The sequence below is a fragment of the Crossiella cryophila genome (assembly GCF_014204915.1).
GTDB classification, from domain to species: Bacteria; Actinomycetota; Actinomycetes; order Mycobacteriales; family Pseudonocardiaceae; genus Crossiella; species Crossiella cryophila.
This window is the reverse complement of the sequence record NZ_JACHMH010000001.1, coordinates 4665753-4722806: the sequence shown is the minus strand read 5'-3', so window position 1 is coordinate 4722806 and position 57054 is coordinate 4665753. Positions and strand designations below refer to the sequence as shown.

The 57054-nt window shown below is 70.5% G+C and carries 51 protein-coding genes and 1 riboswitch (2 of these 52 running past the window's edge); of the genes, 32 read left to right on the top strand and 19 right to left on the bottom strand.

The window, feature by feature from the left end; all coding sequences use genetic code 11:
- Positions 1–1040 carry the 5' portion of a GDSL-type esterase/lipase family protein gene (locus HNR67_RS21155; RefSeq protein WP_185003974.1) on the bottom strand. 415 nt of this gene lie to the left of the window's left edge, so 1040 of the gene's 1455 nt are visible here — the first part of the coding sequence; it begins with the start codon at positions 1038–1040; the stop codon falls past the left edge of the window.
- On the bottom strand, positions 1040–1513 hold the full coding sequence (locus HNR67_RS21150) for a DUF4334 domain-containing protein (protein ID WP_185003973.1): 474 nt from the start codon (positions 1511–1513) through the stop codon (positions 1040–1042). The genes HNR67_RS21155 and HNR67_RS21150 overlap by 1 nt, the downstream gene beginning before the upstream one ends.
- 75 nt (positions 1514–1588) lie before the next feature.
- Between HNR67_RS21150 and HNR67_RS45750 the strand changes: the two genes are divergently transcribed.
- From HNR67_RS45750 to HNR67_RS21125, 5 genes are all read left to right on the top strand, one after another.
- Positions 1589–3034, top strand: a complete 1446-nt coding sequence (locus tag HNR67_RS45750) for a helix-turn-helix transcriptional regulator (RefSeq protein WP_185003972.1) — start codon at positions 1589–1591, stop codon at positions 3032–3034.
- A 99-nt stretch (positions 3035–3133) separates the two neighbouring features.
- The gene (locus tag HNR67_RS21140; protein ID WP_185003971.1) at positions 3134–3727 is read left to right on the top strand and encodes an NADPH-dependent FMN reductase; all 594 of its coding nucleotides are present in this window, start codon (positions 3134–3136) and stop codon (positions 3725–3727) included.
- Positions 3728–3765: 38 nt separating this feature from the next.
- Positions 3766–4251, top strand: a complete 486-nt coding sequence (locus HNR67_RS21135) for a hypothetical protein (RefSeq protein WP_185003970.1) — start codon at positions 3766–3768, stop codon at positions 4249–4251.
- A gap of 34 nt (positions 4252–4285) precedes the next feature.
- Positions 4286–5590, top strand: coding sequence for a LuxR C-terminal-related transcriptional regulator (locus HNR67_RS21130; RefSeq protein ID WP_185003969.1), 1305 nt, complete (start codon positions 4286–4288; stop codon positions 5588–5590).
- A 31-nt stretch (positions 5591–5621) separates the two neighbouring features.
- Entirely contained in the window at positions 5622–6176 is a 555-nt protein-coding gene (locus tag HNR67_RS21125) for a dihydrofolate reductase family protein (protein ID WP_185003968.1), read from the top strand.
- Positions 6177–6197: 21 nt separating this feature from the next.
- Here the strand turns inward: HNR67_RS21125 and HNR67_RS21120 are convergent, their stop codons facing one another.
- Positions 6198–7790 (bottom strand): cation:proton antiporter, encoded by a 1593-nt coding sequence (locus tag HNR67_RS21120; RefSeq protein WP_185003967.1) that lies wholly within the window; start codon positions 7788–7790, stop codon positions 6198–6200.
- 216 nt (positions 7791–8006) lie between these two features.
- Here HNR67_RS21120 and HNR67_RS21115 point away from each other — a divergent pair, with 216 nt between their 5' ends.
- On the top strand, positions 8007–9809 hold the full coding sequence (locus tag HNR67_RS21115; RefSeq protein ID WP_185003966.1) for a S8 family peptidase: 1803 nt from the start codon (positions 8007–8009) through the stop codon (positions 9807–9809).
- A 66-nt stretch (positions 9810–9875) separates the two neighbouring features.
- On the opposite strand, the gene HNR67_RS21110 is transcribed toward HNR67_RS21115, so the two are convergent.
- Both HNR67_RS21110 and HNR67_RS21105 read right to left on the bottom strand, forming a co-directional pair.
- Complete coding sequence (locus tag HNR67_RS21110) at positions 9876–10505, bottom strand: MBL fold metallo-hydrolase (protein WP_185003965.1); 630 nt, start codon at positions 10503–10505, stop codon at positions 9876–9878.
- Entirely contained in the window at positions 10505–11590 is a 1086-nt protein-coding gene (locus tag HNR67_RS21105) for an S-(hydroxymethyl)mycothiol dehydrogenase (RefSeq protein ID WP_185003964.1), read from the bottom strand. Before HNR67_RS21105 ends, HNR67_RS21110 begins: the two co-directional genes overlap by 1 nt.
- 209 nt (positions 11591–11799) lie before the next feature.
- On the opposite strand from HNR67_RS21105, the gene HNR67_RS21100 reads away from it, so the two are divergent.
- Positions 11800–12798: a LacI family DNA-binding transcriptional regulator gene (locus HNR67_RS21100; protein ID WP_185003963.1), complete on the top strand. Its 999-nt coding sequence runs from the start codon at positions 11800–11802 to the stop codon at positions 12796–12798.
- Here HNR67_RS21100 and HNR67_RS45745 read toward each other — a convergent pair whose 3' ends face one another.
- On the bottom strand, positions 12799–14637 hold the full coding sequence (locus HNR67_RS45745) for a glycoside hydrolase (RefSeq protein WP_221489991.1): 1839 nt from the start codon (positions 14635–14637) through the stop codon (positions 12799–12801).
- A gap of 65 nt (positions 14638–14702) precedes the next feature.
- Here HNR67_RS45745 and HNR67_RS21090 point away from each other — a divergent pair, with 65 nt between their 5' ends.
- The 3 genes from HNR67_RS21090 (at position 14703) to HNR67_RS21080 (ending at position 18834) form a co-directional block, all read left to right on the top strand.
- Positions 14703–15371, top strand: a complete 669-nt coding sequence (locus HNR67_RS21090) for a response regulator transcription factor (RefSeq protein ID WP_185003962.1) — start codon at positions 14703–14705, stop codon at positions 15369–15371.
- Complete coding sequence (locus tag HNR67_RS21085) at positions 15368–16678, top strand: HAMP domain-containing sensor histidine kinase (protein ID WP_312987735.1); 1311 nt, start codon at positions 15368–15370, stop codon at positions 16676–16678. Before HNR67_RS21090 ends, HNR67_RS21085 begins: the two co-directional genes overlap by 4 nt.
- A gap of 224 nt (positions 16679–16902) precedes the next feature.
- A complete protein-coding gene (locus HNR67_RS21080) occupies positions 16903–18834 on the top strand; it encodes an N-acetylmuramoyl-L-alanine amidase (protein ID WP_185003961.1) in 1932 nt (643 codons plus the stop codon).
- A gap of 71 nt (positions 18835–18905) precedes the next feature.
- On the opposite strand, the gene HNR67_RS21075 is transcribed toward HNR67_RS21080, so the two are convergent.
- Together HNR67_RS21075 and HNR67_RS21070 are read right to left on the bottom strand one after the other, a co-directional pair.
- A complete protein-coding gene (locus HNR67_RS21075; RefSeq protein WP_185003960.1) occupies positions 18906–19637 on the bottom strand; it encodes a DUF4097 family beta strand repeat-containing protein in 732 nt (243 codons plus the stop codon).
- Between the two features lie 89 nt (positions 19638–19726).
- Positions 19727–21112 (bottom strand): polysaccharide lyase 6 family protein, encoded by a 1386-nt coding sequence (locus HNR67_RS21070; RefSeq protein ID WP_246492561.1) that lies wholly within the window; start codon positions 21110–21112, stop codon positions 19727–19729.
- Between the two features lie 56 nt (positions 21113–21168).
- Here HNR67_RS21070 and HNR67_RS21065 point away from each other — a divergent pair, with 56 nt between their 5' ends.
- The 9 genes from HNR67_RS21065 to HNR67_RS21025 all read left to right on the top strand — a co-directional run bounded on the left by HNR67_RS21065 (position 21169) and on the right by HNR67_RS21025 (position 26488).
- Entirely contained in the window at positions 21169–21954 is a 786-nt protein-coding gene (locus tag HNR67_RS21065) for a MerR family transcriptional regulator (protein ID WP_312987733.1), read from the top strand.
- Between the two features lie 32 nt (positions 21955–21986).
- Entirely contained in the window at positions 21987–22148 is a 162-nt protein-coding gene (locus HNR67_RS21060) for a hypothetical protein (RefSeq protein WP_185003958.1), read from the top strand.
- Between the two features lie 19 nt (positions 22149–22167).
- Complete coding sequence (locus HNR67_RS21055; protein WP_185003957.1) at positions 22168–22308, top strand: hypothetical protein; 141 nt, start codon at positions 22168–22170, stop codon at positions 22306–22308.
- Positions 22309–22312: 4 nt separating this feature from the next.
- Positions 22313–22594: a hypothetical protein gene (locus tag HNR67_RS21050; protein ID WP_185003956.1), complete on the top strand. Its 282-nt coding sequence runs from the start codon at positions 22313–22315 to the stop codon at positions 22592–22594.
- 11 nt (positions 22595–22605) lie between these two features.
- Entirely contained in the window at positions 22606–23463 is an 858-nt protein-coding gene (locus HNR67_RS21045; protein WP_185003955.1) for a hypothetical protein, read from the top strand.
- 27 nt (positions 23464–23490) lie between these two features.
- Entirely contained in the window at positions 23491–24153 is a 663-nt protein-coding gene (locus HNR67_RS21040; RefSeq protein ID WP_185003954.1) for an ABC transporter ATP-binding protein, read from the top strand.
- On the top strand, positions 24150–25163 hold the full coding sequence (locus HNR67_RS21035) for an FtsX-like permease family protein (RefSeq protein WP_185003953.1): 1014 nt from the start codon (positions 24150–24152) through the stop codon (positions 25161–25163). The genes HNR67_RS21040 and HNR67_RS21035 overlap by 4 nt, the downstream gene beginning before the upstream one ends.
- The gene (locus HNR67_RS21030; protein ID WP_185003952.1) at positions 25160–25972 is read left to right on the top strand and encodes a hypothetical protein; all 813 of its coding nucleotides are present in this window, start codon (positions 25160–25162) and stop codon (positions 25970–25972) included. The genes HNR67_RS21035 and HNR67_RS21030 overlap by 4 nt, the downstream gene beginning before the upstream one ends.
- A gap of 75 nt (positions 25973–26047) precedes the next feature.
- Positions 26048–26488 carry a hypothetical protein gene (locus HNR67_RS21025; RefSeq protein WP_185003951.1) on the top strand — a complete coding sequence of 147 codons (441 nt, stop codon included), beginning with the start codon at positions 26048–26050 and terminating at the stop codon, positions 26486–26488.
- Here the strand turns inward: HNR67_RS21025 and HNR67_RS21020 are convergent.
- The 3 genes from HNR67_RS21020 to HNR67_RS21010 all read right to left on the bottom strand — a co-directional run bounded on the left by HNR67_RS21020 (position 26485) and on the right by HNR67_RS21010 (position 29070).
- Positions 26485–27093 carry a DUF1579 family protein gene (locus HNR67_RS21020; RefSeq protein WP_185003950.1) on the bottom strand — a complete coding sequence of 203 codons (609 nt, stop codon included), beginning with the start codon at positions 27091–27093 and terminating at the stop codon, positions 26485–26487. The genes HNR67_RS21025 and HNR67_RS21020 overlap by 4 nt on opposite strands.
- Before the next feature lie 67 nt (positions 27094–27160).
- Positions 27161–28084: a LysR family transcriptional regulator gene (locus HNR67_RS21015; RefSeq protein ID WP_185003949.1), complete on the bottom strand. Its 924-nt coding sequence runs from the start codon at positions 28082–28084 to the stop codon at positions 27161–27163.
- A complete protein-coding gene (locus tag HNR67_RS21010) occupies positions 28084–29070 on the bottom strand; it encodes an NADPH:quinone oxidoreductase family protein (protein ID WP_185003948.1) in 987 nt (328 codons plus the stop codon). The genes HNR67_RS21015 and HNR67_RS21010 overlap by 1 nt, the downstream gene beginning before the upstream one ends.
- A gap of 107 nt (positions 29071–29177) precedes the next feature.
- A riboswitch (cobalamin riboswitch) is annotated at positions 29178–29414 on the top strand.
- 287 nt (positions 29415–29701) lie between these two features.
- Here HNR67_RS21010 and HNR67_RS21005 point away from each other — a divergent pair.
- From HNR67_RS21005 to HNR67_RS20990, 4 genes are all read left to right on the top strand, one after another.
- Positions 29702–32530, top strand: coding sequence for a ribonucleoside-diphosphate reductase subunit alpha (locus HNR67_RS21005; RefSeq protein ID WP_312987728.1), 2829 nt, complete (start codon positions 29702–29704; stop codon positions 32528–32530).
- Positions 32527–33603, top strand: coding sequence for a ribonucleotide-diphosphate reductase subunit beta (locus HNR67_RS21000; RefSeq protein WP_185003947.1), 1077 nt, complete (start codon positions 32527–32529; stop codon positions 33601–33603). Before HNR67_RS21005 ends, HNR67_RS21000 begins: the two co-directional genes overlap by 4 nt.
- Before the next feature lie 64 nt (positions 33604–33667).
- Complete coding sequence (locus HNR67_RS20995) at positions 33668–34792, top strand: hypothetical protein (RefSeq protein WP_185003946.1); 1125 nt, start codon at positions 33668–33670, stop codon at positions 34790–34792.
- A 279-nt stretch (positions 34793–35071) separates the two neighbouring features.
- Positions 35072–37189, top strand: coding sequence for a diguanylate cyclase (locus tag HNR67_RS20990; RefSeq protein ID WP_185003945.1), 2118 nt, complete (start codon positions 35072–35074; stop codon positions 37187–37189).
- Here the strand turns inward: HNR67_RS20990 and HNR67_RS20985 are convergent.
- A complete protein-coding gene (locus HNR67_RS20985) occupies positions 37177–37836 on the bottom strand; it encodes a thiaminase II/PqqC family protein (protein ID WP_185003944.1) in 660 nt (219 codons plus the stop codon). The genes HNR67_RS20990 and HNR67_RS20985 overlap by 13 nt on opposite strands.
- Before the next feature lie 83 nt (positions 37837–37919).
- Between HNR67_RS20985 and HNR67_RS20980 the strand changes: the two genes are divergently transcribed.
- On the top strand, positions 37920–38960 hold the full coding sequence (locus HNR67_RS20980; RefSeq protein WP_185003943.1) for a sigma-70 family RNA polymerase sigma factor: 1041 nt from the start codon (positions 37920–37922) through the stop codon (positions 38958–38960).
- Entirely contained in the window at positions 38957–39763 is an 807-nt protein-coding gene (locus tag HNR67_RS20975) for an acyl-CoA thioesterase (protein ID WP_185003942.1), read from the top strand. The genes HNR67_RS20980 and HNR67_RS20975 overlap by 4 nt, the downstream gene beginning before the upstream one ends.
- Positions 39764–39773: 10 nt before the next feature.
- On the opposite strand, the gene HNR67_RS20970 is transcribed toward HNR67_RS20975, so the two are convergent.
- The 3 genes from HNR67_RS20970 to HNR67_RS20960 are packed head-to-tail and all read right to left on the bottom strand — an operon-like array spanning position 39774 to position 44537.
- Positions 39774–40922, bottom strand: coding sequence for an acyl-CoA dehydrogenase family protein (locus HNR67_RS20970; protein WP_185003941.1), 1149 nt, complete (start codon positions 40920–40922; stop codon positions 39774–39776).
- 1 nt (position 40923) lies between these two features.
- Entirely contained in the window at positions 40924–42918 is a 1995-nt protein-coding gene (locus tag HNR67_RS20965) for an acetyl/propionyl/methylcrotonyl-CoA carboxylase subunit alpha (protein ID WP_185003940.1), read from the bottom strand.
- Between the two features lie 11 nt (positions 42919–42929).
- Entirely contained in the window at positions 42930–44537 is a 1608-nt protein-coding gene (locus tag HNR67_RS20960; RefSeq protein ID WP_185003939.1) for a carboxyl transferase domain-containing protein, read from the bottom strand.
- 94 nt (positions 44538–44631) lie between these two features.
- On the opposite strand from HNR67_RS20960, the gene HNR67_RS20955 reads away from it, so the two are divergent.
- The 3 genes from HNR67_RS20955 to HNR67_RS20945 all read left to right on the top strand — a co-directional run bounded on the left by HNR67_RS20955 (position 44632) and on the right by HNR67_RS20945 (position 46467).
- Positions 44632–45234: an SACE_7040 family transcriptional regulator gene (locus tag HNR67_RS20955; RefSeq protein WP_185003938.1), complete on the top strand. Its 603-nt coding sequence runs from the start codon at positions 44632–44634 to the stop codon at positions 45232–45234.
- A 139-nt stretch (positions 45235–45373) separates the two neighbouring features.
- Positions 45374–46177 carry a hypothetical protein gene (locus HNR67_RS20950; protein ID WP_185003937.1) on the top strand — a complete coding sequence of 268 codons (804 nt, stop codon included), beginning with the start codon at positions 45374–45376 and terminating at the stop codon, positions 46175–46177.
- Entirely contained in the window at positions 46177–46467 is a 291-nt protein-coding gene (locus HNR67_RS20945; RefSeq protein WP_185003936.1) for a hypothetical protein, read from the top strand. The genes HNR67_RS20950 and HNR67_RS20945 overlap by 1 nt, the downstream gene beginning before the upstream one ends.
- A gap of 53 nt (positions 46468–46520) precedes the next feature.
- On the opposite strand, the gene HNR67_RS20940 is transcribed toward HNR67_RS20945, so the two are convergent.
- The gene (locus HNR67_RS20940; RefSeq protein WP_185003935.1) at positions 46521–48404 is read right to left on the bottom strand and encodes a discoidin domain-containing protein; all 1884 of its coding nucleotides are present in this window, start codon (positions 48402–48404) and stop codon (positions 46521–46523) included.
- 201 nt (positions 48405–48605) lie between these two features.
- Between HNR67_RS20940 and HNR67_RS20935 the strand changes: the two genes are divergently transcribed.
- Positions 48606–49472 (top strand): trypsin-like serine peptidase, encoded by an 867-nt coding sequence (locus HNR67_RS20935; protein WP_185003934.1) that lies wholly within the window; start codon positions 48606–48608, stop codon positions 49470–49472.
- A 5-nt stretch (positions 49473–49477) separates the two neighbouring features.
- Here HNR67_RS20935 and HNR67_RS20930 read toward each other — a convergent pair whose 3' ends face one another.
- The gene (locus HNR67_RS20930) at positions 49478–50383 is read right to left on the bottom strand and encodes a LysR family transcriptional regulator (RefSeq protein WP_185003933.1); all 906 of its coding nucleotides are present in this window, start codon (positions 50381–50383) and stop codon (positions 49478–49480) included.
- Between the two features lie 75 nt (positions 50384–50458).
- Here HNR67_RS20930 and HNR67_RS20925 point away from each other — a divergent pair, with 75 nt between their 5' ends.
- Positions 50459–51676 (top strand): aminotransferase class I/II-fold pyridoxal phosphate-dependent enzyme, encoded by a 1218-nt coding sequence (locus HNR67_RS20925; RefSeq protein WP_185003932.1) that lies wholly within the window; start codon positions 50459–50461, stop codon positions 51674–51676.
- An 86-nt stretch (positions 51677–51762) separates the two neighbouring features.
- Here HNR67_RS20925 and HNR67_RS20920 read toward each other — a convergent pair whose 3' ends face one another.
- Together HNR67_RS20920 and HNR67_RS20915 are read right to left on the bottom strand one after the other, a co-directional pair.
- Complete coding sequence (locus HNR67_RS20920) at positions 51763–52038, bottom strand: DUF2277 domain-containing protein (protein WP_185003931.1); 276 nt, start codon at positions 52036–52038, stop codon at positions 51763–51765.
- Positions 52039–52743: 705 nt separating this feature from the next.
- Positions 52744–55875 (bottom strand): efflux RND transporter permease subunit, encoded by a 3132-nt coding sequence (locus HNR67_RS20915; protein ID WP_185003930.1) that lies wholly within the window; start codon positions 55873–55875, stop codon positions 52744–52746.
- A gap of 131 nt (positions 55876–56006) precedes the next feature.
- On the opposite strand from HNR67_RS20915, the gene HNR67_RS20910 reads away from it, so the two are divergent.
- Both HNR67_RS20910 and HNR67_RS20905 read left to right on the top strand, forming a co-directional pair.
- Positions 56007–56474, top strand: coding sequence for a MarR family winged helix-turn-helix transcriptional regulator (locus tag HNR67_RS20910; protein ID WP_185003929.1), 468 nt, complete (start codon positions 56007–56009; stop codon positions 56472–56474).
- Positions 56471–57054, top strand: the 5' portion of a protein-coding gene (locus HNR67_RS20905) for a GOLPH3/VPS74 family protein (RefSeq protein ID WP_185003928.1). Its footprint extends 40 nt past the window's final position; 584 of the gene's 624 nt are visible here — the first part of the coding sequence; it begins with the start codon at positions 56471–56473; its stop codon lies beyond the right edge, outside the window. Before HNR67_RS20910 ends, HNR67_RS20905 begins: the two co-directional genes overlap by 4 nt.

The following is a 57054-nucleotide window of genomic DNA, read 5'->3' as shown; positions in this document are numbered from 1 at the left end:
GCCAGGGCGTCCAGGCCGGCCAGCGGAGGCGGGGTCTGCGGACAGGTGGCGGCGCTGGTGGTGCCACCGACGCCCGCGTTGGCCACGGCGAGGCGTTCGGCGGGCGGCAGGCTCTGGGTACGACGGGCCAGATCGTCGGTCCAGCGGCGGTTGTTGCCGTTGGCGGTGCAACCGGGGCCGCAGACCGTGCTGCCGTGACCGTCGACGACCGAGCTGCCGTAGGCCACGACCGCGCCGACGGCCTCGGTGGTGAGCACGTCCACCGCGCTGAGCAGGTAGGTGGAGCCGGTTCTCAGCGGGTACGCGGCGGGGTCGGCGACTCGGTTTCCGCTGCCGGCGGGGGTCAGGTAGTTGTCGCGCAGGGCGGCTTGGTGGCTGCTGGGACGGGTTTGACCGCTGACGAACAGGCTTACCGCGACGTCGTCCTGAGGGCGGGTCGGCAGCGGGACCGGATCACTCCATGCCTCGCCGTGCGGCGGGATGGTGATGGCGGGGCGGGCGTTGAAGCGGACCGGGCGGGTGGTGCCGGGGACTACCGCGCCCTGGCCCGCGCTGATGCCTGCCGCGGCGGCGTTGACGGTCAGCGGGGTGGTGCCGAACTCGTTCTGGACGCGGATACGCAGCGCCCGGCCGCCCTGACTGAGGTGGGCGATCATGCGGATGGACTGGTTGTCCAGGGTTTGCGGGGCGAGGGTGTGCTGGGACTGGGCCCAGGAGGTCAGCCAGCGAGGGGCGATCGGGGGCGCGGGAGCAGTCGCGGCCGAGAGGGCGGGGGCGGACGCGGAGGGGAGGGCGGCGGCGATTGTCGGCGCGGCATCGCCGGAGGCGGCGGCAGTCGCGGCAGTCGCGGGAGCGGAGTTTGCTGACGCGAGGACGGCGGTTGTGGAAGCGGTGGCCGCTGGGGCGGGGGCGGCTACTGCCACGGCGGTGGGGGCTGCCACGGCGGTGGGGGCTGCCGCCGCGGTGGGGGCTGCCGCCGCGGTGGCTGCGGTGGCGACCGCGAGCAGGAGCGCTGTGGCGAGGGCCAGGCGGCGGCGCATCAGGCGCGTTCCAGGAAGAAGTAGAAGTGGTCGCCGGTGGGGGTCAGGACCTGTTTGCCGTTCATGACGCCGAGCAGGGTGTGCTGGTCCACCCGTTTGAAGTGGTCGAGGATGGGTTGGCCGTCGTAGACCATGGTGGCGGTGACCTCGCCGCGGAACTCCACGTTCCACAGGCTTGCCTCGCCCTTGCCCGCCTCCACATTCGAGTACAGCTCGCCGCTCTCGTCTCGGCAGAGCAGGGGCTTGACGTCGGTCAGGGAGTGGAACTCCTTGCCGTACCAGCCGATCACCGCCAGCTGACCGTTGAGTGGGTGGCCGGTGACGAACTCATCGCCCTGCCAGCGGCCGGTGATCTCGGTGGCGGACACCGTCGGCAACTCCGCCCACAGCTCGTCCAGCTCCGCCGCGGTGACCTTGTCCTTACGGCTCCGCAACTCCTGGAACCTGGCCTGTGCCCGCTCGATGTTCGTCATCCCGACCTCTCCGGTTGAGCGTCCACGATCGTGCCATTCGACCATGATGATCTTGCGGTGTGAATATCATGCGGAATGCGCGCGGACTCTGGGGACCGGTCACGGGAGTTGGCCAGTGGCGCGCCGTGGCCGGGAGCGGTCACCGATCAGGACTGCCTGGCCTTGCGCGCGACCGGACTGATGGTGCAGGGGCGGAACTGGGCCGATTCGGTGCGTTTCGCCGAGGCCGCGCTGACCACGACACCCTGCCGGGACGATCCACTGTGCGTGTGGCGGGCCCTGGTGACGCTGACCTCCGCCGGGGAACTGACCGCAGCCGACACGCACTGCGCACGGCTGGTCGAGGACGTTGATCCTCGGCTGGCCGGGGCGGCGCAGCGGCGGGCGATGATGTTGCGGGTCCGGGCGCGGATCGCGGTGCAGCGTGGGGACTTCGGCGGGGCGCGGGCGGAGCTGGAGGAGTTGATCGCGCTCGAGGTGGTGCCGCGGCCGATGCGGTTGGTGTCGGTGGGCTGGCTGGCCGAGGTGCTGGTCGGGGTGGGGGCGGTGGACCGGGCGGAGGCGTTGCTCGCCCAGCACGAGTTCGACTCGGCGGTGCAGTGGCGTTCGCCGTGCCGGCCGATGCTGCTGGCGGCGCGGGCGGCGGTGCACATAGCGGCGGGGCGGGCGCAGGCGGGGTTGCGGGACTACCTGGCCAGCGGGCGGGAGTTCCTGGCGCAGGGGGTGGCGAATCCGGCGATCGTGCCGTGGCGCAACCGGGCGGCGCTGGCCGCGCTGGCGGCTCGGCGGGAGGGCCTGGCGGTGGAGCTGGCGGGGCAGGAGTGGGCGGCGGCGTTGCGCTGGGGTGAGCCGCGGGTGCTGGGGTCGGCGCTGGCCACGGTCGCGATGGTGGGGGGCACGGGTGGGGGCGTCGTGCTGCTGGGTGGGGACATGGTGGAGCGGGGCGGCGGCTTGGTAGGGACAGGCGACGGGGCGGGGCGAGGTGGTGGCACGGGGCAGGGTGGCGCGGCGGGGATGAGGATGGGGGCTGGGCAGGGTGGCATGGCGGGGATGAGTGTGGGGGCTGGGCAGGGCAGGGGTGCCGGGACTGGGGGGCGGAGCGTGGGGCAGTGGGGAGTGGATGCGGTGGAGTTGTTGAGTGAGGCCGCCGACCTGCTGGAGGTGGCGCGGGCTCGCAATGAACTGAGCGTGGTGCAGTACGAGCTGGGGGTTCGGTTGGCCGCTCGTCAGGACATCGCGGGGGCGCGGGAGCGGCTCACCCAGGCTCGGGGGCTGGCCGAGCTGGTCGGGGACGGGCGGCGGGTTCGGGCGGCGGAGGTGGCGTTGCGGGAGTTGGCGCCCGCGGTGGTGTTGACCGGGCAGGAGGAGCGGGTGGCTCGGTTGGCCCGGGATGGGTGGGCCAATCGGGAGATCGCGGCTCGATTGGGGCTGGCCGTGCGGACGGTGGAGGTTCACCTGTCACGGGCTTATCGCAAGCTGGGGATTTCCGGGCGGGATGGGTTGCGGTCCGCGATGTTCTGAGCTTCCGCGTGGGCCTGGTTGCGGTTGGACCGAAGGGTCCATGTGACCCAGGTCACATCAGCGGGGGTTGGGGTGGGCTGGGTCTGGGTGACTGGGGGCATGATCCCTGATCTCGTTCGGGTGGCCGTGCTGGTGGGTAGCGCGCGGGCCGGTTGTCGTAGCCGGAGTGTCGCCGAGTGGGTGTGTGGGCAGGCCGGGCACCGGGCCGAGTTGAGTCTGGATCTGATCGATCTGGCGACCATTCCCTTGAGTTTGGCCGGGCCTACCTGGGATCCGGGGCCCGGTGACGCGGCGACGTTGGCCGAGACCACGCCTCGACTGGCCGAGGCGGACGCCTTTGTGGTGGTCACGCCGGAGTACAACCACAGTTTCCCGGCGGTGCTGAAGAACTTCCTGGACTGGCATGTGTTGCCCTGGCAGGCCAAGCCGGTCGGGTTCGTCTCGCATGGAGGCGGGCTGGGGGGTGGGGTTCGGGCGGTGGAGCAGTTGCGGTCGGTGTTCGCCGAGCTGCGGGCCGTCGCGTTGCGGGACACGGTGAGCTTCCCCGGTGGGGCGCTGGCCTTTGACGAGCATGGGCGGCCGCGGGAGCAAGGGGGTGGGGTGGCGGCGTTGGGGACGTTGCTCGATGAGTTGGTGTGGTGGGCGTTGGCGTTACGCGAGGCACGGGCGATGCGGCCTTACCTGGGCGGATAGGGGCCTTGATGATCATCAGTGATCCTGGGGTGCGGTCGGTGCAGTTCGAGTTGGCGCATACCGGTGAGGCTCGGCAGCAGGCCGCGGCCGGTGACTGTGTGCGCCGGTGGCGGCGGTTGCGGTGGCCGGGACAACTGCTCGGCGTCGCCTGTCTGACCAGTGTGGACGGTGCCTCGGTGCTGGCCTGCAGTCAGTGGGCCGAACCCGCTGAGCCGCGGTCGTTGTGGGGACTGGACGGCGCGCCGGGCTACTCGACCGGACCTCGGCGGTATCACCGGCTCGACCAGGTCGGCCGGGCCTCGGTGCGGCCGGTGTGCTTCGCGTTGACCACGTTCGGCCGGGTCAGCGCCGCGCTGGACTGGCTGGCCTCGTTGCTGGAGCGGCCTGGCGCGGCCGGTGGGCATCTGTTCCTGCGCGATGACGGCGGGTTCCTCGGGGTGTCCGGGTGGGCCGGGCCGGTGGAGGGCGGTTTCACCATGCACGCGCTGCTGGGCGCGCCGGTATCGGTCACGGATGGGGGTTGAGGTGCTGTCTCGGGCGTGTGAGGATCGGCCGGCCATGCTGGAGGAATGGGTCGAGTCCGCGCGGGCGTTGCGGTTGCGGCTGGTCGAGGGTGGCCGGTGGGCCGAGGCGGACCGGGTGGTCACCGAGGTGCTGGGCCGGGCCTTGGCCGAGGAGGCCGTGACCGGGCCGATGCTGGCTGGACTGTCCTATGTGGCCGGTGGGCCGCGGCCGGGGTCGGCGCGCTGCCCGGACCGGGCGGAACCACTGCCGCCGCAACGGGAACTGGCGATGCGGGCGATCCTGCTGGCCAATCGCGGGGTGGACCGGGCGGGCAGCGTGGAGCTGGCAGGCCGGGTGCTGGACTCCGCGGCGTGGTCGGAGCCCGGGTGTTTCTGGTACGCGGTGCTGGCGCTGGCCTACGCCGGGGAGCCGGGCCTGGCGCGGGAGCACTGCGCCCGGGCGGCGCGGACCGCGGGCTGGGCCGGGTCGGTCCGGCAGCGGGATTCGCTGGTATTGCTCACCGCGCGGCTGGACACCTGGAATGGCGCGCCGGGGCAGGCTGTGCGGGCACTGGAATCCTTGCTGGGCAACGGGGTGCACCCGCAGTTCGCCGGATTGACCGTGGCCTGGCTGGCGGCGGCGCTGGTGGACCTCGGTGAGCTGGACCGGGCGCGGGAGTTGTTCCGGGACCACGGCCTGGATGGTGGGCTGGCGAGTGCGGCGGACCGGGCCGAGCTGCTCTTCGCCCGGGGCGGGCTGTACCGGGCGCTGGGGCAGTTCTCGTTGGCCTATCAGGACTTCCTCGCCTGCGGGCGGGCCTTGGACGGGTGGGCGGTGGTCAATCCGGCGGTGCTGCCCTGGCGGTCGCGGGCCGCGTTGTGCGCGCACGCGTTGCAGCGCGCGCCCCTGGCCACCTCGCTGGCCAGGGCGGAACTGGTCGCCGCCCGGCGCTGGGGCAGTCCGCGGGCGATCGGGCTGGCCCTGCACGCGGCCGGCTGGGACTCCGCCGCCCAGCTCGCCGAGGCCGCGGATCTGGTGCGTGGTGCGGAACTGGCGCAGGTCCGGCATGACCTCGGGGTGTTGCTGTCGGCACGGGGGCAGCGGCTCGCGGCCGAGGACGCCTTCACCGCGGCCAGGGAGGCGGCCCGGCTGATCGGGAACTCCCGGTGGGCGCACCGGACCTCGGGGCCCCGGCTGACCGGGCAGGAGGGGCGGATCGCGGCGCTGGTGCGGGCCGGGTTGAGCAACAAGGAGATCGCGGCGCGGCTGGGTGTGGTGACCAGGACCGTTGAGCTGCATCTGTCGCAGGTGTACCGCAAACTCGGGGTGGCCGGGCGGGACGGGTTGCTCCGGTCCTGAGTGCCTGGACGGCCTGACCGGGGAGGACCGCGTGCGCAAGATCGTGACCGGGTTGTTCATGTCGTTGGACGGCATCGTCGGGGCCGACGACCAATGGCAGTTCGCCTACTTCGACGAGGAACTGTTCGCGGGGATCGCCGCCGGGTTCGCCCGAGCCGACACCGTGCTGCTGGGCAGGCACTCCTACCAGGGGTACGACGCGCTCCGCGTCGAGCACCCGGACTCACCGATGGTCGCCTTCCTGGACGGGACGACCAGGTACGTCGTGTCCACGACGCTGACCGAGATCGGTTGGCCCGGCACCACGGTGCTCGGCGGTGACCTGCGCGAGCAGGTCTCGCGGCTCAAGCGGCAGCCCGGTAAGGACATCCTGGTCCTTGGCAGCCCCACTCTGGTGCGCTGGCTGCTGGGCAACGGCCTGCTGGACGAGTTCAACGTCAGCGTCCTGCCGATCATCGTCGGCTCCGGGGTTCGGCTCTTCCAGGACATGGACCTGCCGGCAGGCCACGTCGGTCTCCGGCTCGCGGGCGCGAAAACCCTCGCCAGTGGCGTGCTGGAAACGCGGTACACGCTCGCGAGCACCTAGCCCGGCATCCGCACCGGGGTGCTAACGCGCCGCGTCCGCCGCGGCCTCCTCCAGGTCCAGGCGTTCCAACTCGCCGCGCACGATGTCGTCGGGCAGCTCCCCCGCCTTGCGCGCCCGCACCAGTGCGGTGCGCTGGGCGGCGAGCATCTGCTGGCGCACGGTGAGCAGGAGTGCGCGTTCGGCCGGGGTCATCCGGGTCTCGTCGGACTCGCGGCTGGCGGCCAGGGCGGTGGTGAACCTCTCCCGCAACCGGCCGAACACCGCCGGATCGGCGCCCTCGGGGACCGTGCCGAGCGAGTCGCGGGCGGCTTCCCGGACGATGTCCCTGGCCTTGGCCGCACCCCATTCGGCCCGGCGTTCCTCCTCGGGGGCGGCCAGGTTCAGGCGGCGGATCAGCAACGGCAGGGTGGGGCCCTGGATGAGCAGGGTGCCGACCGCGACGACGAAGGCCAGGGCCTGGATGAGGTCGCGGCCGGGCAGGCCCGCTGGCACGCCGGCCGCGGCGGCCATGGTGACCACGCCGCGCATGCCGGTCCAGGAGATCACCGCCATGTACTGCCACGGCAGCTGGTGCGGCACCAGGCGGGTCCGTCTGCCCCGCCGCCAGTTCCGGCCGGTCATCCGGCCGCGCAGCACCCCGTGGCCGTAGGTCAGGAACACCCACACCGGGCGCACCAGCAGCACCACCGCGAGCACCGCGGCCGCGCCGAGCACGAAGCCCTGCCAGGAGATGCCGGTGGCCGGCAGTGCGGCGAAGACGAACTTGCACTGCAAACCCATGTAGGCGAAGACGAACGCCTCCAGCAGCACGTCCAGGCTGCGCCAGACCTGCCTGCCCTGCAACCGGGTGGCGAAGGACGCCTTGGCGTCGTTGTGCCCCAAGGCGATCCCGGCCGCCACCACCGCGAGCACCCCGGAGGCGTGCACCTCCTCGGCGAGCAGGTAGGCGGCGAAGGGCACCACCAGGCCGAGCGCGGTCTCCAGTCCGCTGTCCCGCAACCGGGACCGGGTCCAGTGCACCACCAGCGCGAGGGCCAGGCCGATCAGCACGCCTGCCAGCACGCCGTAGCCGAAGAGCAGGAACGGGTTGCCGAACAGGGTGTCCTTGCCGGTTGCGGCGGCCACCGCCAGGGTGAACAGGGTCAGCGCGGCGGCGTCGTTAACCAGGCTCTCCCCGGTCAGGATGGCCATGAGTTTCTTCGGCAGCCCCAGTTTCCGGCCCACCGACAGCGCAGCCACCGCGTCCGGCGGGGCCACCACCGCGCCCAGCAGCAACGCGGGCACCAGCGCCAGGCCCGGCACCGCCCAGGCCGCGACCACCCCGGTGACCGCGGTGGAGACCACCACCAGACCGATGCCAAGGGACAGGATCGGCCGCAGGTTGCGGGCGAAGCTGACGAAGGAGAAGTCCAGCGCCGCGGAGTACAGCAGCGGCGGCAGCACCACGCTCAGGATCAGCTCCGGCGCCAGCTCGAAGCGGGGCAGCCCGGGAATGAACGAGATCGCCGAGGCGAGCACCACCACGACCAGCGCGGGCTGCCTGCCCTTGCGGCTGGCGAACGCGGTGACCGCGATCGCGCCGACGACCACCAGGAGCAACTGGATCGCACTCACCTCCGCCGCGGGGCACCGGATCGGTGCGCCGCACGGTAACCGACCCGGCGGCCCGGTCCGGCCGGGAACTCCGCGCGCGGCCCGGCCTTCACCACATCCGGGGACACCCGGGGCGAACCCAATAGATAGGTACCCCTACGGATCCCCGCCCTGATTGTCCGCCTCACACCGCTGGCTGATCGTGACTCGGGCAACTCCCCCTGCGAAGGAGTCACGATGCGACAAGGAAATCGGGCGGCGGTCCTGACCGCGCTGGGCGCGTTACTCGCGCTGGGCGCGGCCGCCGCGCCTGCCGCGGCCGCACCCGCGGAGGGCACGATCCGCAGCACGCCGGAGGCGGTGGCAGGCAGCTACATCGTGGTGCTCAAGGACGGCCCCGCGGTGGCGAGCACGCTCACCGACCGCTACGGCGGCCGCGTCACGCACAACTACGGCGCCGCCCTGCACGGCTTCGCCGCCGCCATGACCGAGACCCAGGCCAAGCGGCTGGCCGCGGACCCCCGGGTGGACTACGTGGCCCAGGACGGGCTCGCGCACGCCACCGACACCCAGAACGACCCGGAATGGGGCCTGGACCGCACCGACCAGCGGGACCTGCCGCTGGACAAGAAGTACAGCTACGCCAACGACGGCAGCGCGGTCACCGCCTACGTGCTCGACACCGGCATCCGCAACTCGCACCAGGACTTCGGCGGGCGGGCCAAGAGCGGCTACGACTTCATCGACAACGACGCCGACGCCAGTGACTGCCACGGGCACGGCACGCACGTGGCGGGCACCGTCGGCGGCACCCGGTACGGGCTGGCCAAGAAGGTCAACCTGGTCGGCGTGCGGGTGCTCAACTGCCAGGGCAGCGGCCAGTGGTCGCAGATCATCGGCGGCATCGACTGGGTGGCAAAGAACGCCAAGAAGCCCGCGGTGGCCAACATGAGCCTGGGCGGCACCGGGTCCAACCAGGCCCTGGAGGACGCGGTCCGCAAGGCCATCGGCACCGGGGTGACCTTCGTGCTGGCCGCCGGCAACTCCGGGCAGGACGCCTGCGGTTTCACCCCGGCCAAGGTGGCCGAGGCGGTGACCGTGGGCGCGACCCAGCAGAACGACGCCCGCGCGGTGTGGAACGGCCAGTCCGTCTCCTCCAACCACGGCTCCTGCCTGGACATCTGGGCGCCGGGCACCAACACCGTGTCCGCCTCGCACACCGATGACACCGGCACCAAGACCATGAGCGGCACCTCGATGGCCTCGCCGCACGTGGCCGGGGTCGCCGCGCTCTACCTCAACGAGAACCCGTCGGCGACCAACCAGCAGGTCCGCGACGCGCTGGTGAACGACTCGACCAAGGACAAGCTCAGCGACATCCGCACCGGTTCGCCGAACCGGTTGCTCTACAGCGGTCTCATCGGCGGCGTGCCGGTCACCAACGACTTCTCGGTCGCGGTGGACCCGGCCGCGGTGACGGTGGAGGAGCCGGGCGGCTCGGCCGAGTCGGCCGTGACGACCAAGGTGGTCAAGGGCCAGGCCGAGGCCGTCGAACTCACCGCGAGCGGCCTGCCCTCGGGCGCCACCGCGGCCTTCGACCCGTCCTCGGTGACCGCGGGGGAGGGCGCGAAGCTGACCATCTCGACCTCGGCGAGCACGCCCAAGGGCAGCTACCAGGTGACCGTGTCGGGCAAGTCGAAGTCGGCGACCCGCACCGCGACCGTGGCGCTGACCGTGGGCAAGCCGGGCAGCTCGCCCTTGTCCGTCTCGCTGTCCCCCGCCTCGGGCAGCGCGCGGCCGGGCGGCTTCCTGCAGACCAAGATCACCGTGACCGGTGGCGCTGCGACCCTGTCGGCCTCCGGCGCACCGGCCGGGACCAGCGTGTTCTTCTCCCCCGCCCAGGTCTCCGACGGCGGCACCTCGACCGCCTTCATCTGGACCGGGTTCGGCAGCGCGGCAGGCAGCTACACCATCAAGATCACCGCGACCAGCGGTGACAAGTCGGGCAGCAGCGACTACGCCCTGACGATCACCAGGTGAGGTTGACCGGGTGATCACCTCGGCGAGGGCTCCCTACTACCGCCAGGGAGCCCTCGCCGCAGGTGGTCAGTGCCCGCGGGTGATCCACTCCTGCAGGTTGGGCGCCTCGGCCCGGATGGTGGTGCTGCCGCCGTGCCCGGTGTGCACGGTGGTGTCCAGCGGCAGGCTCAGCAGCCGGTCCCTGATCGAGCCGATGATGGTGTCGAAGCTGCTGAAGGAGCGGCCGGTGGCGCCGGGTCCGCCCTGGAACAGGGTGTCGCCGGTGAAGACCACGTTCAGCTCTGGCACGTGGAAGCAGCAGGCGCCCGGCGCGTGGCCGGGGGTGTGCAGCACGTGCACCGCGGTCCCGGCGACCTCGATCACCTGGCCGTCCCGCAGCGCGTCGTCCGGCTCCCGGTCCGGGTGGGTCAGCTCCCACACCGGCAGGTCCTCCGGGTGCAGCAGGATCGGCGCGCCGGTGGCCTCGGCCAGCTCCGGGGCGTAGCGGATGTGGTCGTCGTGGGCGTGCGTGGCCAGGATCGCGGCCACCCGCCGGTCGCCGATCAGCTCGCGGATCGCCTCGACGTCGTGCGGGGCGTCGAAGACCACGCATTCCGCGTCGTCGCCGAGCACCCAGACGTTGTTGTCGACCTCGAAGGTCTGCCCGTCCAGGCTGAACGTGCCGGAGGTGACCGTGTGGTCGATCCGGACGGCCATCAGAAGACCACCACCGAGCGCAGCACGCCGCCGGTGTGCATCTTCTCGAACGCGCCCTCCACCCCGTCCAGCGGGATCTCCTCGCTGACGAAGGCGTCCAGGTCCAGCTTGCCCTGCCGGTACAGCTCGACCAGCGTGGGGAAGTCGCGGCTGGGCAGGCAGTCGCCGTACCAGGAGGACTTGAGCGCGCCGCCGCGGGAGAAGAAGTCGATCAGCGGCATCTCGATGGTCATCTCCGGGGTGGGCACGCCGACCAGCACCACGGTGCCAGCCAGGTCGCGGGCGTAGAAAGCCTGCTTCCAGGTCTCCGGGCGGCCGACCGCGTCGATCACCACGTCCGCGCCGTTGCCGCCGGTCAGCTCCTGGATCGCGGCGACCGGGTCGGTCTCCCTGGCGTTGACGACGTGGGTGGCGCCGAAGCCCCTGGCCAGCTCCAGCTTGGCCGGGTCCATGTCCACCGCGATGATGGTGTGCGCCCCGGCCAGCGCGGATCCGGCGATCGCGCCGTCGCCGACGCCGCCGCAGCCGATCACCGCCACCGAGTCGCCGCGCCCGACGCCGCCGGTGTTGATGGCCGCGCCGATGCCGGCCATCACCCCGCAGCCGAGCAGGCCGACCGCGGCCGCCCTGGCCTCCGGGTCGACCTTGGTGCACTGACCGGCGGCGACCAGGGTCTTGTCCGCGAACGCGCCGATGCCCAGCGCCGGGCTGAGCGGGGTGCCATCGGTCAGCGTCATCGGCTGGGCCGCGTTGTGGGTGTTGAAGCAGTACCAGGGCCGCCCGCGCCGGCACGCCCGGCACTGACCGCAGACCGCACGCCAGTTCAGCACCACGAAGTCACCTGGTTCGACCTCGGTGACGCCGGGGCCGACCGCCTCGACGATCCCGGCGGCCTCGTGGCCGAGCAGGAACGGGAACTCGTCGTTGATGCCGCCCTCGCGGTAGTGCAGGTCGGTGTGGCAGACCCCGCACGCCTGCACCTTCACCACGGCCTCGCCCGGCCCGGGGTCCGGTACCACGATGGTCACCAGTTCGACGGGCGCCTGCTTGCTCCTGGCGATCACGCCACGGACCTCTTGAGCCACGGTGCTCTCCCTTCGGTGCGTGAGTGCACGGTTGCAGACATGCGCATGATTCGCCACGCCTGGACCGCGCGCGTCAACCGAGTGGATCAATGCCCGACCGGGCGAAAAGCGCAACGTGCACGCAATCGATTTCGCCAAGATTCTTTCTTAATTTGCGGCCGGGTCAATAAGGTGTCCGCGGGGACAGCGCGCAGCAAGGGGTCAGACAGTTGGCGACGATCAGTGATGTAGCCGCACGGGCAGGGGTGTCCACCGCGACGGTCTCGCGGGCGTTGAACGGCAAGTCCACCGTGGATCCGGAGCTGGCGAGCCGGGTCAGGGCGGCGGCGAAGGAACTCGGGTACCGGCCCAACGGCCTGGCCCGCAACCTGCGCAGGCAGGAGACCGCGGTACTCGCCTTGATCATCTCGGACGTGGAGAACCCGTTCTTCACCGCGATCGCCCGCGGGGTGGAGGACACCGCGCAGGCCGGTGGCTTCCAGGTGGTCCTGTGCAATTCCGATGAGAACGCGGACAAGGAGCGGCGTTACGTCGAGGTGGCGCTGAGCGAGCGCGCGGCCGGCGTGATCGTCTCGCCCTCGGGGCTGCCCGGCAGCCTGGACCCGCTCTTCGACAGCGGCACCCCGGTGGTGGCGGTGGACCGGCGGATGCCGGACCGCTCCTGCGACATGGTGCTGGTGCACAGCCGCCTGGCCGCCCGCCAGGCCACCGAGCACCTGATCGAACAGGGCTACCAGCGGATCGCCTGCCTGACCGGCCCGGAGGGGGTGCCCACGGCCGATGACCGCGCCGCGGGCTACCGGGACGCCCTGGTCGGCACCGGCCGCCGGGAGGTGCTGCGCCGGGCCGAGTACCGGGCGCCGGGCGCGCAGGTGGCGGCCTCGGAGCTGCTGGGCGGGCCGGAGCGGCCGGACGCGCTGCTGGTGGGCAACAGCGCGATGGCGGTCGGGGTGCTGGGCGCGATGCGCGCGCACGGCCTGCGGGCCGGGATCGACCTGGGGCTGGTCTCCTTCGACGACGCGCCGTGGACGACGTTGCTGGAGCCGCAGCTCAGCGTGGTGGCCCAGCCCGCCTACCAGATCGGTGTGCAGGCCACCCGGCTGCTGCTGGCCCGGATCGCCGATCCGGGGCGACTACCCAGCACGGTGACCCTGGACGCCCGGCTGATCGCCCGCGGCAGCTCGTCCAGGAGTCCAGGGTCGCCGTGATCACCAGGCGCTCGGGCAGTACTTCTCCTGACTCCGCGAGGTCCGCACGCAGCCGGTGCTGAAGTCGGCGCGCACCCGCAGCACGCCGTTGCCGAACTCGGTCTCCTGCACCTTGGGATCGCCGTCCACCCAGCGGAATCCGGTCATCGCCTCGGTGCCCGCCAGCCTGTGCAGGGGTGAGAACACCTTGTGCAGCTCGGCGATCCGCTCGCCGTGCCGGTCCAGCTCCCCCTGGTCCAGCACCAGGTTCGGCGGGACGTTGTAGAGCAGCGCGAGCAGGATGCGGTCCTTGGCCAGGGCGGGGAGTTTGGACAGCGGCAGCTCCCAGCGGTCGGTGGAGATCAGCGAGTCGTGCAGCACGGTCTGGTACAGCGGGACGCGCACGGCCGGGTCGAACATGAACCGGGTCAGCTCGGCGGAGAGTTCCACCGGTTTGAAGAAGAACGACGGGGCCGCCTCCGGGTACCAGGCACCCCAGTTCGCCTTGTCCCGCTGGGCTTTCCACAGCGCGTTGGTGACCGGCGTCGAGGAGCCGTGGTTGAAGGCGAGGACCTGGTTCGCCCAGCCGGCCGCGGTTTCCGAGCCGAGCACCAGGCGGCGCTCGCCGGAGAGGTAGGCCATCCGCTTCAGGCGGTTGGCGCGATCCTGTTGCCGGGTCATCGGATGAGCAGGCGAGTGGTCGTCGAAGAGTTCGCTGGCGGCGTCGACGTCGAGGAAGTAGCTGTCCGCGCCGTTGGCCGTCCACTCGCGCACCCGGTCCCGGTAGACCTCATCGGGCAGGGCGGCGGTGCTGAGGTAGCAGCCGCGACCGCCGAACCCGGTCTCCGGGGTGCCGTCGGCCTTGCGCACACAGCCTTCCGGCCAGAGCTTGCCCGGCCAGACCGAGCCGGGGTTGTCCGCGGTGGCCGGGTCCTGGGCGTTGTCCCAGGAGTCGTACGGGCCGACCAGGTACCCGGCCTGCCGCGCCTCGGTGACCGCCTCCTTGCTCATCGGTGTGCCGTCGTAGCCCAGCCACAGCCGGTCGATGCCGAGTTCCCGCAACCGGCGCACGCCCTCGACCTGCCGGGCCTGCCCCCAGCCGTAGGCGTGCAACGCGCCGAGCAGTTTCTCCGCGGCGGGATTGGCCTTGATCTTCGCCCGCAGGTTGCCGAGTCCGCCGCGAGCGGCCAGGAACCGGCGGTAGTCCGCGGCGGCGGCCACCGGGGAGCCGTCGGTGAGTCCGAAGTCGACGGTGTAGTCCGGGGTCCGGTCGGTGAAGGTGTGTTCGGCGGTGGCGTGCAACCGTTTGTCCACAGTAGACACAGCGAGGTCGGTGCCGATCTCGGTGGACACCAGGTAGCTCACCCCGCGCCCGCCAACGGTCTGGCCCCAGAACGGCAGCGTGAGCCCGCCGGAGACCGGGACGCTGCCCAGCCGCTCGGCCCACCAGGTGTCGGTGACCGGCACGGACAGGCCCTCGCCGCGCGGCACGGCCAGCCGGGTGGTGGCAGGGTCGGCGCCGGTGACCGGCCAGCGCAGGCTGTCCCGTCCACCGTGGACGGTCACCCGCAGCCTGCCATCGCGCACCCCGGCCCGGACCCGGTAGCCGCGCTCGGGGTACTGCCAGCTCACGCCGTCCCGGTCCCGCCGCAGGTCGGTCACCGGCCCCAACCCGTCAACACCCGCTGACACCAGGGCCGGACCGGTGATCTCCATTGTGGACGGACGCAGGCGCAGCACACCACCGGTCACCGGGAACAGCACCTCGCCGGCGGCGGGTTCGGCGACGGCGGGTGATCCGGTGAGCAGCAGGGCCAGGGCCAGGCCGACGGACACGGCTCGTTCACGTGATGTTCGCACCGGATCACCATGTCGGGTGCGAATGAGAGTCCGGTGAGAATCCCTTGGCTACCATCGGGGGCATCATGCGGGTACTGGTGGCCGAGGACGACGATGCCGTGCGCACGGCGGTCGAGCTGGCGCTGAGCACCGCGGGCCACGAGGTGCGCGGGGTGGGCGACGGTGGGCTGGCGCTGGCCGAGATCGCGGACTGGCGGCCGGACGCGGTGGTCCTCGACCTGCTCATGCCCTTCACCGACGGCCTCACCGTGTGCCGCCGGTTGCGCGCCAGCGGTGACCGCACGCCGATCCTGGTGCTGACCGCCAGGGACACGGTGGGCGACCGGATCGCCGGGCTGGACGCCGGGGCCGATGACTACCTGGTCAAGCCGTTCGACCTGGACGAGTTGCTGGCCAGGGTGCGGGCGCTGCTGCGCAGGGCCTACCCGGCGGATCCGGCGATCCTGCGACACGGGGATCTCATCGTGGACACCGCCGCCCGGCTGGTGCGGCGCGGGGACCGGCGGATCGAGTTGAGCCGCACCGAGTTCGCCCTGCTGGAGGTGCTCGCGCGCAACGCGGGCCGGGCGCTGCCGCGGGAGTCGATCATCGAGCTGGTGTGGGGTCCCGGACTGTCCACCGCGAACTCGCTGGCGGTGTATATCCGGTATCTGCGCGGCAAGCTGGAGACGCCTGGCGAGCCCCCGTTGCTGCACACCATTCGCGGACTTGGATATCGACTGGGTGATCCGTGAGGCGCCGGTGGCCGTTGCGGGCCAGAATCGCTGTCACCGGCGCGCTGGCGGTCGCGCTGACATCCACGGCGATGGCGGTGACCGCCTACCTGCTGTTCGCGGGTGAGCTGCACCGGTCGACCGACCTGGGTTTACAGCGGGAGGTGACTCGGCTGAAACGCGTGGCCCTCGACGCCTGGATCCCCGCCGGCCCCTGCGAGTTCATCACCGCGCCCGCGTGCGCGCAGAAGGTGACCGCGGACGGGCGGATCACCGACGACGCCGGTCTGCCGGTCACCGAGGAGACCCGCGCGGTCGCCGCGGGCAGGCGCACCGCCTTCTTCAGCGCGGCCACCATCGGCGGCCACCCGGTGCGCATGCTCACCTCCCCGCTGGCCGAGGGGGTGGCGGTGCAGGTGGCGGTGCGCTCGGACCGCACCGACGACAGCCTCACCCGGATCGGCTGGGCACTCATCGGCGCCGGACTGGTCGGCGTCGCGGTGGCCGCCGCGGCCGGATACCTGGTGGCGCGCACCGGTTTGCGCCCCGTGGCCGCACTCACCGAGGCGGCTGAGCTGGTGGCCGCGAACCGGGATCCCCAGGCCCGCATCGAGGTCGACGGCGCGGACGAGCTGGCCCGGCTGTCCGCCGGGTTCAACACCATGCTCGCCGAACTGGACGCCGCCCTTGCCGCGCAACGACAACTGGTCGCCGACGCCTCGCACGAACTGCGTACCCCGCTGACCGGCCTGCGTGCCAACATCGACCTGCTGCGCCGCGCCGACCAGCTCACCCAGACCCAGCGCGGCGACGTGCTCACCGCCCTGCACACCCAGGCCACCCGGCTCACCGGGCTGGTCACCGACCTGATCGAACTGGCCCGCGGCGAGGAAGCCGCCGACCCGGCCGAGGAACTCCGCCTGGACCTGTTGGTCGAGCACGTGGCCGCCGAGGTGGGCGCCCACTGGCCACGCACCGCCTTCTGCCTGGACCTGGATCCGACCGCGATCACCGGCCAGCCCGGCAGGCTGGCCCGCGCGGTGCGCAACCTGCTGGACAACGCGGGCAAGTTCAGCCCACCCGGTGGGATCGTGCGGGTGTCCTTGCACGACAAGGAGTTGCGGGTGCTCGACCAGGGCCCGGGGATCCCGGCCGCGGACCTGGACCTGGTGTTCGAGCGCTTCTACCGCTCCCCCGCGGCCCGTTCGCTGCCAGGCTCCGGACTCGGCCTGGCGATCGTCGGCCAGGTCGCACGAGCCCACGGCGCGACCGTCTCCGCGGAGTCCCCCGAGGGCGGCGGCACATTGCTGCGCATGCGCTTCAACTGACCCCCGGCGTGTTGGCCGTTCTCGTACGCAGTCTTGGCCGTTGTCGTACACAGTCTTGGCCGAACTGGTACACCCTCCGGCCAACACACCGCCCACAACGGCCAACACACCGTCCAGTTCGGCCAACACACCGTACGAGAACGGCCAACACTGGGGGCTTTGGTTGGTCGCGGACTCCTTGTGGACTATTGCCACACAATGGGCGTTGTGAGAAAGATGTCCACATGCCCGTTGTCCGGCGTCATCTCGCGCTGGGAGCCGCGCTCGCGGTTCTCGGCGCGCTTGTCACCCCGGTGTCCGCGACCGCCGCTCCGGCGGACCGGCAGGACGCGTTCACGGCCGCCGCCACCGAGTTCGGCGTGCCGCCGAGTGTGTTGCTCGGCGTCTCGTACCTCCAGTCGCGCTGGGATGCCAACGCGGGGGAACCGAGCCGCGGTGCGGGCTTCGGGCCCATGCACCTCACCGACGCGCGGGGCCTCGGCGTCGCCCCGGACACCCACCACGGGGACGGCGCCGAGGACCCGCGCGGGGACACCGCCCGGCCACTCCGGCTGCCCGAACCCGCACCGGCCGGGGCCTCCCCCGCCGGACTACAGACCCTGGACCTGGCCGCGCGGCTGACCGGGGCCGAACCGGCGAGGTTGCGCTCGGATCCGGCGGTCAACATCCGCGGTGGCGCGGCCGTGCTGGCACAGTACCAGCGGGAGTTACGCGGCGGCGGCGCGGCCGGGGACTGGTACGGGGCGGTGGCCAGGTACAGCGGGGCCACCGACACCGCGACCGCCCGCCGGTTCGCCGACGACGTGTTCGAGTTGCTGCGCACCGGCGCGGACCGGGTCACCGACGACGGCCACCGGGTCCGGCTGACCGCCGATCCCGGCATCAGCCCGCGAGTGTCCCAAGTGGACGGTCTCGGCCTGCGCGCGCCGAAGCCCGCGGCCACCGAATGCCCGAGGAACCTGGGCTGTGAATGGATTCCGGCCCCGTACGAGCACTTCGACCCGACCAAACCGGGCAGCTACGGCAACCACGACCAGGCCGACCGGCCGCGCGATCTGAAGATCAAGTACATCATCGTGCACGACACCGAGGGCTACTACGACACCACGCTGCGGCTGGTGCAGAACCCGAAGTACGTGAGCTGGCAGTACACCCTGCGCTCGGTCGACGGCCACGTGGCCCAGCACGTCAAGGCCGAGGACGTGGCCTGGCAGGCCGGGAACTGGTACATCAACTCGCACTCCATCGGCCTGGAGCACGAGGGTTTCGCGGCCAAGGGCACCTGGTACACCGAGGCGATGTACCGCTCCTCGGCGCGGCTGGTGCGCTACCTGGCGCACAAGTACGACATCCCCCTGGACCGCGGGCACATCCTGGGTCACGACAACGTGCCCGGCACCACCCCGGCCACCGTGCGCGGCATGCACTGGGACCCGGGCCCCTACTGGGACTGGGCGCACTACTTCGACCTGCTCGGCGCGCCCTTCCAGACCAGCACCGGACCATGGGCCGGGATCGTCACCATCAAACCGGACTACGCCACCCACCACCCGGCGATGTACGGCTGTGACAGCGCCAAACCCGCCGACCCCTGCCCGGTCCGCGGCACCACCTCGGTGTTCCTGCACACCGAACCCAGCGCGGACGCCCCACTGGTCAAGGACCCAGGGCTGCGGCCGGACGGCAGCAACAGCACCCGGCACGTCAGCGACTACGGCGGCCGGGTGGACACCGGACAGCGCTTCGCGGTGGCCGAACGGCGCGGCGAGTGGACCGCGATCTGGTACCTGGGCCAGAAAGCCTGGTTCCACAACCCGCGATCCAAGCCGACCGCGGTGAACAGCACCGGCTACACCGTCACCCCGCGCCCCGGCCTGACCGAGGTCCCGGTGTTCGGCCGGGCCTACCCGGAGGAAGCCGCCTACGAAGGCACCGGCGTGCCCTATCAGCCGATCGCGCCGTTGCAGTACAGCATGCGCGCCGGGGAGAAGTACGTGCTCGCCGAGCACAACGTCTCCACCGACTACTACTTCGCGCAGAACTGGGAGGGTCCGCGGACCGTGGTGCGCGGCAAGGACAAGTACTACCAGGTGTTCTTCGGGCACCGGGCGTTCTTCGTGAAGGCCGCGGACGTCCGGCTCAGCCCGAGCTGGTAGTCCCGGTGGCACCCGGCGGAGGCGTCCCTCACCGCCTCCGCCGGGTCCACGCCCCCTCAGCGGTACCTGGCTCAGCCGTATTTGACCGTGATGTCGCCGGAGTCGGTGGACGCGGAGATCGTGCGCGGGCTGCCCGCCTCCTGGGTGACCGCGACCTCCCGCTTGCCCGAGTCGGCCTTGGTGGTCACCTGGTATCCGGCGGGCTCCTTGGGCACCGTGATGGTGACGGCGCCGCTGCCGGCCTGGGTCAGCACGGTGGTCGGCGCGGCGGCGAAGGCGGCCTCGATGTCACCGGAGTCCGTGCGCAGCTCGGCCTTGGGCGAACGCGCGCCGGAGGTGGTGACCTTGCCCGAGCCGGTGCGCGCCCACAGCGCGGCCACCGGGTTGTCCGCGCGCACGTCCCCGGAGTCGGTTTCCAGGCGCAGGTCGCCCTTGACGTCGGCGACCACGACCGTGCCGGAGTTGGTCTTGAGCTGCACCGCGATCGAGGCGGGCACGGTGATCACGTAGTCGATCCCGCAGTTGTTCGGACAGGTCGGCGGGGTGATCCGCAGCGTCTCCCCCGACCACTCCTCGTGCGCGATGGGCTTGGTGCTGGCCCACTCCAGCTTCCTGGTGACGCTGACCTTGCCGTCCCCACCGGCCCGGACCTCGACGTCCCCGCTGTACAGGGTCACCTCCAGCTTGGTGACCTTCTGCTCGAAATCCTGCTGCTGGGTCTCCCGGTTGCGCGCGACCAGCGAGCACCCCGACAACAGCACGGCGCCAGTGAGCAGCGCCGCCCCCACCTTGAACATCCTCATGCGGGCAACCGTAGTGACCACCGGGCGCGCGCACGATCGGGTCACCACCTCCGGTGGGGGTAGGGCTAGCCCCACCCCCACCGGGTGACTCACGGAGCCGACGGACCCACGTCGGCCTTCTGCAGCGGCTTGCGGGCCACCGAACCACCGAACTCGTCCGCGCCCACGTCCAGCTTGCCGCTGCGCTCGTGCGGGTCGAAGTCGTTGGTGACAAAGGAATAGCTGCCAGCCCCGGCGTCGATGGCCGGGCTGCCCGAGCTGAGTCGCTTGAGCCCGTTGGCGTCGGTGACCAGCTTCGGGTCGACGTTGCGGTAGCCGCCCGAGGGCATGCCCGCGCCGGCGCCGTAGGCGATGTTGCCCTCGTACTTGACCGTGGACCCGGCGCGCATGTTCACCAGCGAACCGGAGCTGCCCACGATGATGTTGTTGGCCAGCACGCAGTCCTTGGGCAGGAAGTCGCCGCCGTCGCTGTCCACCACCGAGCTGGTGCCCAGCAGGGTGTTGTAGGCGACGACGACCCGGTCCGGCCGGTCGTGCCCGGTGCTGGTCGGCGAGCTGTCCGCCTCCGAGCCCTTGCCGAAGACCAGCGCGCGTCCACCGGTGGCCGCCACGTAGTTGTTGATGATCTTGTGGTCGTTGCCGTGGAAGCGGATGCCGGTGTTGCCCAGCAGCAGGTTGCCCTCCACCAGGTTGCGGTGGCCGTGCCGCAGCACGATGTAGCCCTTGCTGTCCCGGATGGTGTTGTACCGGATGGTGTTGTCCGATGCCTTCACCGAGATCGCCTCGGGGTCGCCGTTGGCCTTCTCGAACAGGTTGTGCTCGATGACCGCGTTGGCCGAGTAGCTCTGCTTGTGGCTGAAGCCCAGGCGGATCGACTCACCGCCGTTGGCCCCGGCGAAGGTGTGATTGTAGAAGTAGTTGTGGTGCACCTTGGTGCGCTTGGCGACGTTGTCGCTCGGCCCGGCGATCTGCAGGAAGACCCCGGCGGTGCTGCGGTTCTGGAAGGTGTTGCGGTCGATCTCCACGTCGTTTCCGTTGATGTTGACCCAGTTCCCGTCACCGGCGAACTGGATCGTGTTGCGGCTCAACCGGATGTGGTGCGCCCCGGTCGGCACGGACAGCGAACCGCCGTGCCGCAGGGAGAATCCGTTCAGCGTCACGTAACTGACGTTGTCGAAGGCGAACCCGGTGGACCCGGTGATGACCGCCTTGCCAACGTTTGCCGCGCTGACCGTGATCGGCGCGGACGCGGTGCCGGAACGGCGGACGGTGATGGCACCGGTGGCGTTGTAACTGCCGTCGGCCAGTTCGATCCGGTCGCCCGGTTTGGCCGAGTTGAGCGCGTTCTGCAGGGCGGACAGGCTGTTCACCCGCACCACTTCGGCGCCGGTGGACCCGGCCGTCGCGGCAGACGGCAGGGTGAGGACGATAGCGGCGGCCAGAACAGGCAGCAGCATGGCGGTTCGTTGCTTCATGTGCCAGCTCTCCAGTGAGACGGCGCGGCGGTGAGCACACGCTAGGTACACATCCGATGTTTAGTCAAGAACCCTGCCGAAGTCCGTTGATCATGGATGTGAACAGCCAGGTCAGGGACTCGGGACTATTTGACATCGTCGAAACGCGATGTTTCCCTGCGCGGGCCGCCCGCCGGGGAGGCGGCTGTTCGCAAGGAGATTGTCATATGCGGGGCATGCGATTTTTCACGGTTTCCGAGCTGACCACTCGGGCAAACGTGGCAGAACGCACTATTCGGGAGTACCGGACCAAGGGATTACTGCCGCCGGTGCCTATGATCAATGGCCGGCTGCGCTTTGGTGACGAACACCTCACCGCGATCCGGCGCATCTCCGAATACCAGCGAGAGGGCCTCAACCTGGCCGCGATCCGGCGACTCATGGCCGAAGCGGCGCACACCCCGCTGACCGGCCTGCTCCAGGAATTCCACCGGCTGCACCGGGCCGGCAGCGCGGCCGCGCGCCCGCTGGTCGACCACGGCGTCGTGCTGATCACCGGGGACGGGGTGCGGCCGGGGGCGTCCGCGCTGCTCACCGCGGTGGCCCGGCTGGAGCGGATCGGCGTGCCGTACCGGGCGGGGCTGCTCTTCCTGGCTGAACTGTTTGCGCCACTGGGCTTCCAGCCGGAATCACTCACCACCGCACTGGACGGCCTGCGCCGCGCGGTGCCTGCGACCGGTCCCGGACTGCTGAGTCACCAGGTGGTGCACGCGGTGATCGGCGAGGTGGTCGGTCTGCGGCTGCACCGGCTACTCGGCCGCTGCTCCTGTCCGGACTCCGGCGGGAACTCATGCCGGTCCTAGTCGATTCCGGAAACCGCGCGCATGCTGAATTCATGAACCTCAGGAAAGCGATGGCGTTCGGCGTCATCACACTGGCGGCCGCCACGTTGTTCGCACCGTCGGCAATGGCGAACCAGAACACCGGCACCGTGAACTATCCGGGCGGCAATCGCCTGGAGGTGGATCCAGTCCTTCTCCTGGAGTGGCTGCGGTGACTGGAAGACCTCGGCGAAAATGATCGGGAACAACCCGAAGAACGCGGCCTGGATCAAGAACAGGGCCACCTTCACCGCCACCGGCATCGGCGCCAACTCCGAGGCGGTGGCGCACGTGCCCAAGTACGGCACGCCGCGCAGCGCGATCGCGCGGGTCTGAGCCGATGCCCGGCCGGCCGGTGGTGCTGAGGTGGCTGCCGGTGGCGGTCGCGCTGGCGGTGGCCCTGGCCACGCTGTACTGGCCCACCGGCCCGCCTGCCCCGCTGTCCCCGCTCGCCCGCCAGCTCGAAGGGCTGCGCGCGGACAACGGGCTCTTCTACCGCCCAGCCCTGGCCACCTCGGCCGCGCCCAGCCTGTCCGAGACGGCCTACGCCGACCAGGTGCTGGCACTGGCCGGACAACGCCCGCCCGCACTCGCCCCCGGCGCGGTGCCCCGGCCGAGCTGACCGGCCCGGCGGTGTGGAACCGCTGGTACCTCAACCGGATCGGGCATGCCACCGGTGTCCCCGCCGGCGCCCCGGACCCGGAGCGGATCCGCGCCGCGGTCCAGCCCGGCGGCTACCTCGAGGATGGCGCGGCGGAGGACTGGAGCAGGCTGGCCACCACCGCCGCCGGGCTGGAAGTCCTGTCCGACAACGACATCCGGGTCGACCAGGCCACCCGGCAGCGGATCTCCGGCTGGCTGGACGCCCGCGCCGCCGAGCTGACCAACCCCTATCAGGCGTGCACGCTGCGCGCCGCCACCAGGGCACTCGGCCTGGCCGACCCGGCCGCGATCCGGGCCCAGGCCGGCCTCGGCGACGACGACCGGCTGCTGGTGACCGGGGTCGACGAACTGGCGGGACGGGCCGAACTGGATCCGGCGACGCTGGCCAAGGCCGCGCTGACCCGCCGCGCCACCGGCCAGTCCGACAGCGCCCTGGACCGGCGCGCGCTGATCGCCCTGTCCGGCGCGGTGCCGGCGGAGATCACCAAGGAGGCCGCCACGCGCTGGGTGAACCTGCGGCAGCTCCAGATCAGGCTCGCGCCGGACCTCCCGCTGCCGCGACTGACCGACTGGCGGCCGACGAACCGGGCGGAGCGGCTCACCGCCTGGCGGCTGCTCGGCCTCACCAGCGACGCGGCGCCACCGCGCCTGCGCGCCGAACTGGCCACCCTGCCCGGACTGCTGACGCGGGAAGCGGGCGCGCTCAGCCTGCGTGAGCTGCGCGCCGGAGTGGAGTCGTTGCGCCGCAACAACATCCCGGCGCCCACTACCGCGATCGCGCGAGCCGTGACCGCGACCTGTCCGCCACCGCCGACGCGCTGTGGCTGACCGCCAACCCCTGATCGGCAGCGAACTGTGCTCAGACTCGACCGGATCGTGCGCGTACATGTGCGCCAAGGCATCCGCACCACCGTGCTGGACGAGGTGTCCCTGCACGTGGCCGCCGGGGAGCTGGTCGCGCTGCGCGGCGCGTCCGGCTCCGGCAAGACCACCCTGCTCGCGGTGGCCGGACTGCTGGCCCGCCCGGACGCAGGCACGGTGCGGCTGGCCGGGCAGGACACCCGGGAGCTGAGCGAGGCGCGGCTGGCCAGGATGCGGCGGGAGGAGCTGGGTTTCGTGTTCCAGTCCGGCCACCTGCTGCCGCACCTGAGCGCGGTGCGCAACGTCGCGCTGGCCGTGCCCGGTCCGGCCGCCGCCGCGACCGCGCGGGCCGAACAGGCACTGGCCGGACTGGGTCTGCACCCGCGGCGGCATCACCTCCCCGGGCTGCTCTCCGGTGGTGAGGCGCAACGGGTGGCCCTGGCCAGGGCGCTGGTCAACCGGCCGTCGCTGCTGCTGGCCGACGAACCCACCGGCAACCTCGACCCGGCCACCGGAGGGGTCGTGCTGGACCACCTGCGCGCGGCGGCCGAACTCGGCTGCGCGGTGCTGGTGGTCACCCACTCCGACACCGTCGCCGCCGCGGCCGACCGCCGCCTGCACCTGGCCGAGGGCCGGTTAACCGAGGGAGCCCGATGACCCACCGCACCCTGCTGATCGCCTGGCGCAACCTGCGGCAGTACCGCGGCCGCCTCACCCCGCTGATCCTGGTGACCGTGCTGGGCTGTCTGCTCGCCCTGCTCGCCGCCGGTCTGGTCGGCCGGGCGGCGGAGCGGACCAGGGCCGGGATCGCCGAAGGCCCGGCCCTCCGCACCATCGAACTGCGCGCCACACCCGAACGAACCGACACCCTGGCCCTGACCAGCGGAAACCTCGACAAGCTGCGCGGAGTGGAGAATCTCGGCGCGGTCGAGCCCACCCTCCAGGCCGCCTTCGGCATCAAGACCGACACCGTGCCCGGCGAGCTGCTCTACGCCACCGTGCCCCAGGACTCGCGGCGACCGCCGGTGACCGCGAGCACCCGGCCCGAGCTTTTCCCGTTGCGGGACAACGAGGTCGTGCTGCCCGCCCGCATCCAGGGCACCGGGCTGGAGGTCACCGCCACCCGGCAGGTCGCCCCAGGGCAGGGCGAGCCGCTCACCGAGCGGATCCAGGTGGCCGGGCTCTACGATCCGGCCTACGCCGATCCCGCGCTGACGGTCCGCCTGGCCGCGGCCAAGGCCGGTGTGCCCGAGGCGGACTTCCTTTCCCAGCAAGGATATTCCTCGGCGAACGTGCTGGTGGCCCAGGCCGATGAGGTGCCGGCCGCGCTGGAACTGTTGTCCACCTTCGCCTATCTCGTACTGGCCCTGCTGCTGGCGTTCAGCCTGTTCTCCGGCCTGACCCTGGCCGGTTCGTTCGTGCGCGGCCGGACCAGGGAGATCGGCGTGCTCAAGGCGATCGGCTTCCCCCGCCGCCGGATCCTGGCCCTGCTGCTGACCGAACTGGCCATCGCCGGGCTGCTCGCCGGGGCGGCGGGCGTGCTGCTGGGCAACCTCGCGGTCGCCGCCGCCACCGCCGGCCTCGGCGGCCGCACCCTGCTCGGCGCACTCCGCCCGGCCATCCGGGCCGCAGCCCTGCCGCCCGAACGCGCCCTGCGGGAGTGGTGACCACGCGCCGGATCGCCGCACTGGGCCTGGCCGTGCTGCTGCTGGCCGGTTGCGCCCGCCCGCTGAGCACCGACTGGGCCGCGGCAGGCTCGTTCGTCGTGGTCCGGGACGGCGACCGGAAACTATTGGTCGGCCTGGACACCGCCACCGCCCAGGCCCTGCCGCTGGCCAGACTGCCCGGCACCGCCGCCCCGGACCGGCCACTGGACACCGCGCTGCTCACGGTCGCCGCCCGCCCCCTGATCCTCTCCGGCCTCGACGACGGCCTCGGCGCGGAGGTGCTGGAACTGGACCGCACCGGCCGAACCCTCCGTCCACTGAGGACAGTCCCGGCCGCCCAATACCCGACCGCCCTGGACCAGGGCCTGCTCGGGATCGGCCGCACCGTCCGCACCTACCACGCGCCCGACCTCGACCAGCTGACCGAGGACACCTGGCCCGAGGTGATCACCACCGGCGACGGCCGCTGCCTGGCAGGCACCACCCCGAACCGCACCGGCACGTTCCGCCGCGGCGCGGGAGTTCCGGTCCCACTGGGCCGCGGCGACCTGCCGGTGTCGATCTCCTGCCTGCCCGGCCTGGCCCGGCTGAGCCTGGTCCGCGACGGCGAGATCGGGGCGCCGGGCCGGACCGTGCTGGTGCGCGGATCCACCGCGCCCCAACCCTTCGAGACCGGCCCCGACCCGCGTGCCGTGCGGCTGATCAGCGCTGGCCTGGCCGCGGTGGACGTCGCCAAGGACGAGGGCAGGGCGATCCGGCTGATCGAACTGCCCGGCGAGACCATGACCTACCTGTCCCGGCTCGGCTAGCGGCGGTCCGGGTTCCTGATCGGTTGTCCCTGGAACCAGGTCGACAACATCGACCGGCATCCCTGGGATGAGGGGGTGAGTCCAGCGACGTTCACCGGCTACAACAGCATCATGCCCACCGAACGCGAGCCGAGCCCGGGAGAGCGCGATGATCGCCTCGGGCCCGGCTGGAGTTCCTCGGCGTTCTTCCACCCGTGGGCGGCCGGGCCGCCGTCGCCGAAGTACCGGTGGTCGATGTTCGACACCGCCGCCCAGGCGATCGGCGACCTGGCCCGCTGCCTGGACGACGGGGAGGCGGGCGAACGCGGCCCCCAGGCCGCGACCCTGCTGCGGGCCCTCAGGCGGCCACGCGACCTGGTGGTGCACCTCGACGCCAGCTGGGTGTGCGTCGTCTACCAGGTCGACCGCGGGGCGCACCTGACCGATGTGGCCGACGCGGTCTTCGCCCAGTGGCGGCAGCACTGGTTCGCCCGCCGCTTCGAGTTCCTCAACGCCAACCGCCCCGTGATCTGCTAGCGGCGGGTGTAGGTCTTGCGGTCGGCCAGTCGCTCCGGCTCCCCCGGCGGGGTGAACAGCAGGTCGATCACCTGCCGGTCCGGCGTCTCGAACCGGATGACCGTACGCATCCGGATGGTCTTGCCGATGTAGGCGTCGCCCAGCACGCCCTGGTCCACGAACTCACCCGTCATGTTCAGCTCGGCCGAGCCGTTGTCGGAGGGGCCGTGGTAGCTCATCATGGCCGCGTTGAGCGCGTCGATGGTGACGAACTCGTACTGCTTGGCCATGTTCGCGTGCGCCAGCCAGCCGAGCCGGTAGTACGGGCCGCCGTTGAAGGTGCCGGTCAGCTCCTCCTGGAGGTGGCGGCCGCCGGTGCCCTCCACCCAGCGGCGGGTGCCCTTGACGTCCTTGGCCACCAACGGTTTCTCCGGGGTGCCGCCGGCGATGAAGGTGCGCATCTCCACCTCCCACTCACCGATGAGCGGTTGCAGGCGCTGGTGTGCCGGGCCGGGCAGGCCGTTGCGGACCAGGGTGGGCACCTCGGGGCTGGCCGGGGCGGAGGCGCAGGAGGCGAGCAGGGTCAGGGTCAGTGCGACGGTGGTCGCGAGAAGTCTGGTGAGCACGGGGGAAGTCTGTGATCGGCGGTCAGCCGGAACAACAGTCGATCATCAATGGTTCCGATTAGCCGGGCTAATCGATCGGCGAGTACTCGGCGGCCAGGTCCACGAAGGCCCGGACCTCGGCCGAGTCCTGTTGCCACACCGGGACGGCCAGCATCGGCGGCAGGTCCCTGATCGGCACCGCGACCAGGCCGGGGAACGGCATCCGGTCCAGCACCCCGGCCACCGAGCAGTGCAGGCCGATGCCGCGGGCGACCAGGATCAGCGCGTCGTCGACCAGCATGCTGGTCTTGCCGGTCAGCGTGCACAGGTCATCGGAGGTCTGTGGGATCGGGCGGCCGGAGGGGGTGACCACCGGGGTCCAGGCGGCCCGGTGCGCGGGCGGCGCGGAGTTGGTGGGGTTGCACAGCAGGTGCCCGGCCAGGTCCTCGACGCAGATGGACTCGCCGCGGGCCAGTGGGTGATCGGCCGGGGTGACCAGTGCCCGTGCATGTTTGGCCAGCACCGGTCCGACGCCGAGTCCGGTGTCCCGCAACAGTTCCGGGTCACCCGGGGACCAGGTGAGCACCACCTGCGCGCCGGCGAAGACCGGCAGCAGGTCCGGGCCGATCTCGGTGGCGTTGAGCCGGATCGCGCACCGCGGGTGCCTGGCCTCGAAGGCCCGCACCAGTCCGGTGACGAAGTCCAGGCCCATCGACGGGTGATAACCCACCCGCAGCGTGCCGTTGACCCCGCGCGCGAGCACCTGGCACGCGCGCAGGGTGCTCAGCAGCTGCTCGTGCCCGGCCCTGGCGCCGGTGAGGAACTCCTCGCCCAGCCCGGTGAGCCGGACCGAGCGGCTGGTCCGCTCGAACAGCGTGCCGCCGATCTCCCGCTCCAGGGCCCGGATCGTCTGGCTCACCCGCCCCTGGGTCAGGTGCAGGCGAGCCGCGGTGCGGCCGAAGTGGAGTTCCTCGGCCAGCACCAGGAAAGCCTCGATCTCGCGTAACTCCATCAGTCCATCGTGACCACGACCCGGCCGACGGAGTCGCCGTCGGCGAGTCGTTGCAGGCCAGCTGGCGCCTCGGCCAGTGGCAGCCGCTCGCCGACCAGCGGGTCGAGCAGGCCCTGATCGGCCAGTGCGGCCAGTTCCAGGCTCGCCTGGCGGACCGAGGCCGGGTCCTTGTGCGTGTACAGGCCCCAGTGCAGGCCCAGCAGCGAGTAGTTCTTGACCAGGGCGTGGTTCATCGCCGCGCTGGGGATCTCGCCGCTGGCGAAGCCGACGATGACGATCCGGCCCTCGAAGGCGATGACCTTGGTGGAGGCGCGGAAGGAGTCGCCGCCGACCGGGTCGTAGACCACGTCCACGCCGCGGCCGCCGGTGAACTCCTTCACCGTGGCGATCACGTCCTCCTGCTTGCGGTCGATCACCAGGTCCGCGCCCAGCTGCTTGGCCACCTCGGCCTTGCGCGCGCCGCCGACCACGCCGATCACCGTGGCGCCCGCTGCCTTGCCCAGCTGGATGGCCGCGCTGCCGACCCCGCCTGCGGCCGCGTGCACGAGCAGGGTCTCGCCCTCGGCCAGCTCCGCCCGGCGGCGCAGGCCGAACCAGCCGGTCTGGTAGGCGATGTGGAACCCGGCGGCCTGCGCGTCGTCGAGGGACTCCGGCGCCGGGATCACCTCGTTCGCGTTGACTGTGACGTATTCGGCAAGTCCGCCGTTGGGCGGCGCGGGGGTGGCGATGACGCGATCGCCGACCGACCAGCCGGTCGCGCCCTCACCGAGCGCGACCACTTCACCGCAAAGCTCGACCCCCGGTGTGAACGGCAGTGGCGGGCGAACCTGGTACTGACCACGGCAGATCAGCACGTCCGGGAAGTTCAGCGCGGTCGCCCGGACCTTCACCAGCAGCTGGCCGGGGCCTGCCACCGGGTCCGGAACCTCGTCCAGCTTGAGCACATCCCGCGGCTCGCCCAGCTCGTGCACCCGCCATGCCCGCACTACACACCTCCACGCACCGTGATCGGTCAGCCCCCATCGTGTCATGTCTGCACGACACGCAAAACACGGCCATATTGGGCGCGCTTGCGCGGGGGACCCCTACATGTAGTATCCGTTCCGCTGATGGTTCACCGGGCACGCAAACGCCCGGTGAGGCAACAGGGAACCCGGTGCGACTCCGGGACTGCCCCGCAGCGGTGAGTGGGAACGACCGCCGTCACCGGCCGAGCGATCGAGCCGGTACAGCACTGGACGCCACGGTCCGGGAAGCGACGGCCAGTAGGAGACCGGCCTCGGCCGGCACGCCCACGAGTCCGAAGACCTGCCGTCAGCGGGCGCACCGACGGTGTGCCCGGTTCGCGGTCTCGTGGGAAGGCCGAGCGGACGACTGAGCGGCGTACCAGCGCCCCGGTCGGCCCTCGCCTGCCTCTGACTCCGCGGCCCATCGGCGCCGACGCTCGCGAGGAGAGACGACCTGTATGACCGCATCGCCTGCGAGCTGTAGCGAGCCTCAGAGCTAACGCCTCACCAAGCTTCCCCAGCGACGGCAACCGAACCCGCACCCGGGTGCTCGGTCGCCCGGCGCTGCCCTCGTCCGCCCAGCACACATTTTGGAGCAGCTTTCGTGTCAGTGCATTCGCCAGAGATCGCGCCGGGCGCGGTCACGGTGATCCGCCGCAACGGCGCGGTGTCCCCGTTCGAGTCGGGCAAGATCTCGGTCGCGATGACCAAGGCCTGGCTGGCCGTGGAGGGCACCGACGCCGGCGCCTCGCCGCGCGTACGGGAACAGATCGCCGAGCTGACCCAGTCGGTGGAACAGGCTCTGTTGCGGCACGCCGGTCCGGACCGGCCGCTGCACATCGAGCAGATCCAGGACCAGGTCGAACTGACCCTCATGCGGGCCGGGCACCAGAAGGTCGCCCGCGCTTACGTGCTCTACCGCGAGGAGCACACCAAGGCCCGCGCGGAGTCCACGCCCAAGGCCGCGCCGCAGTTCTCGGTGCGTCAGGCCGACGGCACGCTGGCCCCGCTGGACACCGCGCGGCTCGCGCTGGTGATCCAGGAGTCCTGCGCCGGGCTGACCGCGGTCTCCGCGGAGACCGTGCTCGCCGAGACCATGCGCAACCTGTACAACGGGATCAGCCCGGCCGAGCTGAGCGTGGCGCCGGTGATGGCCGCGCGCACCATGGTCGAGAACGACCCGAACTACTCCTACGTCAGCGCCCGGCTGCTGCTGGACAAGGCACGCGGTGAGGCCCTCGGCTTCCTCGCGGGCGAGGAGCGGGTGGCCAGCCACGCGCAGATGACCGAGCAGTACCCGGTCTACTTCGCCGAGTTCATCCGCCGCGGCGTTGAGCTGGACCAGCTCGACACCGAACTGGCCAAGTTCGACCTGGAGCGCCTGGGCGCGGCCCTGGTCGCCGACCGCGACCTGCAGTTCCAGTTCCTCGGCATGCAGACCCTCTACGACCGGTACCTGTTGCACAGCGACGAGGTCCGCTACGAGCTGCCGCAGGCCTTCTTCATGCGGGTGGCCATGGGCCTGGCGCTGCGCGAGGACGACCGCGAGGCGCGGGCGATCGAGTTCTACGACCTGATCTCCAGCTTCGACTTCATGTGCTCCACCCCCACGCTGTTCAACGCGGGCACCACCCGCTCGCAGCTGTCCTCCTGCTTCCTCACCACGGTCGGCGATGACCTGGAGGGGATCTTCCACGGCATCAGCAACAACGCGCTGCTGTCCAAGTACGCCGGCGGGCTGGGCAACGACTGGACCCCGGTGCGCGGTATCGGCGCGCACATCAAGGGCACCAACGGCAAGTCCCAGGGCGTGGTGCCGTTCCTCAAGATCGCCAACGACACGGCGGTCGCGGTCAACCAGGGCGGCAAGCGCAAGGGCGCGGTCTGCGCCTACCTGGAGACCTGGCACATCGACGTCGAGGAATTCCTCGACCTGCGCAAGAACACCGGCGACGACCGGCGGCGCACGCACGACATGAACACCGCGAACTGGGTGCCGGATGAGTTCCTGCGCCGGGTGCGCGCCGACGGCCAGTGGACGCTGTTCTCCCCGGACGAGGTCCCGGACCTGCACGACGCCTACGGCCTGGAGTTCTCCCGCAAGTACGCCGAGTACGAGGCGGCCGCCGACCGCGGCGAGATCCGGGTGTTCCGCCGGGTGCAGGCCAAGGACCTGTGGCGGCGCATGCTGACCATGCTGTTCGAGACCGGTCACCCGTGGATCACCTTCAAGGACCCGTGCAACCTGCGTTCCCCGCAGCAGCACTCGGGTGTGGTGCACTCCTCGAACCTGTGCACCGAGATCACCCTGAACACCACGATCGACGAGGTCGCGGTGTGCAACCTCGGCTCGGTCAACCTGGCCCAGCACATCACCGCCGACGGCATCGACCACGCCCGGCTGGAGAAGACCGTGCGCACCGCGGTCCGCATGCTGGACAACGTGATCGACGTCAACTTCTACACCATCCCCGAGGCGCGCCGGTCCAACATGCGGCACCGTCCGGTCGGCCTTGGCCTGATGGGCTTCCAGGACGCGCTCTACGCGCTGCGCCTGCCGATGGCCTCGCCGGGCGCGGTGGAGTTCGCCGACCGCAGCATGGAGGAGATCTCCTACTACGCGATCTCGGCCTCGGCCGAGCTGGCCGCCGAGCGCGGCGCGTACGAGTCCTTCCCCGGTTCGCTGTGGAGCAAGGGGATCCTGCCGATCGACTCGGTGCAGATCCTGGCCGACAACCGGGCAGGCGACCTCGCGGTGGACCGTTCGTCCACTTTGGACTGGGACACGCTGCGGGCGCGCGTGGTCGAGGTCGGCATGCGCAACTCCAACGTGATGGCGATCGCGCCGACCGCGACCATCGCCAACATCACCGGGGTCAACCAGTCGATCGAACCGCTGTACCGCAACCTGTACGTGAAGTCGAACATGTCCGGCGACTTCACCGTGGTCAACCCGCAGCTGGTGCGCGAGCTGAAGGAGCGCGGGCTGTGGGATGAGGTCATGATCGGCGACCTGAAGTACTTCGACGGCAGCCTCGGCGCCATCGAGCGCATCCCGGCCGAGCTGAAGTCCTTGTACGCCACCGCGTTCGAGCTGGACAGCGAATGGCTGATCGAGGCGGCGGCGCGGCGGCAGAAGTGGATCGACCAGGCCCAGTCGCTCAACCTCTACATGGCCAAGCCCAGCGGCAAGAAGCTGGACTCGCTCTACCAGCTGGCCTGGCTGCGCGGCCTGAAGACCACGTACTACCTGCGCGCGCAGAGCGCCACGCACGTGGAGAAGTCCACCCTGCGCGGCACCGACGGCAAGCTCAACGCCGTCTCCCCCGTGCTGGTGGCGCCCGAGCCCGCCCCGGCCGCGGTCTCCCCCGCCGCCGCCCAGGCCGCCGAGGCGCTGGCCTGCTCCATCACCGACCCGGACTGCGAGGCCTGCCAGTGACCGCCCTTGAACCCTCCGTGGACGCCACCGGCCTCGGCCAGATCGACCGCAGTGGCGGCCGGGTCAGCGTGGACGACAAGGCGATGATCAACTGTCGCGCCGACGTCAACCAGCTGCTGCCGCTGAAGTACAACTGGGCGTGGGACAAGTACCTCGCCGGCTGCAACAACCACTGGATGCCCACCGAGGTCTCCATGCAGGCCGACATCGCCCTGTGGAAGTCCCCGACCGGGCTCACCGACGACGAGCGCCGGGCGATCAAGCGCAACCTGGGCTTCTTCGCCACCTCGGAGTCCCTGGTGGCCAACAACATCGTGCTCGCGGTGTACCGCCACCTGACCAACCCGGAGTGCCGCCAGTACCTGCTGCGCCAGGCCTTCGAGGAGGCCGTGCACACCCACACCTTCCAGTACATCTGCGAATCGCTCGGCCTGGACGAGGGCGAGCTGTTCAACATGTACCGCGAGGTCCCGTCCATCACGGACAAGGCCGCGTGGGCGCTGCAGTACACGCAGAACCTGGAGGACCCGGAGTTCAGCACCGGCACCCCGGAGAAGGACCAGGCGTTCCTGCGGGACCTGGTCGCCTTCTACGTGGTCTTCGAGGGCATGTGGTTCTACACCGGCTTCGCCCAGATCCTGTCTCTTGGCCGCCGGAACAAGATGGTCGGCATCGCCGAGCAGTACCAGTACATCCTGCGCGATGAGTCGATCCACCTGAACTTCGGCATCGACGCGATCAACCAGATCAAGATCGAGAACCCGCACCTGTGGACCGAGGCGTTCCAGGCCGAGATCCGCACCATGCTCCGCGAGGCCTGCGAGCTGGAAGTGGCCTACGGCCGCGACACCATGCCCAACGGCCTGCTCGGCCTCAACTCCGAGCTGTGCGAGCAGTACATGCACTTCATCACCAACCGGCGCTGCGCCCAGATCGGCCTGACCCCGGTGTTCCCGGAGGCGGACAACCCGTTCCCGTGGATGTCGGAGATGATGGATCTGAAGAAGGAGAAGAACTTCTTCGAGACCAGGGTCATCGAGTACCAGACCGGTGGCGCGCTCGACTGGGACTGACCTGATCGTGTGGGGTCGCCACGGCTGCGGTCGCGGCGACCCCACACGCAGCTAACCTGATGCCATGGCCTCGGTTACCTTGCGTGACTTCGTCTGGACCGTCGATCCCAAGCTGGTTGGGGTAGAAGGAATTTCGGCCGAGCTGAGGCCGCGAACCCGCAAGATCGACATCAACATCGCTCGCCTGGTCCGAATCAACACACTGGCCACATCCTGCCCAGCCCGGTTCGACAGCTACTTCCCTGAAGCCCGGATTCTTCTGTCCTATTTGGACACTCCCCTGGACGGACCGCTGCGACTCCGTCCGGATGTGACACGAACCAGCTCTCATCACATTCGACACTTCGTGGTGGAGTCGCTGGGACTGGCCATGCTCACCGCCGCGGTGGAGGCCAGCGGCCGTTGGCATCGCCGGGGCTCCCTGCATCATCTCGACGCGTTGCCGATCGGGCCGGGCAGATCCTACCGGAAGCCAGGAATCAAGCCAGATCTGCTGTTCGGCTGGCCCAAACGTCGACTCGCCGGCGAGGCCAGGGGACGTTACCGGAAGGCGCCGTCGAGGGCGTTGGCTGCCAATCTGAGACGTCTCGATGAGCTTCTGAGGTGGTCCCAGTACCACCAGGATCATCCGTTCGTCATGAGCTGGGCATATGCGAACGAACAGGAGATCACCGTGGATCTGTTCGTTCCTCGCAACAAGCCACGTCAGCCAGCCGGCCAGGCTGACGACACCGCACAGGACGCAGACGGCACGTCGCAGAAGGTGGGAGTGCTGGCCAACGAGTCGCAGGTCGAGCAAAATTCCTGGCGGCAGGATCATCCCGTTGGGATCGCCAATGATGACTGGACTCCAGTCTCATGGCTTGCTGAACGTGCACAGGGCCAGGTGGCCAGTGTCCAAGAGACCCTGTTCACCACCGCCCCTCCGGTGGGTCGCCGCGTGTCAGGACGACGCCTCCACGGCGCATGGGCTCCACTCGACCTGTTCGGCCGCGCGGATCGACGGCTCGCCTTCGGTCTCCTCCACCAGGATTTGTCGCCGGGGGAGCAATCCGAGATGGTGGACCGCGTCAGTCGGCGGACAGACGGGAACCCGGGCACGGCCTTGGATATCTCAGGCCGATTGGTCGTGCTGGTAACAAGCGACACGGATGGTGACCCGTGGGATCTGCTCGCCGATCGGGAGTAGTGACTGCAATCGGATAGCCCGGTAACACACTGTTGTCCCCCATTAGTGGCTTACCCAGCGACATCAGTTCTACTTTCAACCTCCACCCTCCCTATTCCGCCCAGACGCGGGCCCAGGGCCTGCGGAAACGAGGTCGGGCAGATCGAGCGCGGCCGAGCGGAGCGGATCTCACACCTTCGACCGGGTGCGTCCGGCGGTATCCGGGGGTTCAATGGTTTTACACAAGCCGTGAGTGGGGCATGATGCGCGCGCGGGTGTGTTTCGAGCAAGGGGACGTGCATGGACGTGAGCAGTCGTCCGGCCGGTGATCGCCGGTGGCTGGTCTACCTGCTCATCGGGCTCGCCTTTGTCGGGGTCTACTACCTGATTCCCAACGACGACACCGGTCGCATCGCCCGGTTCGTGGTGTATTGCCTGATCACCTCCTCGGCCGCGGTGGCCGCCCTGTACGGGGTGCGGCGCAACCGGCCGCGGCCGCTGCGGCCCTGGACGCTGATCGCGCTGGGCCAGGTCGTCTACGCGGTGGCCGACATCTGCTTCTACGTGGCGCACTACGTGCTGCGCGACCACAGCTACCCGAACGTGGCCGACATCTTCTACCTCGGGCACTACCCCCTGGTGGTGGCCGGTCTGCTGCTGCTGATCCGGATGCGCAGCCCCGGCCGGGACATGCCGGGCGTGCTGGACGCGGCCGTGCTCTCGGTCAGCGCGGGCATGATGTCCTGGCTGTACCTGATCGGCCCGCGGGCCCGGCTGGACTCGCCGCTGCTGGTCAAGGCGGCCTCGCTGGCCTACCCGATGATGGACCTGGCGATGCTCGCGGTGGCCATCCGGCTGATCATGGGCGGGGGCAGGCGCCCGGCGGCGTTCACCCTGCTGAGCACCAACCTGCTGGCGTTGTTCGCGGCCGACTCGCTCTACGTGCTGCAACAGCTCGACGGCAGCTACGCCGCCGGCAACTACCTGGACGCGATCTGGCTGACCTCCAACCTGGCCCTGGGCGCCGCGGCCCTGCACCCGACCATGCGCCAGCTCGGCGAACGCTCCACCCAGGACGCCGACACCGGGCCGAGCCTGGCCAGGATGGCGGTGCTGTCCGCGGCCGCGCTGCTCGCGCCGGTGCTGCTGCTGGTGCAGAGCGCGCACGGGGACATGACCGGGGTGCCGGTGATCGCGGTGGCCTGCGCGCTGCTGTTCGGGCTGACCATCGCCCGGCTGGCCGGCCTGGTCTCGGCGCAGCGGCGGCTGGCCATCACCGACGTGCTCACCGGCCTGTACACCCGGCGGTTCTTCGAGGCGCACCTGCCGATCGAGATCGCCAGGGCGAAACGCGCGGACGGGCACCTGGCCGTGTTCATCGTGGATGTCGACCACTTCAAGTCGATCAACGACCGGTACGGGCACCCGGCGGGTGACCACGTGCTGGTGGAGATCGCCAACCGGCTGCGCGCCTGCGCCAGGGCCGGGGACGTGGTGGCCCGCTACGGCGGCGAGGAGTTCGCGCTGCTGTTCCCCGACACCAGCCCCACCGAGCTGCCAGGGATAGCGGAACGCCTGCGGCACTGCGTGGCCAGCAGCCCGATCACCGTCTCGGCCGACACCTGGATCGCGGTCACCGTCTCGGTGGGCACGGCCTGTTTCCCGCTGCACGGCGAGCAGCCCAGCGAGCTGGTCGCGGTGGCCGACCGCGCACTGTACGCGGCCAAGGCCCAGGGCCGGGACCGGATCGTGGTCGGCCGCGCCCCCGAACCCCCGGCCGGGCGGATGGCCGATCACGCGGCCATGGTCGACTACCTGCGGCACGTGGCCGATGAGGTGGACGGCAAGCTGGCCGGTCAGGAGCACAGCCGGGCGATCAGCCGGTGGGCCCGCGAGGTCGCCGAGGTGATGAAGCTGGGTCCGGAGGCCGCGCACCAGGCCGGGCTGGGCGGACGGCTGCACGACATCGGCAAGATCGTGGTGCCGCCGGAGGTGCTGACCAAACCGGGCAGGCTGGACGAGGCCGAGTGGGAGCTGATGCGCCAGCACCCCGACCACGGCTACCGGCTGGCCGCGATGGTGCCCGACTTCGAGGTCATCGCCGACATCATCCGCCAGCACCACGAACGCTACGACGGCAGCGGCTACCCCCAGGGCCTCTCCGGCACCGACATCCGGATCGAGGCCCGGATCATCGCGGTCTGCGACGCCTGGGCGGCGATGTGCTCGGACCGCCCGTACCAGCGGGCTTTGCTGGCCCGGCAGGCGATCCAGGAACTGCGGCTGGGCAGCGGCACCCAGTTCGACCCGGACGTGGTGGCCGCGTTCCTCAAGCTCCAGCGGCGCGGAGCGGTGGGCACGCTGCGCCCGATCCGCCCCGCCACCGAGGAAGCCCAGGACCGCAGCTACCGGACGTGATCGTCCAGGCTGTTCCAGAAGGACAACTCATAGGCCTGCAACAGCCGCCCGTACCCGTGCGCGGCATGCACCGAGTCCCCGGCTTCAAGCCCCGCCCGCACCGCGTCCATGGCCAGCTCCAGGAGCTGCGGCGCCGGCGCGGCGAAGAAGTCGAAGAACCCGCGCCCCGCCTCGCTGAACCCGTAGTGGCTCTCCAGCGCTCGTGACACGGTCCCGCAGTACTCGCCCCAGGCGCCGAAGTTGACGTTGAGCGCCAGGATCACCGAGGTGATGTCCCCGTTCAACGCCAGCCAAGCCAGGTACGACGGATAGGCCTGACACCCCGGCAACGGCTGATAGTCCCGCAGCCCGTCCTCATCCAGCCCCGCCGCCGCCGCGAAGTCGACAACCCGCTCCAGCGCGATGCCCTCGCCCGCGGCCATGGTGGCGAAGTACTGCTTGGCCGCCGGCGTCTCCGCCCGCGCCGCCAGGTGCAGCAGACTGCGCCAGTCACTGCTGATCACCCGGTACTGCTCCCCGGCCAGCGCCGCGAACACCGCGACGGGCGCCTCACCCGCGGCGATCCGCGGCACCAGCCGGTTCTCCCCGTCGGCGTGCCCGAGCACATCGCGTAGACCGGCCAACGTCTCCTGCGCGGTTGGACTCATTCGCCTCTGACTTCCTGCGTGAAACCGCTGTGACGCGGGCAGCCTAGCCCGCTTTGTCGGTGCGGGGCGGTAGCTTCACGCGCATGCCGGAACCCAGCGCCGTCGAACCCGAGCTGCTGGCCGCGGCGCAACAGGACGATCAGGACGCTTTCGGGCGCCTGGTCTCCCCCTACCGCGCCCAGCTCTACGCCTACTGCTACCGCATGCTCGGCTCCACCCACGACGCCGAGGACGCCGTGCAGGACGCCTTCGTCAAGGCGTGGAAGGGAATCACCGGGTTCGAGGGGCGCGCCTCGCTCAAGGGCTGGCTCTACCGGATCGCCACCAACGTCTGCCTCGACCAGATCCGCAGGCGCCCGCGCCGCATCCTCACCGACGACTACGGCCCCCCGGCCTCCCCCGACGTGGAGATCACCGGCCCGGTCACCGAACCGATCTGGCTGGAACCCTGCCCCGACCACCTCCTCGCCCTGGACCCGGCCGCGGGCTACGAGCTGCGGGAGAGCGTCGAGCTGGCGTTTCTCGTTGCGCTGCAACACCTTCCGGCCAACCAGCGGGCAGTGCTGATCCTGCGCGAGGTGCTCGCCTTCAGCGCGGCGGAGGTGGCGGCGACCCTGGACACCTCGGTGGCCTCGGTGAACTCGGCGTTGCAGCGGGCCAGGGCGACCGTGCGGGAGCAGCCGAGATCGCAGCGGGCCGAACTGGCCGAGTTGGGGGACGCGGGGCAGCGGGAACTGCTGGCAGCGTTCATCGGCGCCTTGCAACGCTCCGATGTGGACGCCATGGTCGCGTTGCTGGCCGAGGATGTGCGGTTCACCATGCCGCCGATGCCGTTCTGGTTCGACGGGCGGGCCGATGTCATCGCCTTCCTCACCGGGGTGGTGCTGCGGGAGTCCTGGCGGCGGATTCCGGTGCGGTGCAACGGACAACTCGCGTTCGCGGCCTATATGGACCGGGGCGAGGGGCATCGGCTGGTCGCGGTGGACGTGCTCACGGTGCGGGACGGGCGGATCGCGGCGATCACCGCCTTCCCCAGCGCGGCCGTGCTCGGTGTCTTCAATCTGCCAACGGCCTTCGCCGACCTGGCAGCGGCGGAGACTTCGGCCTATGGTCGGTCTGGATGACTTCTCTCGACGATGGTGATTTCCGCGCCCAGGTGGACGTCCGGGTACGGCAGGGCGATCTTGGTCGCGACGGTTCGGCGAGCACGATCGGGATGGCGCGCTGGCTGGAGGACGCCCGGATCCGGCTGCGAATGCCCGGTTTCGAACGACTTGTCGCCACCGGTGGGTTCGGGCCGTTCGCCATCCTGCTGGTCGGCCAGGAGGTCACCCGGCTCGGTCCGGCCGGGCCGACCGGCGCCCGGGTGCAGGTGCACACCGGGATTCGCCGGGTCGGGCGGTCCTCGTTCACCTTCGAGCAGGTGATCGTGGCCGGGGGCAGGCGGGTGGGCAGTGGCGGCGCCTCGGTGGTGCTGGCCGACAGGTCGGGGCCACTCCAGCTGCCCGAGGAGCTGATCGCCGACCTCACCGAGCTGCAGCTGCCCGACACGGGATCACCCGCACCCGCCCGACCTGGGCCGGAACGACTCCAGCGCGGCCACTACTCGTACTGGGCCCCGCTGCGCTCCCGGATCGGGGACGTCGACTCCAACCAGCACGTCAACTTCAACGCCCTGGCCACCTGGTACGACGAGGCCGTGGCCGCGTTCACCGCGCACACCGCCGGGACGGGTGGCGCGGTGCCGCCGGACCTGCCGCCGTGGTCCTACCGGATCCAGTACCTCGGCGAGGTCACCTACCCCGGCGACTACGAGATCGGGCTCACGGTCCAGGCCGACACCGAGTCCGCGCACTACGAACTCGGTGTCTTCCGGGACGGCGCCTGCCTGGGTGTGGCCGACGCCGTCGGGCCCGTGGCGGGCTGACCCGCCGGGGTTACAGGCCGAGCTGGCGGGCGATGAGCATGCGCTGGACCTCGCTGGTGCCCTCGCCGATCTCCAGGATCTTGGCGTCGCGGTAGAAGCGGCCGACCGGGTACTCGTTCATGAAGCCGTAGCCGCCGAAGACCTGGGTGGCGTCGCGGGCGTTGTCCATGGCGGCGTTGGAGGCGACCAGTTTGGCGATGGCCGCTTCCTTCTTGAACGGCTCACCGCGCAGCATCTTGGCCGCGGCGTGGTGGTAGGCCAGCCGGGCGGTGTGCGCGCGGGCCTCCATGTCGGCGATCTTGAACTGGATGGCCTGGTACTCGCCGATCTTCTGGCCGAAGGCCTCCCGCTCACCGGCGTAGCGCACCGACTCGTCCACGCAGCCCTGGGCCAGGCCCACCGACAGCGCGGCGATGGCGATCCGGCCCTCGTCCAGGGTCTGCAGGAACTGGGCGTAGCCGCGGCCGCGTTCGCCGAGCAGGTTGGCCGCGGGCACCCGGACGTCCACAAAGGACAGTTCGTGGGTGTCGCTGGCGTTCCAGCCGACCTTGGAGTACTTCTTGGACACGGTGAAGCCGGGGGTGCCCGAGGGCACGATGATGGTGGAGATCTCCTTGCGGCCATCGGGTTTCTTGCCGGTGACCGCGGCCACGGTGACGAAGCCGGTGATGGTGGTGCCGGAGTTGGTGATGAACGCCTTGCTGCCGTTGATCACCCACTCGTCGCCGTCCAGCTTGGCGGTGGTGCGCATGCCGGAGGCGTCCGAGCCGCTGCCGGGTTCGGTCAGGCCGAAGGCGCCGAGCTGCTCGGCCGCGCACAGCCTGGGCAGCCACTCCGCCTTCTGCTCCGGGCTGCCGAAGCGGTGGATCGGCATGGCGCCAAGGGAAACCCCAGCCTCCAGGGTGATCGCCACCGAGGAGTCGACCCTGGCGAGTTCCTCCAGGGCCAGGCAGAGCGCGAAGTAGTCGCCGCCCATGCCGCCGTGCTCCTCGGGGAAGGGCAGGCCGAACAGGCCCATCTGCCCCATCTTGCGCACGATCTCGTACGGGAACTCGCAGTTCTCGTAGAACTCCCCGATGACCGGAGCCACCTCGTCGCGGGCGAACTCGGCCACGGTCTTGCGCAGCGCCTCGTACTCCTCGCTGAGCTGCTCGAACATCTCATCCCTCCTGGGGAGTCACGACGGCAAGGACCTGGTCCAGACCGACCTGTTGGCCGGGCTTGACCCGTAGTTCGCTGACGAGGCCGTCCACCGGGGCGGTGATGGTGTGCTCCATCTTCATGGCCTCGACGATGATCAGTGGCTGACCGGCGGTGACGGTCTCGTCCTGGGCGACCTTCACCACCAGCACGGTGCCGGGCATCGGGCTGGTGACCGGGCCGCCCGCGGCGCCGGGCGCCTCGTGCCGGGCCGCGGCCAGTCGTTCGGTCTCGGTGACCTGGTAGGTCTCGCCGTCGGCGGTGAGCCAGCAGGTGTGTCCACTTCGGACAGCGGTGAACCGGGTGGTGCGACCGCGGTGGGCCAGGGTCAGTTCGATCGCGCCGTCGGCGGCGACACGTGCCGAGGCGCTGGCCCGCTCGGGTTCGCCGTCGCCGATGACGATCTCGGCATCCCTTGCCCTGCCCCGGATCTTGACCTCGACGGCCTCGCGGCCGCCGGTCTCGACCTGCCAGCTCGCCCAGGCCGGTTCGCCGATCCGCCAGCCGCCGGGCACATCCCACGGATCGGCCGAGCCCTGGGGTTCCAGGGCCAGCAGCCGTTCCAGCGCCACCGCCGCGTACACCTTCTCCGGCACCTCGGTGGCGGTGAGCTTGTCCAGTTTCCGTTCCACCAGACCGGTGTCCAGGCGTCCGGCGGCGACATCCTCATCGGCCAGCAGGGCGAGCAGGAACGGGATGTTGGTGGTGACGCCCAGCAGCACCGAGTTGGCCAGTGCGTCGCGCAGCCGGCGGATGGCCTCGGCGCGGTCGCGGCCGTGCGCGATGTACTTGGCCAGCATGGGGTCGTAGTCGCTGCCGACCGCGCTGCCGGGCAGCAGCGCGGAATCCACCCGCACCCGGTCGTCCGGCTCACGCAGCACCAGCACGGTGCCACCGGTGGGCAGGAACCCCCGAGAAGGGTCCTCGGCGTAGATGCGGGCCTCGACGGCGTGCCCGGTGAGCGCGATGTCGGACTGGGCGAACTCCAGCTTCTCCCCCGCGGCCACCCGCAGCTGCCATTCGACCAGGTCCAGTCCGGTGACCAGTTCGGTGACCGGGTGCTCGACCTGGAGCCGGGTGTTCATCTCCATGAAGAAGAACTCGTCGGGGGCGTCCGCGGAGAGGATGAACTCCACGGTGCCCGCGCCGGTGTAGCCCACCGACCGCGCGGCCTCGGCCGCCGCGGCGCCCATCTTCTGCCGGGTTTCCTCGTCCAGCAACGGAGAGGGGGCCTCTTCGACGATCTTCTGGTGCCGCCGTTGCAGGCTGCACTCGCGTTCGCCCAGGTGCAGCACGGTGCCGTGGGTGTCGGCCAGCACCTGGATCTCGATGTGCCGGGGCCGCTGCACGAACCGTTCCAGCAGCAGCGTGTCGTCACCGAAGGACCCGCTGGCCTCCCGCCGTGCACCCGCGATCGCCTCGGCCAGCCCGGCGTACTCGGTCACCAGGCGCATGCCCTTGCCGCCACCACCGGCGGAAGGCTTGAGCAGCACCGGGAATCCGACCTCGCCGGCGGCCTCGATCAGGTCCTCATCGGTCAGGCCGGGTTCGCTGCGGCCGGGCACCACCGGGACCCCGGCGGCGGACACGGTCTGCTTGGCCCGGATCTTGTCGCCCATCGCCTCGATCGCGGCGGGCGGCGGGCCGACGAAGACCAGTCCGGCCTCGGCGCAGGCGGTGGCGAAGGCGGTGTTCTCGGCCAGGAAGCCGTAGCCGGGGTGCACGGCCTGCGCCCCGGTTTCCCTGGCGGCGTTGATGATCCGCTCGATGGACAGGTAGCTGTCCCGCGCGGCGGCCGGGCCGATGCGCACGGCCACGTCGGCCTCGCGCACGTGCCGGGCCTGGGCGTCGGCGTCGCTGTAGACCGCGACCGAGCGAATGCCCATGCGCCGCAACGTGTCGATCACCCGGACCGCGATCTCGCCGCGGTTGGCGACCAGGACGGTGTCGAACATGGTCAACTGCCTCACATTCGGAAAACGCCGTAGCCGACAGGCTCGATCGGCGCGTTGGCGGCGGCGGAGAGGGCGAGTCCGAGCACGGTGCGGGTGTCGGCGGGGTCGATCACGCCGTCGTCCCAGAGGCGGGCGGTCGAGTAGTAGGGGTGACCCTGGTCCTCGTACTGGGCGCGGATCGGGTCCTTGAACGCCTGCTCGTCCGCGGCAGGCCAGTCCTGGCCCTTGGCCTCGAACTGGTCCCGGCGCACGGTGGCCAGCACCGAGGCGGCCTGTTCGCCGCCCATCACCGAGATCCGCGCGTTCGGCCACATCCACAGGAACCGCGGCGAGTAGGCCCGGCCGCACATCGAGTAGTTGCCGGCGCCGAACGAACCGCCGATGATCATGGTGAACTTGGGCACCCGCGCGCAGGCCACCGCGGTGACCATCTTCGCGCCGTGCTTGGCGATGCCGCCGGCCTCGTACTCGCGGCCGACCATGAAGCCGGAGATGTTCTGCAGGAACACCAGCGGGGTCTGCCGCTGGTCGCAGAGCTGGATGAAGTGCGCGCCCTTGACCGCGGACTCGCCGAAGAGGATGCCGTTGTTGGCCACGATGCCCACCGGGTGGCCGTGGATCCGGGCGAACCCGGTGACCAGGGTCTGTCCGTACTCCCGCTTGAACTCGTGGAACTTGCTGCCGTCCACGATCCGGGAGATCACCTCGCGCACGTCGTACGGGGTTCGGCTGTCCACCGGCACCACGCCGTACAGCTCCGAGGGATCGGCCAGGGGCTCCTCGCTCGGCTCGATCCGCCACGGCTTGGGCTGGCGAGGGCCGAGGGTGTCCACAATGGACCGGACGATCTGCAGCGCGTGCGCGTCGTCCTCGGCCAGGTGGTCGGTGACCCCCGAGGTGCGCGAGTGCAGGTCGCCGCCGCCCAGTTCCTCGGCGGTGACCACCTCGCCGGTGGCCGCCTTCACCAGCGGCGGGCCGCCGAGGAAGATCGTGCCCTGGTTGCGCACGATCACCGCTTCATCGCTCATCGCGGGCACGTAGGCGCCACCGGCGGTGCAGGAGCCGAGCACGGCGGCGATCTGCGGGATGCCGCGGGCGGACATGGTGGCCTGGTTGTAGAAGATCCGGCCGAAGTGCTCGCGGTCGGGGAAGACCTCGTCCTGGCGGGGCAGGAACGCGCCGCCGGAGTCGACCAGGTACACGCACGGCAGGTTGTTGTGCAGCGCCACTTCCTGGGCGCGCAGGTGCTTCTTGACCGTCATCGGGTAGTAGGTGCCGCCCTTGACGGTGGCGTCGTTGGCCACGATCACGCATTCGCGCCCGGAGACCCGGCCGACGCCGGTGATGATCCCGGCCGCCGGGGCCTCGCCGTCGTACATGCCGTGCGCGGCCAGCGGGGACAGCTCCAGGAACGGCGAACCGGGGTCGACCAGCGCGTCCACCCGGTCCCGGGGCAGCAGTTTGCCGCGTTCGACGTGCCGCTGCCTGGCCCGCTCCGGACCGCCTTGGCGGGCCTGGGAGAGCTGGTCGCGCAGGTCGGCGGACAGCGCGGTGTGCTCCTCGACGGCGCGCTTGAAGCTCTCCGCCGTCGGGTCGGCAGCGCTGCGCAGGACATCCATGTCGCCCGGACTCTCCTCATTGAAAGTTAACGGCCGTTAACACGGTCTGCCATGATGTTAACGCTCGCTAACCTCCGGCGCTAGTATGACCCTCATGACGTCGAGTGCAGCCACCCGGCAGAGTGGGCCGACCCGCAGGGAACAGCTCCTGGCCGCGGCCGCCGAACTCTTCGCCCGGCACGGCTTCCACGGCGTCGGCATCGACGACATCGGCTCCGCCGTCGGCATCAGCGGCCCCGGCGTGTACCGGCATTTCCGCAGCAAGGACGCCATGCTCGGGGAGATGCTCCTGGACATCAGCCAGAAGCTCCTCGACGGCGGCGGGTCCCGCGCGGCCACCGCCCCCGACCCGATCTCCGCGCTGAACGCCCTGGTCGACTGGCAGCTGGACTTCGCCCTGGACAACCGGGCGCTGATCACCGTGCACGAGCGCAACCTGGGCAACCTGGCCGAGGGCGACCGCCGCCAGGTCCGCGCCCTGCAACGCCGCTACGTGGAGATGTGGGTCCGGGTCATCATGCAGGCGGTGCCCGACCTGGACGACGAACCGGCGGCCCGCGCCGCCGCGCACGCGGTGTTCGGCCTGCTCAACTCCACCCCGCACAGCGCGCACCTGGACCGGGCCGCGATGGCCGGCCTGCTGCGCCGAATGGCACTGGCTGCCATCACCAGTCCCGGCACCCTTTCCGGCGAGTGAGCTGAATCGCTATTCGGGCTGTAACGCACGCTGTCCGAAATGAGCGCAAACGTTGTTCCCTGCTCCATTCGGGAAAAAACACATGAGCGCCGTCACAACCGTTTGACGGCAATCGTTGCGAATTCCTAGCTTTCGAGCCGTGAGAAATTCCGTACTCATCCGCACCCTGACCACCGCCGCACTCGGTCTGGGTCTGCTCATTCCCGGCGCGGCCGCCGCCACCGCGGCGCCAGCCCCCAGCACCGCCGCCGCGGTGTCCATCGTCGGCCTGCCGATCGCCCCGCCGCTGCGGCCGGGTGTCGAATCCAAGACCTGGAAGGTCGCCGACTACATCAAGGCCTGGGAGACCTACCACGGCCGCCCGATGACCGCCGACGAACGCGAGAACCTCGCCCGCGGCTGCATTGGTGTCACCGTGGTCAACCTGGAGCGCGGCGATGTCGGCAACCCGCCGCTCGGCCTGTCCTTCGGCACCTTCGGCAAGGCCCGCGAGGTCCAGGCCGCGCTGAACGAGATCATCAAGTCCAAGCCCAGCGCCGCCCAGTACGCCGCCGCGGTGCGCAGCCACCCGCTGCTGAGCAAGCTGGAGAACGTGCAGCGCGCACTGCCCGCCGACCTGAACACCGGTGAGCTGACCGCGGCCATCTTCTCCAAGCGGTTCTACTCGAAGCAGAACCCGAACTGGACCGACGAGTTCGCCGAGAAGATGTACCGGGCGAATGCCCGCGGCCAGGTCGACATGAACAGCTACCGTTATGTCGCCCGCCCCGGATATGTCAACTTCGACTACGGCTGGTATGACGAGAACACTCGCAACTGGTGGCACGCGAACCACGCCGAACCGGGCATGAAGGTCTATCAGAGCACTTTCGACTACTATTCACGCGATCTGCTGGATTTCGACCGCCAGGTGTTCACCGTGGCATTCGCGAAGAAGGTCTGATGAACCTCGCCGAGCAGGCCGGGAAGATCGTCCGCCTCCGCGGCACCGCCGGTAACGCGCACGCCGGCGCGGTGCTCCTCCGCGACGGAGAACCACCGGTGTACGTGACCGGGCTGCCGGACTGGGGCCTGGCCACCGGGCTGGTCGTGGAGGTGACCGGGGTGGTCGAGGTCCAACAGGCCACCGGGACCGCCGACCCGGCCGGACGGATCAGTCACGGCCTGGCCGGCGAGGTGTTCCAGCTCCGCGACGCGGACTGGCACCCGGTCCCGGTTCCCCCGACCCGGTGACCGGCGGCGGGCGGGCGACGCGCAGGGGCGTCGCCCGCCCGCCTCGGTCCGGGTCAACGTCGTTGTTCGACCCGGACCCAGTCGATCTCGGTGCGGATCACGCCGTCCCGCACTCTGTCCACACTGGACTGCGGCAGGCCCCAGTAGGGCTGGGTGACCTTGTTGTGCCCGGCCGGGTAGGCGCCGCCGAGCGCGAAGTTCAGGATCACGTACTGGTTCTGGTCGAAGACCCACTGCCCGCGCACGGACTCCACGAAATCGCGGGTGGTGCGGTGGTACTCCCGGCCGTCCAGGAAGAACGCGATGTACTGCGGGGTCCACTCGGCCGAGTAGACGTGCCACTGGTCCGCGCTGCCGCCGCCGGGGAAGTACTCGGTCCGGCCGATGTTGCCGTCGGCGGAGTAACCCGGCCCGTGCAGTGCCGCGCTGACCCAGTCGCGGTAGCCGATGTTCTCCAGGATGTCGGTCTCGCCACTGGCGGGCCAGCCCACATTCGGATCGTCCACATTGGACCCCAGCAGCCAGAACGCCGGCCAGTACCCGTCACCCACCGGCATCCGGACCCTGGCACTGACCCGGCCGTAGGTGAAGTCGTGCTTGGTGTTGGTGTCGATCCGGCCGGAGGTGAAGTCGAACTTGCCGCCGTTGGGCGTGGTGAACCCCGGCTTCCACTTCGCGGTCAGTTCCAGCAGCCCGTTGCTGACCGAGATGTTCTCCGGTGCGTCCACATAGGCCTGCGCCTCGCCGTTGACCGGGTTGAAGGTCGCGCCGGTGCGCTGCACCCGCCACTTGTTCCGGTCCAGCGCCCCGCCGGTGAAGTCGTCGAAGAAGGTGGTCTGGTAGCTGCCGCCGGGGTTCGGCGGCGCGTCCGGGTAGCGGGCCGCGCCACTGCCACCGGTGCCCCAGACCTGGAACTCGTAGAGGGAGTACCCGAACTGGGCCAGGTGCGGCGCCGGGTTGTGGAAGGAACGCCGTTCGATGCCCCGCATCCGGATGTAGCGCGCGTCCGTGCCGATGGAGACCCGGTCGATCCGGCCGACCGCCTCACCCGGTGGCTTCACATCCGCCCGCCGCGCCGCGACCTCGCTAGCCGAGGGCCGGTAGACCTGCCGCCAGTTCCGGTTGTCCGCCGAGACCTCCAGGACGTAGTCCACCGCGTAGGCGGCCTGCCAGTACAGCTCGACCCGGTTGATCCGCGCGGTGGCGCCCAGATCGACCCCGAGCCAGCGGTTGGCGTTCCAGTCGCTGGACCAGCGGGTGGCGTCGTCCCGGAGGTTCTCCGGGTAGCCGCCGTCCACCGCGAAGGCCGGTGAGTTGCCGGCGTGCTGGTAGTAGTCGCCGAAAACCGGATGCTGGTAGGCGAGATTGCGTTCGGTGGCACTGGCCGGGGCTGGCACGCCACCGCGGACGGTCACCGAGAACAGCGAGTAGCCGTAAGGGGTCGCACGTTCGATGCCGCGCAGCCGGAGGTGGCGGCCGACCACTTCCCGCGGGTAGGTGTGCACGTTCGTGGTGCCACCGGTGCCCGCGTTCTCGGTGTAGAACGGGCGCCAGTCACTGCCGTCGCCGGAGACCTCCAGCGCGTAGCGGCGACCGTAGGCGGCCTCCCAGACCAGTTGGACCTGGCTGATCCGGATGGTGGCGCCCAGGTCGATGCGCAGCCAGGCGTCCTCGGCGGCGTTGCTGGACCAGCGGGTGCCGGGGTTGTTGTCGATGGCCTTGGCAGGCCCGAAGTCCGGGTTCTCCTGACCGGAGGCGGTGGCCGCGGCCGGATTGACCGCCAGGGCCGCCGCGGCCCAGTCCTTGTCCCACCCGGGTTCCGGCGCGGCCAGTGCGGCCGGGCTGAACCCGGCCCCGGCCAGGATGGTGCCGAACAGGGCGGCGACCAGCGGTGCGATGAGCAGTCGTCGCGACAGGGAACGGTGTCGTGCGCGCATGGCGCCACCTCGCAACTTCAGGGAGGGCTGTCAGCTGGCGGCGTGAGAGCGCTCTCTCGCACTTCACTCTAGAACGATTCATGAGGTTGTCAATCGCCCGTAACGCGGCTGTATTCAGCGGGCTGAATCAGAGAGCGCTCTCAGAAACCGCTGATCACCGCGGTGAGCCAACCAGAACGCCAGGTCGCGCGTCCTTCCTGCATGTCCACCATGATCAGTCTCCTGCTCGCCGCGACCACCGCGCTGGCCCCCGCCGCCGCACCGGTCGCCGACCCGGTCAAGCTCGTCCAGTTCACCCCGGCCGACCAGGCCGCGGCGCTCGCGCACTGGACGCCGGAGCGCATGCGCGCGGTCGGGCAGGAGTCCGCGGACCGGGCCGAGCGGGTGGCCAAGCCATGGGCCGGGCAGGTGCCAAGGGGCGTGGGGCGGTTGTTCGTCACCGAGCGGCCGGGGCCGGAGACCTGGTGCACCGCCACCGCGGTGGCCAGGGATGTGGTGCTGACCGCGGCGCACTGCGTGTGGCCGGGCTTCACCCGCTGGGAGGAGCCGATCGAGGCCCGCAACGTGGTGTTCGCGCCGGGGTACGACCAGGGGCGCACGCCACTGGGAATGTTCGCGGCCAAGGCTTTCCTGATCCAGGAGACCTACCCCAGGGAGTCCAACCCCGACGTGGCCATGGTCGTGCTGGCCCCGCGCGACGGGCAGCACGTTGGCGATCTCGCGGGCACCCAGCGACTGAGCTTCACCCCGCCCGGGTCGGCACAGACCACCATCCTCGGTTACCCGGGCTCGAAGGCGGGGCTGGGCGAGCGGTTGTTCCGCTGTGAGGTCACCGCGAAGCCGGCCGGCCGGTGGAACACCCCGTGCGATATGGCCGGCGGGTCCAGTGGCGGGCCGTGGTTCACCGGGTTCGACCAGCGCACCGGGCTGGGCACGATCTACTCGGTGACCAGCAAGGGCGCCATGGAGGTGGACGAGAGCACCGGCGAGGTCTACACCAAGGAACTGGAGGGCACCCGGCTCTCCGCCGCCGACCGGGTGCTGCTGACCCGCGCGGAGCGGGTGTGAGTTGATCAGGCGGGCACGCGGTAGCGGCGCAGTGCGGTGAGCACCGCCTGCACCGCGGGCCTGCCGCGGCTGCTCTCCCGGCTCAGCGCCACGATGTCCCGGCCCGCGTCCTCGGCGTCGATGGCCACCGTGACCACCTCGGCCCAGTGGCTCAGGTCGGCGATCGCGGGCACGCAGGCCACCCCGTGCCCGGCGGTGACGAAGGCGGCCAGCACCGCGTAGTCGCCGGTGCGGTGCCGGATGTCCGGGGTGAACCCGGCGCGGCGGCACAGCGCGGGCACCAGGTGGCCGAAGTAGCTGCCCGGTTCGCCGGAGATCCACTGCTCGCCTGCCAGTTCGGCGATCGGCACCACCCCGGCACGCCGGGCCAGCGGGTGGGTGACCGGCAGGACCAGGCGGACCGGGTCGTGGAAGAGGATCTCGGCGTGCGTGCCCGGCGGCACCAGCACCGGCGCGCTGTCGTAGGAGGAGATCACCGCCAGGTCCAGTTCACCGGCGGGCACCGCGGCCAGCGCGTGCTCGGTGCTGACGTGCCAGGCCTCCACCCGCAGCCGGGGGTGCTCGGTGTGCAGGTCGGTGAGCACGCTGGGCATGACGCTGCTCGCGATGGTCTGCACCGCACCGACCCGGATCACCCCCGAGGGCGAGCCGTGCGCGCGTTCGGCCACGGTGCCCGCTTCCTCCAGCTCGCGCAGCACCCGCTCGGCGTGCCCGGCCAGCATCAGCCCGGCCTCGGTGAAGCGCAGGGTGCGGCCGACCTTCTCGGTGAGCGCGACCCCGGCGGCGCGTTGCAGCGCGGCGAGCTGGTGGCTGGCCGCGGACCGGCTCAGGTGCAGGGCTTCGGCTGCGGCGGTCAGGGTGCCCCGGTTGCGCAGTTCGTGCAGCAGGCGCAGGGCCGGGAGGGACAGCATTGGTGAACTGTATCGAACGATGTCCGGTCAAATGTTGAGCTTGTGTGTCACGGTGGCACCGGGTCTGCTGAACACGTGACCCTCCCCTACCCGTCCGGCACGATCCTGAGCGACACCCGCGCGCACCTGCTCAAGCTGGACGAGGCCCGCCGCCACATCCGCCACCGCCACGCCGCAGGCCTGCCGCTGCACAACCTGAGCGGGCTGGAACGCCGGATCGACCTGCCCGAGGTGGATCCGTGGATCCTGGACGACGAGTGGTCCGGCGCGCTCTACGCCGAGCCACTGCGCGAGCTGGGCCTGGAACACCTGGGCGGGGAGTCCGGCCGGGACGACATCCTGGTCACCAACCGGCTCACCGCGGCGCTGTACGCCGCCATGCAGGTCACCGTGCGTCCAGGCGACACGGTGGTCGGCGTCTCCCCCACCTACAGCCACCCCGCCGTGACCCGGGCGGTCCGCGACGCAGGCGGCCACCTGGTCGAGACCACCGTCGCCGACCTGGCGAAAACCCTTGCCACACAACAGAACGTCGCCGTGGTCGCGCTCACCCGCCTGGCCGTCACCTACGACGCCCTGTCCACCGAGGACCTGCACCACGTGGTCGAACTGGCCCACGCCCACGGCGCCCTGGTCGTGGTCGACGACGCAGGCGGCGCCCGCGTCGGCCCAGCCATCCTCGACCAGCCCCGCACCCTGGAGTTCGGCGCCGACCTGGGCGCCACCGGCCTGGACAAGTACGGCGTCGGCGGCCCCCGCGTCGGCCTGCTCGGCGGCCGAACCGACCTGGTCGCCCAGGCCCGCGCCCGCGCGTTCGAACTCGGCACCGAATGCCGCCCGGCCCTCTACCCCGCGGTCGCTCAAACCCTCCAGGACTACCGCCCCCAACGAGTCCGCGACCTGGTAACCCAAACCCACGAGGTAGGCGCCGCCCTCCGCGAACGCCTGGGCCCCTGGATCGAACAAACCCCCTTCATCACCCGCCTACCCGGCAAAGCCATCCAGTCCGAACTGGCCCGCCGCAAACCCATCGCCCCCATGGCCCCCATCGAAGCCACCGCCGCCCTGGCCATGACCCTGCTCCGCGACCACGGCCTGCTCACCGTCCACTTCGCCGGCCTCCCCCCAGGCACAGACGCCCTACTGATCAAGTTCCTCCCCCCGGAAACCATCGCGACCCTGGGCGGCCCCGCAGCCTTCGCGACAGCCCTGGACGACGCCCTGGACCAGACAGCGGCAGCACTGACAGACGAGGCGGCAACCCGGCGACTGCTACACGGCCCACTTCCGTAGAACACTGTTGTCACACGGCAAGTTGTCGGCCCACCAACCGCTGTCGCTGGCCGCACCGCGGTGGGCGGCAGGTGTTGCGGGCGCCGTCAGTCCTTGGCCTTGGCAGCGAGCCGGGCTTGCACCTCGGGCCGACGCAACGGCGGGATCGTAGGCGGCGGGACCTTGCGGTCGGGCAGTTCGGCCAGCAGACGGGTGGTCGTGGCGGTCACTTCGGCGACCGCGCGTTCGAACGCCTCCCGGGTGGCGTCGGAAACCGACTGAACCCCACTGACCTTGCGCACATACTGCCGAGCCGCGGCCTCGATCTCCTCAGCAGTCGCCGAAGGCTGCAACCCACGAAGCGTGGTGATATTGCGACACATAAACCCCACCCTACGACCGCCCCCCGACAACAGCCCGCCCACCAAAACCCCCACCCACAACAGCCAACACCCCGTACAATAACGGCCAACACACCGTACGAAAACGGCCAACACACCGTCCCAGAACGGCCAACACGCCGGGAGCTTGAAACCCAGCCCGCGTGTTGGCCGTTATGGACGGTGTGTTGGCCGTTCTGGTACAGGGTGTTGGCCGTTGTGGGACGGCACGTTGGCCGTTGTGGGACGGCGGGCGGGCGAAGCCCGGAGCCCGGAGGGCGGGCAGTGGGTTGGCTTGGGTGCCGGGCGGGCGAAGCCCGGAGCGGGGAGCGTCGGGGGCAGGCGGGCGAAGCCCGGGAACGCTGCGGCTAGGCCGTTCCCACGCGCCGCGACCGGGCGGAGCCCGAGGACAAGCAGCCGGGGTGGCTTTTCGAAAACCTAACCCGAGCGGTTCCCCATCCCCGTCAGCCTGGAGAGGACACACCACATCCCGGCAAGCAGCCCCGCAACACAAACCGCCGCCAAGTCAACACAAACGCAACCGGGCTGCTTGCCGGGATGTGGTTTGGTATCGGAAGGCTGACGGGGATGGGGAACCGTACGAGCACTGCTCTCTGCCCTTGACTTTGAATCTCCCCCCATCCTTTGATTCCTGCCCGTCCGGCGAGGACGCCTTTGATCTTCGCCGGACGGGCAAACCCCTTACACCTACTGCATGTGCGCGAACTTCTCGTCCGTGCTCCGCCGGTCCGCCCGGCGCTGCTTCACGTTCTCCACCATCGTGTACAGCGTCGGCACCAGCAGCAGCGTCAGCACCGTCGAGGACACCAGCCCACCGATCACCACGATCGCCAGCGGCTGCGAGATGAACCCGCCCCCACCCGTCAGCCCCAACGCCATCGGCACCAGCGCGAAGATCGTCGCCGCGGCCGTCATCACGATGGGCCGCAACCGATGTCGCCCACCCTCGATGACCGCTTCCTGCACACTCAACCCATCCCGCCGGTACTGATTCATCAAGTCAATAAGCACAATCGCGTTGGTCACCACGATCCCGACCAGCATCAGCATGCCGATCAACGCCGGCACCCCCAGCGCCTTGCCCGTGATGAGCAGCAACCCAATCGCACCCGTAGCCGCGAACGGAATCGACACCAACAGGATCAACGGCTGCACCAGACTCTGGAACGTAGCAACCATGATCACGAAGACGATGGCGATGGCCACCAGCAGGGCCAGCCCCAGATCACTGAACGCCTTCTGCTGTTCCGCGCTGACGCCGCCGATGCTGTAGGCCGCGCCACCCGGCAGCTTGAGCGCGTCCAGTTTCTGGCGGAGCTGGGTGGTGACCTCGCCCAGGTTCTGGCCCACCGGGGTGGCCTTGACCGTGGCGCTGCGGGAGCCGTTGATCCGCTTGATCTGGACCGGGGCGTCCACCTGCTTGACCTCGGCCACCGAGTCCAACCGCACCGGGCCGCCCGCGGTGATCAGCGGGTACGCCTTGATCTGGTTGAGGTTCTCCGGGGCCAGGCCGCCGGAGAGCAGCACGTCCTGGCGCTTGCCCTCCACCGAGATCTGGCCAACCGTGGCACCGCGGAAGGCCTGCGCCAGCAGCTGACCGACCGCCTGGTCGCTCAGGCCGAGCTTGCCCGCGGCCTCCCGGTTGAGGGTGATCTGCACCCGCGGCGCGCTGTCGCCCAGGTCGCTGGCCACGTCGGTGACGCCGCTGATGCTCTGCACGGTCTCGGTGACCTTGTCCGCGGCGGTGCGCAGCGCGGCCGGGTCGGAGGCCTCGACGTTGACCTCCAGGTTGCTCGCGCCCAGGCCGCCGCCACCGCCACCCGCGCCGACGGTGACGTCTCCGGCGTCGGTGAGGGCCTTGGTGCGTTCGCGGAGCCTGGCCTCCACCTTGGGGGTGTCCACGCCGTCCTTGAGCGTGACCGAGTAGCTGGCCGAGTTGCTGCCGCCGCCCCCGCCGAAGGCCGCGAACCCGCCGGCCGAACCCACGTTGACCTGGTAGGTCTTGACCTCGGGGGTGTCCTTGAGGACGTCCTCGACCTTCTTGGCCGCGGCGTCGGTGGCCTGCAGGCTGCTGCCGATGGGCAGTTTCTGCTGCAACGCGATGGTGTTCTGGCCGGAGGAGTCCAGGAAGTTGGTCTGCAGCTGCGGGACCAGGGCCAGGGTGCCGCCGAAGACCAGCAGCGCGGCGATCACGGTGAGCCAGCGGCGGCTGGTCACCCAGCGCAGGATCGGCACGTACATCCGCTGCATCAGGCCGCGGCGTTCCTTCTCCACCTGCGCGCGCAGCACCTCGCGCGCCTCTTCCTCGTCCTCGGGCAGCACCGCGGGCTTGAGGAACCAGTAGGCCAGCACCGGGATGATGGTCAGCGCGACCAGCAGCGAGGCCAGCAGGGCGACCGTGACGGTGAGCGCGAACGGGGCGAACAGCTCGCCGACCATGCCGCCGACCACCGCGATCGGCAGGAACACCGCGACCGTGGTCAGCGTGGAGGAGGTGACCGCACCCGCGACCTCGCGCACGCCGTCGAGCACCGCCTCGCGTTTCTCCTCGCCGTAGCCCAGATGTCGTTTGATGTTCTCCAGCACCACGATCGAGTCGTCCACCACCCGGCCGACCGCGATGGTGAGCGCGCCGAGGGTGAGCATGTTCAGCGACAGGTCGCCGGTCCACAGCACGATCAGCGCGATCACCAGGGACAGCGGGATGGAGACCGCGGTGACCAGGGTGGACCGGATGGACAGCAGGAAGATCAGGATGATGATGACGGCGAAGCCCAGGCCGAGCGCGCCCTCGGTGGTCAGGCCCTCCACCGACTTCTCCACGAACGGCGCCTGGTCGAAGACCACGTCCAGCTTGGCGTTGCCGCCAACCGACTCGGCCAGGCTGCCCAGCTTGTCCCGCACCGCGTGCGAGACGTCCACCGCGTTGCCGTCCGGGGCCAGGGTGACCGAGATGCCCAGGCTCTGCTTGCCGTTGGTGCGGGTCAGCGAGGTGGCAGGGGACTCGGTCTCCTTGATCACCGCGACATCGCCGAGCTTGGCCGGTTTGGCCGCGCGACTGGCCGCGCCGCCGGTGGCGCTCGGGGTGAGGTAGAGGTTCTGCAGGTCCTTCAACGAACCGAGCTGCTGGCCGACCTGCACCGACAGCGACTTGTCCCCGTCGGTGATCGACCCGGCCGGGATGGAGATACCGTTGGCGCGCAACGCCTCGGCCACCGCGGTCGGCGCCAGGCCGGCGGCGAGCAGCTTGGCGTTGTCCGGGGTGATGGTGACGATCTGCTTGGGCGCGCCGGTGACCGAAGCCTCCCGCACCCCGGACAGCCGCTGCAGCTCGGGCACCACGCTGCGGTCCAGCTTCTGCGCCAGGTCCTTCAACTCGCCGTCGTTGGCGGCGGCCAGCACCACCGCGGGCAGGCTGTCGGTGGAGCCGACGATCACATCCGGCTCGACGTCCTGCGGCAGCTGCTTGGCGATCCGGTTCAGCGCCTGCTGGATGTCGTTGACCGCGTCGCTGACCACGGTGCCGTACTGGAACTGCACCTGCACCGTGGAGGAGCCCTCGCGCGAGGTGGAGGTGACCTTGTCGACCCCCTTGATCCCGCGCACCGCGTTCTCCACCGGGATACTGACCTGGTCCTCCACCAGCTCCGGCGAGGAGCCGGGGTAGGCGGCGACCACGGTGGCGGCCGGGAACTCCAGTGAGGGCAGCAGCTCCTGTTTCAGGGACGGGATGGCGAACGCGCCGAAGACTGCCGCGACTATCGCGATCAACGCGATCAGTGCCCGGTTGGCGAGGCTCAGCCTGGCCAGCGAAGTCATGCTCGTCTCCTGAGTTGGTTATTCAGCCTGACGCTAATAGTCTGCCTCACCCGAAAGGTTCGTGTGGTGTGGGGCTGTTAACGTCCGGTACCCGCGACACGAACGTTGCATGCGGAGCCCAGGGAGCAGAGTTGCCGGAGGAGTTGCCGGCGGATCGATCCGAGATGATCGAGTCGCTGATGAGCGCCCAGCGGGAGCTGCGCGCGCTGGCCGCCTCCGACCACGACAACCCGCTGTTCTCGGTCAACCTGACCATGCAGCAGCTGCGGTTGCTGCTCGTCGTCGCCATCCAGGGCCCCCTGTCCAGCCAGGAGCTGACGCACGCGCTCAAGGTCAGCCCCGCCACCGTGACCGGACTGGTGGACCGGCTGGTGGCACACGGGTATGTGTTGCGTCGTGAGGATCCCAACGACCGGCGGATCCGGCGCATCGAACCCACGAAAGAGGGACAAGAGTTGATCGCCCGGCTGGAGGACGCGGGGGCCACCCACTTCCGCGGTCTGCTGGACCGGCTCGACGCCGAGGACCTGGTGGCGCTGGACCGGGTCATTCGCAGGCTGGTGGAGCTGGCCCGCGAGGAAAAGGGGGAACGATCGTGAACCTGGCGGAACAGCTGTTCCTGCTGGCCTGCGACCCGGACAAGCAGCGCGTGCCGGAGCGGCACAAGCTGGGGTACGTGGTGCGTGCGGCGGCGCTGACCGAGCTGAGCCTGCGCGGCTGCCTTGCCGACGCGGAGGGCTGGGTGGCCACCGGCGCGAGCAAGCCCACCGGCGACCAGCTGCTGGACGGGGTGCTCACCGAGATCAGCCGGGACAAACCGCGCAAGTGGACGGCCTGGGTCCGCAAGCAGCGCCCCGCCACGGTCAACGCGGTGCAGGACGCGCTGGCCCGCTCGGGTGCGATCTCGGTCCGGCCACGCCGGATCCTGGGACTCTTCCCCACCTACACCGTCACCGTGCACAACCCGGTGGCCAGGCAGATGTCGGTGCAGCGGGTGCGCGCGGCGGTGACCGGCACGGGTGCGCTGCCGCCCGCGGACGCGGCGCTGGCCGCGCTGGCCGCCACCGCGGAGCTGAAGGATCTGCTGAGCAAGCGGGAGCTGAAGGCGGCCAAGCAGCGGATCGAGGAGCTGCTGGCGGTCTGCGGACCGCCAGGACTCGCCCTGCGCAAGGCGATCTC

Coding starts and splice junctions, on each gene's coding strand:
- HNR67_RS21150 (WP_185003973.1), bottom strand. CDS start 1,513: ATGACGAACATCGAGCGGGCACAGGCCAGGTTCCAGGAGTTGCGGAGC.
- HNR67_RS45750 (WP_185003972.1), top strand. CDS start 1,589: ATGCGCGCGGACTCTGGGGACCGGTCACGGGAGTTGGCCAGTGGCGCG.
- HNR67_RS21140 (WP_185003971.1), top strand. CDS start 3,134: ATGATCCCTGATCTCGTTCGGGTGGCCGTGCTGGTGGGTAGCGCGCGG.
- HNR67_RS21130 (WP_185003969.1), top strand. CDS start 4,286: ATGCTGGAGGAATGGGTCGAGTCCGCGCGGGCGTTGCGGTTGCGGCTG.
- HNR67_RS21115 (WP_185003966.1), top strand. CDS start 8,007: ATGCGACAAGGAAATCGGGCGGCGGTCCTGACCGCGCTGGGCGCGTTA.
- HNR67_RS21110 (WP_185003965.1), bottom strand. CDS start 10,505: ATGGCCGTCCGGATCGACCACACGGTCACCTCCGGCACGTTCAGCCTG.
- HNR67_RS21090 (WP_185003962.1), top strand. CDS start 14,703: ATGCGGGTACTGGTGGCCGAGGACGACGATGCCGTGCGCACGGCGGTC.
- HNR67_RS21080 (WP_185003961.1), top strand. CDS start 16,903: ATGCCCGTTGTCCGGCGTCATCTCGCGCTGGGAGCCGCGCTCGCGGTT.
- HNR67_RS21075 (WP_185003960.1), bottom strand. CDS start 19,637: ATGAGGATGTTCAAGGTGGGGGCGGCGCTGCTCACTGGCGCCGTGCTG.
- HNR67_RS21070 (WP_246492561.1), bottom strand. CDS start 21,112: ATGAAGCAACGAACCGCCATGCTGCTGCCTGTTCTGGCCGCCGCTATC.
- HNR67_RS21065 (WP_312987733.1), top strand. CDS start 21,169: ATGTTTAGTCAAGAACCCTGCCGAAGTCCGTTGATCATGGATGTGAAC.
- HNR67_RS21060 (WP_185003958.1), top strand. CDS start 21,987: ATGAACCTCAGGAAAGCGATGGCGTTCGGCGTCATCACACTGGCGGCC.
- HNR67_RS21055 (WP_185003957.1), top strand. CDS start 22,168: ATGATCGGGAACAACCCGAAGAACGCGGCCTGGATCAAGAACAGGGCC.
- HNR67_RS21050 (WP_185003956.1), top strand. CDS start 22,313: ATGCCCGGCCGGCCGGTGGTGCTGAGGTGGCTGCCGGTGGCGGTCGCG.
- HNR67_RS21035 (WP_185003953.1), top strand. CDS start 24,150: ATGACCCACCGCACCCTGCTGATCGCCTGGCGCAACCTGCGGCAGTAC.
- HNR67_RS21015 (WP_185003949.1), bottom strand. CDS start 28,084: ATGGAGTTACGCGAGATCGAGGCTTTCCTGGTGCTGGCCGAGGAACTC.
- HNR67_RS20995 (WP_185003946.1), top strand. CDS start 33,668: ATGGCCTCGGTTACCTTGCGTGACTTCGTCTGGACCGTCGATCCCAAG.
- HNR67_RS20990 (WP_185003945.1), top strand. CDS start 35,072: ATGGACGTGAGCAGTCGTCCGGCCGGTGATCGCCGGTGGCTGGTCTAC.
- HNR67_RS20985 (WP_185003944.1), bottom strand. CDS start 37,836: ATGAGTCCAACCGCGCAGGAGACGTTGGCCGGTCTACGCGATGTGCTC.
- HNR67_RS20980 (WP_185003943.1), top strand. CDS start 37,920: ATGCCGGAACCCAGCGCCGTCGAACCCGAGCTGCTGGCCGCGGCGCAA.
- HNR67_RS20975 (WP_185003942.1), top strand. CDS start 38,957: ATGACTTCTCTCGACGATGGTGATTTCCGCGCCCAGGTGGACGTCCGG.
- HNR67_RS20970 (WP_185003941.1), bottom strand. CDS start 40,922: ATGTTCGAGCAGCTCAGCGAGGAGTACGAGGCGCTGCGCAAGACCGTG.
- HNR67_RS20965 (WP_185003940.1), bottom strand. CDS start 42,918: ATGTTCGACACCGTCCTGGTCGCCAACCGCGGCGAGATCGCGGTCCGG.
- HNR67_RS20960 (WP_185003939.1), bottom strand. CDS start 44,537: ATGGATGTCCTGCGCAGCGCTGCCGACCCGACGGCGGAGAGCTTCAAG.
- HNR67_RS20955 (WP_185003938.1), top strand. CDS start 44,632: ATGACGTCGAGTGCAGCCACCCGGCAGAGTGGGCCGACCCGCAGGGAA.
- HNR67_RS20945 (WP_185003936.1), top strand. CDS start 46,177: ATGAACCTCGCCGAGCAGGCCGGGAAGATCGTCCGCCTCCGCGGCACC.
- HNR67_RS20940 (WP_185003935.1), bottom strand. CDS start 48,404: ATGCGCGCACGACACCGTTCCCTGTCGCGACGACTGCTCATCGCACCG.
- HNR67_RS20935 (WP_185003934.1), top strand. CDS start 48,606: ATGTCCACCATGATCAGTCTCCTGCTCGCCGCGACCACCGCGCTGGCC.
- HNR67_RS20930 (WP_185003933.1), bottom strand. CDS start 50,383: ATGCTGTCCCTCCCGGCCCTGCGCCTGCTGCACGAACTGCGCAACCGG.
- HNR67_RS20920 (WP_185003931.1), bottom strand. CDS start 52,038: ATGTGTCGCAATATCACCACGCTTCGTGGGTTGCAGCCTTCGGCGACT.
- HNR67_RS20915 (WP_185003930.1), bottom strand. CDS start 55,875: ATGACTTCGCTGGCCAGGCTGAGCCTCGCCAACCGGGCACTGATCGCG.